This is a genomic window from Pseudomonas sp. Hz4, assembly GCF_054898165.1.
On the sequence record NZ_CM142719.1, the window covers coordinates 171,463 to 229,133 of the forward strand.

General features: G+C 54.1%; 49 protein-coding genes and 1 pseudogene (2 of these 50 only partly in view). 13 read left to right on the forward strand and 37 right to left on the reverse strand.

What is annotated here, in order from left to right:
• The 4 genes from ACYZTR_RS00750 to ACYZTR_RS00765 form a co-directional block, all read right to left on the reverse strand.
• Positions 1-2,003, reverse strand: the 5' portion of a protein-coding gene (locus tag ACYZTR_RS00750; RefSeq protein WP_461975633.1) for a 2Fe-2S iron-sulfur cluster-binding protein. Its footprint begins 28 nt before the window's first position; only the first 2,003 of its 2,031 coding nucleotides appear in the window; its start codon is at positions 2,001-2,003; its stop codon lies beyond the left edge, outside the window.
• A 63-nt stretch (positions 2,004-2,066) separates the two neighbouring features.
• Entirely contained in the window at positions 2,067-2,693 is a 627-nt protein-coding gene (locus ACYZTR_RS00755; RefSeq protein WP_461975635.1) for a glutathione S-transferase family protein, read from the reverse strand.
• Between the two features lie 131 nt (positions 2,694-2,824).
• Entirely contained in the window at positions 2,825-3,727 is a 903-nt protein-coding gene (locus ACYZTR_RS00760) for a LysR family transcriptional regulator (RefSeq protein ID WP_461975637.1), read from the reverse strand.
• Between the two features lie 234 nt (positions 3,728-3,961).
• Entirely contained in the window at positions 3,962-4,978 is a 1,017-nt protein-coding gene (locus ACYZTR_RS00765; RefSeq protein WP_461979915.1) for a S8 family serine peptidase, read from the reverse strand.
• A gap of 589 nt (positions 4,979-5,567) precedes the next feature.
• On the opposite strand from ACYZTR_RS00765, the gene ACYZTR_RS00770 reads away from it, so the two are divergent.
• The 6 genes from ACYZTR_RS00770 to ACYZTR_RS00795 all read left to right on the forward strand — a co-directional run bounded on the left by ACYZTR_RS00770 (position 5,568) and on the right by ACYZTR_RS00795 (position 12,160).
• Positions 5,568-6,284 (forward strand): helix-turn-helix transcriptional regulator, encoded by a 717-nt coding sequence (locus ACYZTR_RS00770; protein ID WP_461975639.1) that lies wholly within the window; start codon positions 5,568-5,570, stop codon positions 6,282-6,284.
• Between the two features lie 246 nt (positions 6,285-6,530).
• Positions 6,531-7,595 carry a fatty acid desaturase gene (locus tag ACYZTR_RS00775; protein WP_461975641.1) on the forward strand — a complete coding sequence of 355 codons (1,065 nt, stop codon included), beginning with the start codon at positions 6,531-6,533 and terminating at the stop codon, positions 7,593-7,595.
• Between the two features lie 4 nt (positions 7,596-7,599).
• Positions 7,600-8,571 (forward strand): proline dehydrogenase family protein, encoded by a 972-nt coding sequence (locus ACYZTR_RS00780; protein ID WP_461975643.1) that lies wholly within the window; start codon positions 7,600-7,602, stop codon positions 8,569-8,571.
• A gap of 13 nt (positions 8,572-8,584) precedes the next feature.
• The gene (locus tag ACYZTR_RS00785; protein ID WP_461975645.1) at positions 8,585-9,835 is read left to right on the forward strand and encodes an ATP-grasp domain-containing protein; all 1,251 of its coding nucleotides are present in this window, start codon (positions 8,585-8,587) and stop codon (positions 9,833-9,835) included.
• 2 nt (positions 9,836-9,837) lie between these two features.
• Positions 9,838-11,037, forward strand: coding sequence for an MFS transporter (locus ACYZTR_RS00790; RefSeq protein WP_461975647.1), 1,200 nt, complete (start codon positions 9,838-9,840; stop codon positions 11,035-11,037).
• 1 nt (position 11,038) lies between these two features.
• Positions 11,039-12,160 (forward strand): aminotransferase class V-fold PLP-dependent enzyme, encoded by a 1,122-nt coding sequence (locus ACYZTR_RS00795; protein WP_461975649.1) that lies wholly within the window; start codon positions 11,039-11,041, stop codon positions 12,158-12,160.
• Between the two features lie 85 nt (positions 12,161-12,245).
• On the opposite strand, the gene ACYZTR_RS00800 is transcribed toward ACYZTR_RS00795, so the two are convergent.
• From ACYZTR_RS00800 to ACYZTR_RS00815, 4 genes are all read right to left on the reverse strand, one after another.
• Positions 12,246-12,590, reverse strand: coding sequence for an HNH endonuclease (locus ACYZTR_RS00800; RefSeq protein ID WP_461975651.1), 345 nt, complete (start codon positions 12,588-12,590; stop codon positions 12,246-12,248).
• 296 nt (positions 12,591-12,886) lie between these two features.
• Positions 12,887-14,185, reverse strand: a complete 1,299-nt coding sequence (locus ACYZTR_RS00805; protein ID WP_461975653.1) for a HEPN/Toprim-associated domain-containing protein — start codon at positions 14,183-14,185, stop codon at positions 12,887-12,889.
• Entirely contained in the window at positions 14,182-15,618 is a 1,437-nt protein-coding gene (locus tag ACYZTR_RS00810) for a UvrD-helicase domain-containing protein (protein ID WP_461975655.1), read from the reverse strand. Before ACYZTR_RS00810 ends, ACYZTR_RS00805 begins: the two co-directional genes overlap by 4 nt.
• Entirely contained in the window at positions 15,611-17,317 is a 1,707-nt protein-coding gene (locus ACYZTR_RS00815) for an ATP-dependent nuclease (RefSeq protein ID WP_461975657.1), read from the reverse strand. The genes ACYZTR_RS00810 and ACYZTR_RS00815 overlap by 8 nt, the downstream gene beginning before the upstream one ends.
• Positions 17,318-17,642: 325 nt before the next feature.
• On the opposite strand from ACYZTR_RS00815, the pseudogene ACYZTR_RS00820 reads away from it, so the two are divergent.
• The 3 genes and pseudogenes from ACYZTR_RS00820 to ACYZTR_RS00830 form a co-directional block, all read left to right on the forward strand.
• A pseudogene (locus ACYZTR_RS00820) lies at positions 17,643-18,815 on the forward strand (sensor domain-containing diguanylate cyclase); the annotation flags it as partial.
• A gap of 93 nt (positions 18,816-18,908) precedes the next feature.
• A complete protein-coding gene (locus ACYZTR_RS00825; RefSeq protein ID WP_461975659.1) occupies positions 18,909-20,006 on the forward strand; it encodes a hypothetical protein in 1,098 nt (365 codons plus the stop codon).
• Between the two features lie 535 nt (positions 20,007-20,541).
• On the forward strand, positions 20,542-20,853 hold the full coding sequence (locus ACYZTR_RS00830; protein ID WP_461975661.1) for a hypothetical protein: 312 nt from the start codon (positions 20,542-20,544) through the stop codon (positions 20,851-20,853).
• A gap of 80 nt (positions 20,854-20,933) precedes the next feature.
• Here the strand turns inward: ACYZTR_RS00830 and tnpB are convergent, their stop codons facing one another.
• Positions 20,934-21,260 (reverse strand): IS66 family insertion sequence element accessory protein TnpB, encoded by a 327-nt coding sequence (tnpB, locus tag ACYZTR_RS00835; RefSeq protein WP_461975663.1) that lies wholly within the window; start codon positions 21,258-21,260, stop codon positions 20,934-20,936.
• Positions 21,261-21,451: 191 nt separating this feature from the next.
• Here tnpB and ACYZTR_RS00840 point away from each other — a divergent pair, with 191 nt between their 5' ends.
• On the forward strand, positions 21,452-21,862 hold the full coding sequence (locus ACYZTR_RS00840; RefSeq protein ID WP_461975665.1) for a hypothetical protein: 411 nt from the start codon (positions 21,452-21,454) through the stop codon (positions 21,860-21,862).
• 200 nt (positions 21,863-22,062) lie between these two features.
• Positions 22,063-23,205, forward strand: coding sequence for a hypothetical protein (locus tag ACYZTR_RS00845; protein ID WP_461975667.1), 1,143 nt, complete (start codon positions 22,063-22,065; stop codon positions 23,203-23,205).
• A gap of 711 nt (positions 23,206-23,916) precedes the next feature.
• On the opposite strand, the gene ACYZTR_RS00850 is transcribed toward ACYZTR_RS00845, so the two are convergent.
• The 6 genes from ACYZTR_RS00850 to ACYZTR_RS00875 all read right to left on the reverse strand — a co-directional run bounded on the left by ACYZTR_RS00850 (position 23,917) and on the right by ACYZTR_RS00875 (position 32,494).
• Positions 23,917-25,785, reverse strand: coding sequence for a hypothetical protein (locus tag ACYZTR_RS00850; RefSeq protein WP_461975669.1), 1,869 nt, complete (start codon positions 25,783-25,785; stop codon positions 23,917-23,919).
• A 504-nt stretch (positions 25,786-26,289) separates the two neighbouring features.
• Positions 26,290-27,069 carry a hypothetical protein gene (locus tag ACYZTR_RS00855; RefSeq protein WP_461975671.1) on the reverse strand — a complete coding sequence of 260 codons (780 nt, stop codon included), beginning with the start codon at positions 27,067-27,069 and terminating at the stop codon, positions 26,290-26,292.
• 407 nt (positions 27,070-27,476) lie between these two features.
• Entirely contained in the window at positions 27,477-27,800 is a 324-nt protein-coding gene (gene tnpA / locus ACYZTR_RS00860) for an IS66-like element accessory protein TnpA (protein WP_461975673.1), read from the reverse strand.
• A gap of 379 nt (positions 27,801-28,179) precedes the next feature.
• Positions 28,180-29,529: an AAA family ATPase gene (locus tag ACYZTR_RS00865; RefSeq protein WP_461975675.1), complete on the reverse strand. Its 1,350-nt coding sequence runs from the start codon at positions 29,527-29,529 to the stop codon at positions 28,180-28,182.
• The gene (locus ACYZTR_RS00870; protein WP_461975677.1) at positions 29,526-31,535 is read right to left on the reverse strand and encodes a transposase; all 2,010 of its coding nucleotides are present in this window, start codon (positions 31,533-31,535) and stop codon (positions 29,526-29,528) included. Before ACYZTR_RS00870 ends, ACYZTR_RS00865 begins: the two co-directional genes overlap by 4 nt.
• The gene (locus ACYZTR_RS00875) at positions 31,532-32,494 is read right to left on the reverse strand and encodes a PDDEXK family nuclease (RefSeq protein WP_461975679.1); all 963 of its coding nucleotides are present in this window, start codon (positions 32,492-32,494) and stop codon (positions 31,532-31,534) included. The genes ACYZTR_RS00870 and ACYZTR_RS00875 overlap by 4 nt, the downstream gene beginning before the upstream one ends.
• Before the next feature lie 637 nt (positions 32,495-33,131).
• Here ACYZTR_RS00875 and ACYZTR_RS00880 point away from each other — a divergent pair.
• Complete coding sequence (locus ACYZTR_RS00880; protein ID WP_461975681.1) at positions 33,132-34,724, forward strand: TnsD family Tn7-like transposition protein; 1,593 nt, start codon at positions 33,132-33,134, stop codon at positions 34,722-34,724.
• 89 nt (positions 34,725-34,813) lie between these two features.
• Here the strand turns inward: ACYZTR_RS00880 and ACYZTR_RS00885 are convergent, their stop codons facing one another.
• From ACYZTR_RS00885 to rpmH, 22 genes are all read right to left on the reverse strand, one after another.
• Entirely contained in the window at positions 34,814-35,959 is a 1,146-nt protein-coding gene (locus tag ACYZTR_RS00885) for a hypothetical protein (RefSeq protein WP_461975683.1), read from the reverse strand.
• A 256-nt stretch (positions 35,960-36,215) separates the two neighbouring features.
• A complete protein-coding gene (glmS, locus tag ACYZTR_RS00890) occupies positions 36,216-38,048 on the reverse strand; it encodes a glutamine--fructose-6-phosphate transaminase (isomerizing) (RefSeq protein ID WP_461975685.1) in 1,833 nt (610 codons plus the stop codon).
• Position 38,049: 1 nt separating this feature from the next.
• A complete protein-coding gene (locus ACYZTR_RS00895; RefSeq protein WP_461975687.1) occupies positions 38,050-38,826 on the reverse strand; it encodes a DeoR/GlpR family DNA-binding transcription regulator in 777 nt (258 codons plus the stop codon).
• Between the two features lie 97 nt (positions 38,827-38,923).
• Positions 38,924-40,291: a bifunctional UDP-N-acetylglucosamine diphosphorylase/glucosamine-1-phosphate N-acetyltransferase GlmU gene (gene glmU, locus ACYZTR_RS00900; protein ID WP_461975689.1), complete on the reverse strand. Its 1,368-nt coding sequence runs from the start codon at positions 40,289-40,291 to the stop codon at positions 38,924-38,926.
• A 115-nt stretch (positions 40,292-40,406) separates the two neighbouring features.
• The gene (locus tag ACYZTR_RS00905; RefSeq protein ID WP_008155716.1) at positions 40,407-40,832 is read right to left on the reverse strand and encodes a F0F1 ATP synthase subunit epsilon; all 426 of its coding nucleotides are present in this window, start codon (positions 40,830-40,832) and stop codon (positions 40,407-40,409) included.
• 45 nt (positions 40,833-40,877) lie between these two features.
• A complete protein-coding gene (gene atpD, locus ACYZTR_RS00910; protein ID WP_283182328.1) occupies positions 40,878-42,257 on the reverse strand; it encodes a F0F1 ATP synthase subunit beta in 1,380 nt (459 codons plus the stop codon).
• 27 nt (positions 42,258-42,284) lie between these two features.
• Complete coding sequence (atpG, locus tag ACYZTR_RS00915; protein WP_461975692.1) at positions 42,285-43,145, reverse strand: F0F1 ATP synthase subunit gamma; 861 nt, start codon at positions 43,143-43,145, stop codon at positions 42,285-42,287.
• A gap of 50 nt (positions 43,146-43,195) precedes the next feature.
• Positions 43,196-44,740, reverse strand: coding sequence for a F0F1 ATP synthase subunit alpha (gene atpA / locus ACYZTR_RS00920; RefSeq protein WP_282379785.1), 1,545 nt, complete (start codon positions 44,738-44,740; stop codon positions 43,196-43,198).
• A 21-nt stretch (positions 44,741-44,761) separates the two neighbouring features.
• Entirely contained in the window at positions 44,762-45,298 is a 537-nt protein-coding gene (locus tag ACYZTR_RS00925) for a F0F1 ATP synthase subunit delta (protein WP_309675632.1), read from the reverse strand.
• Between the two features lie 12 nt (positions 45,299-45,310).
• Positions 45,311-45,781: a F0F1 ATP synthase subunit B gene (locus tag ACYZTR_RS00930; RefSeq protein WP_008027535.1), complete on the reverse strand. Its 471-nt coding sequence runs from the start codon at positions 45,779-45,781 to the stop codon at positions 45,311-45,313.
• Between the two features lie 56 nt (positions 45,782-45,837).
• On the reverse strand, positions 45,838-46,095 hold the full coding sequence (gene atpE / locus ACYZTR_RS00935; RefSeq protein ID WP_002555987.1) for a F0F1 ATP synthase subunit C: 258 nt from the start codon (positions 46,093-46,095) through the stop codon (positions 45,838-45,840).
• A gap of 134 nt (positions 46,096-46,229) precedes the next feature.
• Positions 46,230-47,099: a F0F1 ATP synthase subunit A gene (gene atpB, locus ACYZTR_RS00940; protein ID WP_282379783.1), complete on the reverse strand. Its 870-nt coding sequence runs from the start codon at positions 47,097-47,099 to the stop codon at positions 46,230-46,232.
• Positions 47,100-47,115: 16 nt separating this feature from the next.
• Positions 47,116-47,523: a F0F1 ATP synthase subunit I gene (locus ACYZTR_RS00945; RefSeq protein WP_007948092.1), complete on the reverse strand. Its 408-nt coding sequence runs from the start codon at positions 47,521-47,523 to the stop codon at positions 47,116-47,118.
• A gap of 148 nt (positions 47,524-47,671) precedes the next feature.
• Positions 47,672-48,544 (reverse strand): ParB/RepB/Spo0J family partition protein, encoded by an 873-nt coding sequence (locus ACYZTR_RS00950; protein WP_008027541.1) that lies wholly within the window; start codon positions 48,542-48,544, stop codon positions 47,672-47,674.
• Positions 48,545-48,553: 9 nt separating this feature from the next.
• Positions 48,554-49,351 (reverse strand): ParA family protein, encoded by a 798-nt coding sequence (locus ACYZTR_RS00955; protein ID WP_461975694.1) that lies wholly within the window; start codon positions 49,349-49,351, stop codon positions 48,554-48,556.
• Between the two features lie 18 nt (positions 49,352-49,369).
• Positions 49,370-50,014 carry a 16S rRNA (guanine(527)-N(7))-methyltransferase RsmG gene (gene rsmG, locus ACYZTR_RS00960; protein ID WP_461975696.1) on the reverse strand — a complete coding sequence of 215 codons (645 nt, stop codon included), beginning with the start codon at positions 50,012-50,014 and terminating at the stop codon, positions 49,370-49,372.
• Positions 50,011-51,903 carry a tRNA uridine-5-carboxymethylaminomethyl(34) synthesis enzyme MnmG gene (mnmG, locus tag ACYZTR_RS00965; protein ID WP_461975698.1) on the reverse strand — a complete coding sequence of 631 codons (1,893 nt, stop codon included), beginning with the start codon at positions 51,901-51,903 and terminating at the stop codon, positions 50,011-50,013. Before mnmG ends, rsmG begins: the two co-directional genes overlap by 4 nt.
• A gap of 549 nt (positions 51,904-52,452) precedes the next feature.
• The gene (gene mnmE, locus ACYZTR_RS00970) at positions 52,453-53,823 is read right to left on the reverse strand and encodes a tRNA uridine-5-carboxymethylaminomethyl(34) synthesis GTPase MnmE (protein WP_461975700.1); all 1,371 of its coding nucleotides are present in this window, start codon (positions 53,821-53,823) and stop codon (positions 52,453-52,455) included.
• 79 nt (positions 53,824-53,902) lie between these two features.
• Complete coding sequence (gene yidC / locus ACYZTR_RS00975; protein ID WP_461975702.1) at positions 53,903-55,588, reverse strand: membrane protein insertase YidC; 1,686 nt, start codon at positions 55,586-55,588, stop codon at positions 53,903-53,905.
• 2 nt (positions 55,589-55,590) lie between these two features.
• On the reverse strand, positions 55,591-55,836 hold the full coding sequence (yidD, locus tag ACYZTR_RS00980; protein ID WP_074872215.1) for a membrane protein insertion efficiency factor YidD: 246 nt from the start codon (positions 55,834-55,836) through the stop codon (positions 55,591-55,593).
• Positions 55,829-56,230 (reverse strand): ribonuclease P protein component, encoded by a 402-nt coding sequence (gene rnpA / locus ACYZTR_RS00985; RefSeq protein ID WP_027926203.1) that lies wholly within the window; start codon positions 56,228-56,230, stop codon positions 55,829-55,831. Before rnpA ends, yidD begins: the two co-directional genes overlap by 8 nt.
• 16 nt (positions 56,231-56,246) lie before the next feature.
• Positions 56,247-56,381, reverse strand: a complete 135-nt coding sequence (gene rpmH / locus ACYZTR_RS00990) for a 50S ribosomal protein L34 (RefSeq protein ID WP_003213577.1) — start codon at positions 56,379-56,381, stop codon at positions 56,247-56,249.
• Between the two features lie 568 nt (positions 56,382-56,949).
• Here rpmH and dnaA point away from each other — a divergent pair.
• Positions 56,950-57,671, forward strand: partial view of a chromosomal replication initiator protein DnaA gene (gene dnaA / locus ACYZTR_RS00995; protein WP_461975704.1) — the 5' portion only. 799 nt of this gene lie beyond the right edge of the window; the window shows 722 of its 1,521 coding nt (coding positions 1-722); the start codon lies at positions 56,950-56,952; the stop codon falls past the right edge of the window.

Below are 57,671 nucleotides of genomic sequence, written 5' to 3' on the forward strand. Positions count from 1 at the left end.
CCCTGCGCCGGAATCGCACAACAAATCAGCACGTGTCCGTCGCCGGGCACTTCTGCCGGCGGCTGTGGATAATTCACCTGGCCGCTGATCAGGCGCGTCTTGCAGGTCCCGCAGGAACCGCCGCGGCAGCTGAATTCCGGGCGCACCCCACGGCTTTCCGCCAACTCCAGCAAACTGCCACCGTCGGGTTGCCAGCGGGCCTCTTTCGCCGAGCGCTGAAACACCACCGGCACCGAGGTCGTCGCCGCGGGCGGTTGCTCGATGACCACCGCGTCGGGGTCCGGCACCCGACGTAAAGTCGAGGGGCCAAAGGTTTCGGCGTGAATCCTTGCATCGCGGATGTCCATTTCCCGCAGGCTGTCATACAGCCCTTGGGTAAAACTGCTTGGACCACAGAGGACGAAATCCAGCTGATCGTAGTCCTCAACTGCAAGGAGGGTCTTGAGCAACGCGGTGTCGATCCGCCCGGTCAGGTCGAAGTCTTCACCCTCTCGGGCCTCTGCCTCCGGTTGACTTAGCAGGCGCAACACCCTGACCGCATCACCCGCCTCATCGAGCAAGCGATCCAGCTCAGGCCGAAACACTTGATCGGCCAGCGTGCGCGAACTCTGGAAGAACCAGGTTGGCCGGATGCGGCGGGTGCGCAGGCCTTGATAAACCACCTCACGCAGCATCGACAGCAGCGGCGTGATGCCTACCCCGGCAGCCAGAAGCACCAGCGGCCGACGTTCATTGGGTGCCACGGTGAAATGCCCCTGAGGCGCACGGGCCTCCAACAGATCACCGACGCGCACCTGCTCATGCAGGTGCGAAGACACCAACCCGTCACGCTTCACGCTGATGCGGAAAAAATCATCGGACGGTGCGCTCGACAGGCTGTAAGTACGGATATGGACTTCACCGGCAATGTTGAAGCGCAGCGGCAAATGCTGTCCGGCCTGAAACACTGGCAACCCCGCGCCATCGGCAGGCTCCAGATAGATTGAGCGGATGTTGTGGCTTTGCGCCTCGATGCGCACCACCCGCAGCGGCCGCCAGCGATCCCCCAAGGCCTGGGCTTGCAGACGGGCGTTGGCTTGCTCCCAAGTGCCGGTCAGCAAACTGGTGGGTGACACGCCGTCGAAGCGCCACCGAAGAGCAAGCGCGGCGGGACGACGCACCACGCTTTCCACTTGAACTGTCCACAAGCGCTCGGCCCCTTGAAACGCCTCGACCTGTGGGCCTTCAAGAATGACTTCGGTGCGACCGCTAAGGTGCAGCAGGTCCCCCGAATTGAAATCGATAAACAACAAACCGGCCCGAGGATTGAGCAGCAGGTTGCCCAAGGTGTTGAAAAACAGGTTGCCGGCGAAATCCGGAATGGTCAGGCGATTACCTTCTACCTGTACGAAACCGGCCTGGCCGCCGCGGTGAGAAACGTCCACCGAACGTTGGCCATCGACGTCCACGTAACTGGCGACAAAGAACGTATCGGCTCCCGCGATCAGGGTTTTGGCCGCATCATCCAGCTCGTTCAGGTGTTGCGCGACGCGAGTCGACGGATCTGCCAGTGGCACCGAGCGAAACTGCCGCAATTGAATGTATTGCGGGCAATTGCCGAAGGACTGCTCCACCGCCACATTGAAGCCGCTTGCCGTCATCGCGCCGACTCGACCGTTGAGGCGGTTGCGGCGACGGGTGTGCAGTTCGATCCCCAGCAGGCCGATCGCCGCGCCCTCCGTCAGTTGCGCAGGATCATCCGCGCCCGGCAGGCTGCGAAATTGCAGCGCACCCGGCTCGAGCGAGTGAGCAAAGCCCGGTTGCCCTTCAAGAATACTGGCCCAAGGATTACCGTCGGCATCCACCGCGCCGTACAGCATGAACGGCAGTTGCTCATAGAACTTGCGGTGCTGGTCCGGCATCTCACTGCGAATCACCTTACGACCGAGCACCTCCATTCGTTCGGCGATGCCCACATAAGTCTGCAATTGTTTCTCGCCGGCGTGCCAGGGTGAACGGTCCATAACGGCTTCTCCCCTGCGCCATCGGCGCAGTGTGAACGACCCGACAGTGTCGGGCCGCAGTCATCAGGCAGTTTTTTGCAGACCGGCAACGGTGCGCGGCATGCCGACAAACCCTGGCAAGGCTTCGATCCGCGCCAGCCAGGCCCGGATGTTGGCGTAGTCTTCCAGCGACACATTGCCTTCGGGCGCATGGGCGATGTAGCTGTAGGCCGAAACGTCGGCAATGGTTGGCTCGGCGCCCGCCAGATACGGCATTGCTGCCAGTTCCTGATCGATCACTTTGAGCACGGTGTGGGAATAAGCGATCACCTCTTCAGCGTTGTAAGGCGCACCAAACACCGTGATCAGCCTGGCTCTGGCAGGGCCAAAGGCAATCGGTCCAGCGGCAATCGACAACCAGCGCTGAACCTTGGCCGCGCCGGCCGGATCGGTTGGCAGCCAACGGCCGTTACCGTACTTTTGCGCCAGATAAACCAGAATCGCGTTGGAATCGGCCAGTATCACGCCTTGATCATCAATGACCGGCACTTGACCAAACGCGTTGAGCGCCAGAAAGTCCGGCTGTTTGTGCGCGCCCTTGGCCAGATCGACAAAGATCAGTTCGGTCGGCAGTTGCAGCAGGGACAGCATTAGTTCTACACGGTGAGCGTGGCCGGAACGTGGGAAGTTGTAGAGCTTGATGGCTTGCATGGTCGACTCCGTTGGGTGGTGGCGCTGTTGAAGAGAGATCAGTACAGATGGGGGGCCATCTTCCACCCGCGACCCAAACAACAGAATAACCAGCAAACGCAATCCATTATTTCAGCCGGCGCAATAACCCATTAGCCGAGCAAGGCCGGATGTTCGCGCAGTGTTTTCACCGCGAAGTCCACAAAACTACGGACCCGCACCGGGGCCTTGCGCCCACCCTGGTAGACAACATGAATGGGTAATGGAGGCAATTCGAAGTCAGCCAAAACGATTTCCAGCTCACCGGAGGCGACTTTGCTTGCCACTTGATACGACAGAACCCGGGTCAGCCCCAGGCCCTTGCAGGCGGCGGTGATTGCAGCCTGATTGGCGGTGACAACCAGACGTGGTTCCGGACGAACGCTGATCAGCTCTCCCGCGTCAAGAAACGGCCAGCTTCTGAGTTGACCAATGGACGAGGTGGCGATGATCGGGGCTCCGCTCAAATCTGCAGGATGTCGAGGCCGACCACGGTCAATCAGAAATCCAGGAGAAGCGCAGATCACCCGCCGCACTTCGCCCACTCGAATTGCATGCTGATTGCTGTCAGGCAACTCACCGATGCGGACCGCCACATCAATGCCCTCCTCGACCATGCTCACCACCCGGTCTACCAGTAATGCGTTGATGCAGACTTCAGGAAATTGCGTCAGATAATCCACCATCACCGGCGTGACAAACAGCTCACCGAACAACACCGGCGCCGTGATCGTTAGTTGCCCGCGCGGTTGAGCGTGACTGCCCGCCGCCGAATCTTCGGCTTCCTGCACCTCGGCGAGAATCCTCCGACAGTCTTCCAGGTAACGCTGACCCGCCTCGCTCAAATGCACACTGCGAGTGGTGCGTGTCAGCAGCAATGTGCCAATGCGTTTCTCCAACGCCGCCACTGCGCGAGTGACGCTGGCTGCCGACAGGCCCAAACGCCGTGCCGCCGCCGAGAAACCTTGGTCCTGGGCGACGGCAGCGAAGACTTGCATTTCCTGGAAACGGTCCATATGTGTGTCCTCATTAAAAAATCAGAAGATCGCAGCCTGCGGCAGCTCCTTGTATGTTGACCCTGATTCCAAAGCGAGAGATTTCGCTTAAGTCATGGACATGCATGCGTACCTGAAAAACATGTGGTACGGACATCGAACATTAAGTTGTTTGGTCGTTTCTTGAACGTCTCTGCTTGTGCAGTAGCCCTATCTGAATCAAAGGTACGTCAATGAGTGCAAATTTTTCAGGCATTACGTGGGGCTTTTCCGGCATCGACCGGCGTTTGCTGAAAGTGCAATCTGGGCGGGAATGTCGCGATTTGTGTCCCTGGCCTCTTTGAGTACCTCCGTCGGCTTTTTCATCTCCTGGCTACAGTGTTTCTGTACCTCCTCCAGCGAGGTGCCTGTGACCAAGCGGTAATAAATCTGGGTAGCCAGATACTCAATCCGGGTAGTCCGGACTACTGGCGAGTAAGCCAGTGTTATTGAAAGCTCTCGCGTCCCTCGAGCGGAGCGCAAATAGTCCTCCGGCAACCGCAGTTCAAAGAACTGGCATCCGTCGTTCTCGATGGTTTCCTCTGACATCAACACCACGACGTTATCGGAAGACCTGAAAAGATCAGCCTCACTCACCACTCCATAGCCGGCCACATCCCTTTCTACGTCACGGTTCCAGGTGGCCTTCGCCTGCTTGTAGCTCTTTCGAAACTCCTTAGAAAACGTCGAGGTGACCGCATCCGGCAGATAAGCCTGATTGACCAGCATTGCGCGAAGCATGTTCGCTGACGCCGTTGGGTACGCGTTCAGCAGGCGCCCGGCTAGGTGAGTGATGTACGGCGCCGCCAAGCTCGTTCCGCTGACCTCCTTAAAGACGGTATTCCCCCTCCACTGGTGGTTGAGCGTTAACACACCCAAACCCCGCATGTGTGGCGCCCATTGCGCGTTTGCTTGCCTCATAGGGCTGGCGAGGTTGCCGCCGGCCGCAACGAGCTCGGGCTTGATCGCCCCTTTTACCGACGGGCCGTGCCGCGTGAAGGGAGATGGCTGGTTTTCCGCAGCAGGTGAGAGTTGGTGAATCTCCGGATACTTCTGACTATCAATCGTGGCGTTGTGCCGGGAGATGCTTCCCACAGTCAACACCATCATTGCAGGTGCGGGGTCAATGATCGCGCTCTGGGCAGCGATTAAGTACTCCGGGTACTCGTCGCGCCAACTATTGATTGGGTGCGTGGTATGTCGGTGGAGTGCTGGATGACAAGAAAGCGAAATGAGCTTATTGGTAGAACGGCCTTATCCTGTGGATTACGTCCACCCAAATAGTAAAAGAGCGAAGATTGATTTCATCTGGGGAAAGCCGGATAACCCTGCCCCGGTGGGGCTTCGTGTCTGGGGGCGAGACGGTAGTAACGATGTCCTGCTAGCCAAAGAAAGCTGGCCTTGGAAAAGCTTCGATGAAGCAATGAGGCGCGGGATTAGACTGGCTACGAAATGGTGTGAGCGATAATCTGTTATTAGCAAGCCGGTCTCGGTTGCTCAAGTTATTGCGCAGCGAGCTGAGTTTCAGTCCAGCTTCAGCCACTTGGGCCGAGATCTGAACCGGCTTGGGCATCAACCTCATGCTGTGCCTTGCGTGGTGATTATCGGTCTCCAGCCAGAAGGGGACCAGAACGGGCCTTGCCTGACCACTGTCGGCTCCTTGTCGGTGCACTGGACAAGGCTGGTAGGGCATGTTCTATTCTTGCCTTTGATTTGGGAAATTTTCTACAGCCCGGGTCGACTCTGATGAGGCGCTTCAGGATTAAAGCGTCTCCGCCAGCTCGCTAGCCTCCGTCGTTGTCACTTATCAGGGATGATATTCATGCGAAGCGATTGTCCAACCAATAACAACGCGCCCATGCAGTCCGTCGACGTGCACCAACTGCTCGATGCCGAGCTGAGCAGACGTGGCCTTGGGCATTTCGAGGTTTATCAGTGTGGGCCGACGCTGGATCAAGCGGAAATCATCACCAATTATCCCGATGCGCTGGACCGCGGTGACTCTGCGGATGACTTCTACCAACGCGGTCAATTGCTGTCTTTGTCCAAGCGCCGCATAAAACCGTTTTTCTGGAGCGATGAAAACATCCTCGCGCCCGCAGCAGAAGCGGTCCCGGTGCCGGGGCCCTGTGCACCCGTCGGTGAGGGAGCCAGTTTTATTGTGCATGGCAATCGGGGTTTTTATTCCATCCTCAACCTGTGCAGCTTCGGCGAACACCAGCAGTTTCGCGAGAGAGTGCTGGCTAACAAAAGTGAGCTGCAGATGCTGCTGGTCTCGGTCTACGACGAGGCCTTGGAAAGCGACGTAGCCGTGTGCGCCCCAGTTTTACAGGAAACTGTACTCACGCCTCGGGAAACGCAGGTGTTGTCCTGGACCAGCCTGGGCAAGACCTATAACGAAATAGCGCTCTTGGTTTCAATAAGTCCGCGCACCGTCAAGTTCCATATGAAGAATATCTTCAGCAAGTTGGATGTCACCAACGGAAAGTCCGCAATTCGCAAAGCCTTGCAATTGGGCTACATCCGCGAACAGGCCTGAAGCAGGCACTCCCATCTGCCAATGCCACGCCAGCCGGTGAATTTTCACCGGCTGGCGTGCGTGCGCGCGCGTGATTTGGCCCTACCTGTCTAAAAGGGCAGCTTGTTCGCGATCAATCGGTGCTTTAGTTTTTTTGCAGCCGATGAGTCTAGCTCAGGCAAAAAAACAATAGCCGCAACACCTGAAAAAACCTTAGCCCAGCAATGAGCCTGGTGTTGCAGCGTACCGCTTAATTATGGAGTGATTATGCTGGTCGATAAAAACAAAGAGCCTGTTGGCGAATACGCTGCGGGTATTTCCCGTGAAACCTTCGGAATGCTCAAGCATCTGTGCAAGAAGGATAACTATCACTGGACCTTAGCGCTGGGTAAGGACTACGCAATCATCGTCTTTGCCATCTACCTGTCCCTGGGTGTCAGCTACTGGTTCTATCCGCTTTCGCTATTTCTGATCGGTACCACCCAACGTGCCCTGACGAACGTGCTACACGAGTCAACCCACAAGGTCTTGGCGAAAAATCGTGCGATCAACTGGTTCGCCGGTACATTTCTCTCGGGCTACCTGGTTTTCCACCTGTATCAGTCCTACAGCACATCGCACATCAAGAACCACCATGTGCACTTGGGGCATCCGGAAAAAGACCCTGACTACAATTTTCATCTCAAATGCGGCCTATACGACTTGCAACAGAGCGAGCATGAGTTTTTCTTGAAAAACGTGGTGATGGCGCTGTCCGGCTACAGGACCCTTCAGTACATCAAGTACGTGGTCAAGGACCGGGTCCAGGGCCAGGACCCCCGCATCCGCAATGAACGCAGGGTGATGTGGGCCTACTGGGCGGTGATTCTGGCGGTGGCCGTCTGGTTTGGCGTGGTCGCTGAACTGGTGCTGTTCTGGCTGGTACCGCTATTCACCACCGCCGTAGCCGTAGGCTGGATCATCGAACTCGCCGAGCATTATCCGCTGCCTGCCGTAGAGACCGACAAGCTCTTGCTGACCCGTAACCGTAAAGGCAACGTGCTGGAAAACTTCTTTTTTGGTCGCCATGACGATAACTATCACCTTGTGCACCACCTGCACCCGTCGATACCCCATTGGAATATGCGCAAGGCACATAAGCTGCTGATGTCACACCCTGAGTACGCGCGCTGGGACAACATGTGGGCCGGTATTTTTACTCGCGACCGGCATAGCCGCCATAAAGAGACCCTGCTCAGTTACGCGGCCAAGTTCCGCGCCCACAAGATTGTCAATCAAGGCGACGATTCGAGTTTCGCACGTCGCATGCTCAACCAGGCTTCCGGGGTTTAACGCCATGAACACTACTGATAACAGCTTGCTGGCTACCCTGGCCCTGAAGAAACTGGCGGCGAACAAGACCTATCGTGACTTGTTCCTGGCCAGCGAGACGCTACGTGATTTCCTGCGTCCTGCAGCCCTTCGCTACATCATTTCCGAAGACCGCCTGGAGATGCTCGACAAGCTGGCTGCCCTATTGGGAAAAGGCTATCGCACGGGTGTCGAGTTCGTCGGCGAGGAAGCGACTACGTTGGCCGAAGTGACCACTGCAACCGACGAATACCTGAAGCTGATCGACTTGATCGTGCAGCATCCCAAGCTCGGCGAACCACCTCAACTGGGGTTCGACCTGTCTAACGTCGGCACTATCATTTCCCGGGAACTGGCGATCGAGAACTGCTCGAAGATCCTGACCCATGCGGCCGACAAGAATGTCGGTGTGATCATCAGTATGGAGCGCTCCCAATGGACGGATTCGATCCTCGATATCTTCCTGCAACTGAGCGGGCGCTTCCCCAACGTGGGGATCACCCTGCAGGCGCAATTGAACCGAACCCCGGATGACCTGGGGGCGGTCCTGGAAACCGGCTGCAAAGTGCGCCTGGTCAAAGGCGTCTATGCTGAGCCTGCCGCGATTGCTTTGCCCCGTGGTGAGGCCCTCAACGAGCGTTACCTGGGGCTGCTGGACCGGATCAATGGCGGCCGTGGGCAGTTTGCTTTCGCGACCCAGGACCCGTTGCTGATTGAAGAAATCCTCACCAGCCACATCGCCAACCGCGGCGAGCTGGAGATGCTCCACGGCGTGCGCCCTGAACTGATCAAGGCGGTAAAAGACCACGGCCAGGTCAGGGCCCGGGTATCAGCGGTGTATGGCGCCAACTGGTACTTGCATCTGCTGCACCGTGTGGCTGAGTTTCCGCAGAACATTTTCCTGGCGCTGGATGACGTGGCTTCGCCACGGGCCTCTGAAACCGCCACTCATTACTGAAAAGGACATTCTTATGAAGCAGTACGTCGCGTTGGTGGATGTCTACTCGAGCGGTAATTTCCTGCCGCAATATTTCCGGGATGCCGGTTTCAGCCTGATCCATGTACAGAGCACCCCCGAGTTGATGCCGAGCATGCTCGGGCCGAACCTGTCGGAGTTCGAGCACAATTTGGCATTCAACGACAATGCCGAAGAAATCGTGCGACGTCTGCATGAATTCAACGTAGTCGCCGTCATTGCCGGCCAGGAGCCTGGCGTGCCATTTGCCGACTACTTAAGTGAACAGTTGCAATTGTCCACCTCCAACGGCAGCGCTGGCTCACGCGCTCGCCGCGACAAGTTTGAAATGATCAAAAAAGTCGCCGCCGCGGGTCTGTTGACTGCACGCCAGATCAAATCGTCGGACCCCGCCGAGCTGCTGGCCTGGGTAGAGGCCGGCCAAGTGTTTCCCTGCGTGATCAAGCCGCTGAGCTCGGCCTCGACCGACGGGGTTTCGATCTGCCATAACGTCGAGGACGTCAAGCGTGCTTGTGAGGAAGTGGTGTCTAACCTGGATATCTTCGGCTTGGCCAATACCGAGATTCTTTGCCAGTCCTACCTCAAAGGCCCGGAATACATCGTCGATACCGTCAGCCGTGATGGGCAGACCTACGTCTGCGGAATCTGGCGCTATGTGAAGCGCGAAATCAGCGGCGGCAAGAACATATACGACCGCGACGTGCTGATTGCCCCGGACAGTGCCGAAGCCAATGTGCTGGTGGACTACATCGTGCAGGTACTCAAGGCCTTGGGTATCAATAACGGCCCGGCCCATTCGGAAGTGATCCTCACCGAAGCTGGCCCCGCTCTGGTGGAAGTCGGTGCTCGCTTGAACGGCAACATGGAACCCAAATTCCATGACATCAGCCTGGGCGGCAACCAGGCGCAGCTTACCTACCTGGCTTACTGCGACAGTGAGGCGTTCAAGGCAAACTACGCTGGCAAGCGCTACTACAAGCTCAAGGAAGCCTGTGTCATCAACACCGACACCACGCTGCAAGGTGAGGTTACCGGATTCAATGAAGCGGTCATCCACCTGATTGAGGGACTGCCCTCGGTGCATAAGCTGAGTGTCAAATACAAGGCTGGCAAGCTGATGAAAAGGACCGTGGACCTGCTCAGCAGTCCGCTACGGGTGTTCCTGGTATCGGAGAGTCAGCGCGATATCGACCAGGATTACGAGCAGATCCGTCAGTACAAAGACAACGTCTATGTGATCCGCTGAATATGGGCACTTATCGCGCGTTACGCGGGCTCAACGCTCGCTTGCAGTTGCTGTTCCTGATCACCCTGGTGTTCCGCATGGGCACCATGGCGTTCCCTTTCTATGCGGCGTACCTGATTCATCAGCACGCCGTATCGGCGGGCACCGCAGGCTTGCTGGTGGGCGTCTATGGCGCAGGGGCGTTGTTTGTGGACTTGATCATCGGCGGAGTGATCAAGCGGTATTCCGCCAATCGGGTGATCCTCGGTTCGTTGCTGCTCAACGCGCTGCTGCTGCTAATCATTCCGTCGGTGGATAACCCGGCGGTGCTGTTTGTGCTGTCGTTTCTGTGGGGCGCCTGTTATGAGGCATTCACCCCCGCGACGTTCTCCGAAACAGTCAGCCATAGCAGTAGTGAGTCGCGCAAAGTGGCGTTCTCTTGCAACCGCCTGGCGATCAATATCGGCATGGCGATCGGGCCACTGCTGGGCAGCCTGATTTTCCTGAGTAACGCCGACGCGGTGTTCTACATCAACGCGGCGTTGTCCCTGGTGGCCTTCGTTGCCTGCCTGTGGTTCGGGCGTGCGGTGCCCGTAGCCCAAGGGGCTGCCGTCGTCAGCAAGGGCAATGGGTTGCCGGAGAGCGCACTGCACGAGCGCTCGCGCTTGCTGGTGATTTTACTGGCAGCATTGCCGGTGCACATTGCCTATGCGCTGCCACCGACCTTCCTGTCGGCCTACATCATCAATTACACCGAATTGCCGGCGTACTACGTCGGTATCATTTTTTTCGTCAATGCACTGTTGGTGATCGTGTTCGAAGTGCCGATCAACCAGCGTATGTCGCACCTGTCGAGCAGAAGGTCGTTGGTGGCCGGTTTCCTGGTGGCCGGCGTGGGGTTCTTCCTGATGGGCTTCAGCCATATCGGCGCATTGTTGCTGGTGGCCACCGTGTTCTGGAGCCTGGGGGAGATGATCGTGTTTCCAGGCATCACCCACTACGTCAGCAGTATCTCCAGCCGTCATACCGTGGACCGCAACCTCGGCTATTACTCGGCGGGAGTCAATATCGGCGTGATGCTCACGCCGTCGCTGGCGTTCATGCTGGTGTCACAGCCATCCCTGCCTTCGCCGTGGCTGCTGGCGGGCACGGTATTGCTATTGTTCGCGGTGGCGGTGGGGGTAATGAAAGGGTCGACTGTCTTGTGGAACAAGGAAGCGTGAAATGAATGTGGTACATCTGAACACAGCCGGTGCGGGCCTTATGTCGTCGGCCACTCTGAATGCGATCCAGCGTTTTACCGCCATTGAGGCGCAAATGGGCAGCTATGAGACCGAACTGGCCTACGAAGAATTGCTCAACGCCGACCTGTATCGGGTGACGGCCGGGCTGTTGAATGCACAGCCTTCGCAGATTGGCTTTTTCAGCAGTGCCACCGAAGCCTGGACCAGCATTCTCAGCAAACTGCAATTCCCCCGAGGTAAGCGGGTTTGGGTGTCGACCTCGGAATACGCGGCGAACCTGATCTTCTTCAACTACCTCAAGCTATCGCGTGAGATCCGCGTCGAAGTGATCCCGACCACGGCCACCAGCCCGCTGGACCTGGAATGGGTGCAGCGGCACTTGGACGAGGACGTGTTTCTCGTCAGCGTTTCGCACCTGCCCTCGTGCTGTGGGGTGATCAATCCAGTGGACGCGCTGGGGAGGCTGCTCAAAGGCTCGAACACGCTGTATGTGGTGGATGCGTGCCAGTCGTTGGGGCAGTTGCCGCTGGATGTGCGCGACATCCGCTGTGATCTATTGACGGGCGCGGGCCGCAAGTTTCTCTGCGGGCCCCGTGGCAGTGGGATTGCCTACGTGTCGCCCCGCCTACTTGGCCAGTTGCAGCTGAATTTTGCCGATTTGCACGCCGCCAGCACGGATGGCCAGGTCAACCGGGTGGAAATGTCCGGCGCGCGGGTGCTGGAAATCGCTGAAAAGAGCTTTTCGGCGCTGGTGGGGTTGCACACAGCGTTGCAGGAGTACGTGCAGGTGGGCGGCGGGCAGGTGAGCACGGAGCCCTATGCGCTGTTGGTGCAGGAGTTGCGGCGTCTGCCGCAGTTAACGCTTATGTGTGACCAGTTCGAACAGACCGGGATTGCCTCTTTCGTGCCGCACAACATGCCGGCCCAGGCATTTGTCCGCCAGGCCCGCGAGCTGGGGCTCAACCTATGGGCGGGCACTGCCGCCCATACCCCTTTGCTGCTCAAGGACTTGGGCGTCACGCACTTCGTGCGTGCCTCAGTGAGCCGGCACATCACCCTCGCCCAGATTGAACAGGCTCTGGTGATCCTGCGGAGTCTTTAGCTGCGGCCACTCACTGGGCGGCGATGGTGTAGCCGTCAAAGGCGCTTTGCTGTTGCAGCGCGGTCACGATGCTCTTACTGGCCGGTCACGCGGAAGGTGGTTTTTGCAAACCGCTATGCTTAAGTGGCTCCTTGAATCCTTGCTTGTGGCACTGTAAGTGGCAGTCGGGATGGAGCAGTACACGGTTATTTAGTTTATCCGGGCCGCCATCCACCCGCCTGACAACGTGGTGATCGTGCCAGCCGGTATCCTTGCTGATGGCATGTCCGCATAAAGCACATTTACCCTGTTGCCGCCTGAAAAGACTCAGTATCTGCCGCCGATACCTAAGCTTATTTAGCATCCGTTGAACCCTTAATGCCTCCCACTTGAACTCCTGTTCTTCCACAAAGGAACGCATAGTCTCCTCTGGCTGAATTGCTAGGATCATTTTGGGCTTTCAAACCTTGAGCTACGCCCAGAGCGGGGAGGAGCGGAGGAAAGCGTCGCTAGCTTCCGAACCAGGGGGGGCGTAGGCGCCAGCGACAGACTTTTATTTAGTTCCGACAGACTTTATTTCGTAGTTTCATGTTGAATTTTGTGAATTAAAGCTGTCGCAAAAAGGCCCGGTTTCCGGGGGCCTCCAGGCACTGTGAAAAATTCGCAAAACTGTCTCAACGTCCTAAAAAGCCTCTTAAGCGCCAACGTCTTGCGAATTAAAACTGTCGCACTGGGCTCGATGCAGCCCTAGTCCCGCACGGAGCGAAGCATCAGCGTTGCCATCTCGGTGCATTGGGCGTAAAGCGAATTGATCACAATGGTCAATTTGCTAGAGTCGTATGCGCCTGTTGCCATGCCATCTGACTTAACTTTGTAAAATGCTTTGGCGTAGCTCTCCTTGTATTCCAGCGCACCGTGATAGATATCCAACGACTCCTTGTAGTTTGTCCAAATCACCTGCGGGGGCGGTCGCCCCTTTAATCGAAGATCCAAATAGCATTCGATGGCTGCTGCACGGCCATTGATATCCACATTCTCGACACCGCTGGGCCCCCGGGCCGAAAAACTGCGTAGCTCTTCAAGGGCAGGCAGAAGCATTGCTCGCATGTTTGCCGGAAAGTTGAAACGACGGAGGCCTTCAAACGCCTCGACCCCTTCCGCATCGTTGTCAAATAGGATGACAACACGATTGTGGACATCAATCTTGATCAATCCCTCGGCAAACTTTGACAAGCTCCCTGTTCCGGAGAACGGATGTCGCTCCTCTATGTCGATGAACCGAAAAAAATCTTCGATATCTGGTCGGAGAAGCATGAGGGCTCTCTTCAGGATTCGAGTGTCGGAAGTCCCTTCAGTCGCGATTAAATAAGTCTGAGATCGACGGGCATTGGGAAGGAAGTCTTCGTTTTGCGCCCAGCCCGCACTGACGAAATTGCCGTAATCCCACACCACATCAAGGCTTAGATTGGCCGGATTCTCAGCAAGAATTCGGAGAATGGAGTAAGGGTGGAGGAAGTCAATTAATGCGAAAAAATGGCTGCGTTCAGAGTATCCACCTCTTTCTCGGTCAACTTCCCCTTCAGGTAGCAGCGAGACAGCGGGTTCGCTAGCGAGCCGACCATATCCCTCTGCGTGCTTGGCATCATAATTTTCAATATAATCGTTCTTCAGATCACACACGGCATTCGTGCATATAAAGTTGACGAACTGCTGGAACGTTAAACGAGGCGGCGGGCCGCCGTCTTCGGTATAAGCGAACCGTTCGCTGTCGAGCGCTATGTGAACTTCGTAATCAGCCTCGACCGATTTGAGTGTGTGCCCGAGAAGTTCCAGCCGCGAGACCATCGACCCAAGAGTGCGACAAAAGCAAAGCTCGCTTTGTGAAACATCCTTTGAGTGCTTCTCGTAGTATTCGTAATTGATACTCGCATGACGACGGCGACGCCGGTCGCGCTCTTGGAACAGCATGCCGTGATCCATGCCCATGTGTCCCGTGTTGTACGTGAGGTCGATATCGCCCACAGTCAAAGTGATCGGCGTGCTCATAATTCTCTACTTACAGGCACACGCCTGCCATTACCGATAATCGTCAGAGACTTGGATCCGCGAGTCATCGCAACATACAGATGCTTGGCATCGAGAGAATCCGCATCCAGGATCACCGCATGATCGAATTCAAGACCTTTAACCAGCAAAGTGGTGCCGATGAGTTTGCGGTGAGAGATGGGGCGCCCCGTATGCCTCATATCGCGCTGGTAGATCTTGCCCATCTCCATCAGGGTCAACCCTTCACTCTCGCTATGCATTTTGAGTACGTGGAGCAAGCGAAACAACAAGTCACGGCGATAAGCACCCGTCTCCGGGTTTAATTTAAGCTCTAGGAAGAATGCTATCAGGTGACCGCTTGTAGGGTTTCCGAGGTATACATTTGCGGCCGAAAGCAGGCTCGGGTATTTGGTAGTTTTCCGTAAGCTAGTAACTTCCCCGCGACTCGTACCGGCCGTCACTACGTTGCCAACGCCAGTGAAACACTTTTTCGCAAATGTCAGCGCTCGCAGAAATCCCTTCTGAGCGGTCTTCGCCGCATCCAATTGCTTCAGGAATGTGTGAAGCACCTTGCCCTCAATTTCCTCAATTGAAGAGAACCGACCCGCCATTCCTTGGGCCAAATTGTGCGTCATATTTTTGGATCGCGGGTCTCCACCGTGGAGCGCGATGACGCTTTCATTGTGTCCTAGCAAGCTCCAAAGTGCAGAGCGCTGCTTTTTTTCAAGATCTTCAGGTTCGGTGCGGTACCGAATCACGCAGGGCGGTCTCCTCCCTAAAAGATCGATCTGCCGACCTGCCTGAATACTGGTACGGACGTCCTTCAGCCAAGCGCCCAACGCTGGATTATCAGCCCAGCGCCATGGTGTCTCTAGCTGGCCTAGACACTCGAATTTGGGATAGACGCTGCGCTCCCAATCCACCGGCTTGGCGTCGTCGAAATCATAAATAGCCTGCATTGGATCGCCCAAGAGCCGACAGGGCAAGAGATCTGCCAAAGCACATACCAACGAGTGCTGCAAATCAGAGCAATCCTGATACTCGTCGACATAAATACCCGCGTATGAAGCTGATATGGCATGCCGGATGAACGCCTTCGCGAGCAGGGCGGAGCAGCGCTCATAAAGCTGGTTCCACTGTTCATCTGTCGGGTTGTCTACATTCCATCCTGATGTCTTCGGATAAGCCAAGCACAGACGCAGAGACCAGCTCGCAATGGTGTCGACCTGGTATTTTGAAGTCGGTACGCCGAGCGAAGTCATCTTCGCTCTGATCGAATTTACGCCGGCGAAGGTGTGAGTCAAAACCAGCTGCTTACCGTTAGAAACCCGCGCTGCCAAAGCAATAAGATGCGTCTTTCCGTAGCCTGCTGGGGCGATTACATACCCTTTGGTCTTGCAGTCGTTGAGCTTGACGGCTAATTCTTCAGACATGCTCGACCCACTTCCAAAGCTTTGTTAGCTGAATGGATAGGTCCGTTTTAGCGAATTCAGCGTCCTCAAACGCAGGTTTAATCGTTTTAAACCACAAGTCACCACGTGTGATGTCTTTGAACCAGTTCGATTTTTTGGCCGCAATACCAATGGCCTTTCGCAGCTCAGGACTGTCTTCCCAGTGGCCAAGCTCCTTTTCCAAGTTACCTTCGAACTTATTGAGTACTTGATCCCTCACCGAGTAATTCAGCGTATCCCGTGCTAGATAGAGGCTACTCAAGACGAATTCCCACGGCACATCTTGAAAAGCACGCTCCTCCAATGACAGCTTGTCACTCCACATGAAGACTGGAATCTCCAAATCCCGAAGCACCTGCGCATCAGCCTCGGAAAATTGGTCGTCCGCATCTCCATCGGCGAGTGCAGACACATTGTAGTGAAGTGCCTTAAACGCCTTGGCGATCGGTTTCACCTTTGACCCACCGATGACGTCCAGCAGTGCCACTCCATGGTATGACAGTGGATCTTTCTTATTGTCGACCTGGTAATCATCGAACCCCCGGAGGAAGCCAACCTCTGTTGCGCCTTCACACACGATGACCTTCTTGGCAAGGAATGCGTCGGAGCTGGAACGTACTTTTCCCTGTAGTTCATGCTGCTCAAGCCCTTTTTTTGCTGCTGGGATAACCTGAGTTAAGCCACCTTCACGGTGAACGACGTAGAGCTCATCGATGGTCAGTTCACGCAATACTGTCGGCGAGTGGGTCGTGAGGAAATATTGGCCCCGTTTGTCTTCCCTGATGTGCTTGATCAGCCGTGTGATCCGGTGAGGCTCCAGACCGAGCTCCACCTCGTCGAACAGGGTGATATGGCCTTCATCCAGTCCCATCTTCTGAATACCGCACAGAAGCATGCGCCTGGATCCTAGCCCCAACTGGCGCAGCGGAATTTCACCGTCATGCAGAACTAGTCCGCCAACTTTCAAATTCATGGAGGCTAGATCGAGGTGCGCCTTGTAGGCATCGACCACGGGAACCCCAAGGAGCTTGGCGACTTCCTGAGATTTCAGCGCCGCAGCATCGAAATTTTTTAGCGTCTCCTCCCGCTTTGCATCTAATGACGATCGCGCAGTTCTGGAGGCATCTGCCAGCAGTTCATTCAGGCTCTGTGCTGCGGTCAGCTTCGACAAGGCAGTACCGGTAGCCCATGAAAGCTGCCTTTCACTGAATGTGCCGATCAGGCCGACGCTGACTTTGTTCCGGTCGGCTTGCTTGAAGGGGACTCCCTCCGGTTGTCGGTCGCATACGACAACCCAATGGGGTTCGAGATCTTTGCTAACAGTGAAACGCACGGTGAGCACGTTTTCGAGATGGTCATCTGGCTCATCGTTGATCTGAAACGTGTCGCAGTCCCAGCCTCGGAGGTAATGCCCATACTTAGCGAGCGAACAAAAGTCGTCTACAAGCTCGCCGATCGTTGCTTCGATTGTGATCGAATTTTCAATGTTGCCTTTATGGAAGTCGGCGTCGCTGAGTGTGAGATTCCACTGGGGATAGAACGTATACCGAATGGCATCCAGTATGGTCGATTTAGACGAGTCTCCCTTTCCAATCAGACAGAAGATGTGAGCCTTCGGGAGGTTCCATTCCAGCTTGCTGACGCCACGGAAATTCATGATCTCCAACTTTCTAATTTTCACCAGACAGTATCTCCTTCACATTCGCGCTTCTGGAAGGAGCAGCTCGAAGCATGGATGTGACGCAGCCTCGCTGATGCTCCTAGGCATTTCCAAAACCTGTGCCATCGTCGCTCGCGGCCATGACGGCACGAAGGCATAATGCTGGCCGCCTAAGATAAGCACGAAACTGGTCGAGGAGCCATATGGGCGTTAAGGAGGCATTTGAAGATGCAGACGTACTGGGAAGGCTAGCCAACAGAATTACTGCCAAGGCCTCAAAACGCGCTCTGACCAGGGTGCTACTCATGGCTAGCGTGGGAATCGTTATTTTAGGCAGCTACCTCGGATAGCGGACTCGAGCGGCATCATGCCGCCGAACGCAAACAACTCCGACCGTGAGTATTTTGTCTACCATCGCAGTCATCCTGATCGCGTCCCGCACATAGGGCCGGCCATCAAAAGTCGCTCGACGGGCGAGTGGGTGCTCCCCGTCTCTCGCAGGATCAGTAACTCTGACGGCAGCTTTGCCGGTGTGGCGTTGGCAACCATCTACCTCGACCATTTTCTGAAGCTCTACAACAGCATAGATATCGGCAGTAACGGCGTCATCAACCTGATCTCCTCGGACGCTCGAATTATCATCCGGCGCCCCTTCAATGAAGCGGTCATTGGCACCAGCGTCGCTGATGGACCACTTTTCACTGAGTTGCTGCCCAAGGGGTCTTCAGGAACAGCCACTGTCAGATCGTATGTGGATGGCGTCGAACGTGTCGTAGGCTTTCGACGGATTAACGATTACCCGCTCATAGTGTTTTCAGCCATGAACAAAGAGGAGGTATTGGCGAGTTGGCGACAGGAAACGTTGATGAGCACCGCCATAGTGATTCTGCTTATGAGCGTTTTAGGGGTAATCGGCTACCGCTTTATCCGTCTGATGAAGCAGCAGAATCAAATTCAAAACGAATTGCTTGGTACTCAGAACAAGTTGTTGGATGTCAATCGGACACTGGAGCTCTTAGCCCTGGAAGACGCTCTTACGGGTTTGGCCAACCGTCGTCAGTTCGACCTTTTCATCCATGCCGAAATAGGCAGGGCAAAGCGCAACCAAACGTTTCTTGCTTTGCTGATGATCGATGTCGACCGATTTAAAAGCTTTAACGATAGGTATGGCCACCTAGTGGGAGACGAGTGTCTGCGGGGCCTCAGCGCGATCATCAAAGACAACATCAGGCGACCTGGAGACTTAGCTGCACGATTTGGCGGTGAGGAGTTCGCGGTGGTTTTACCAGCGACCGACTACGTGGGGGCCTTTATCGTCGCCGAGAAGATCCGCAACGCTGTCCAGCAAGCTCAAATTGAGCACGTGGATAGCGGAGAGGGGGTAGTGACGATCAGTATTGGGGTAAGTGTCTGTACTCCTAGACATGATGATATTCCTGACGCCTTGATTGGTGCTGCTGACAAGGCACTTTACCTTGCCAAGACCAGCGGACGAAACATGTCCGTAATCGCAGACTGAAAAACTCTTCCACTATTTCAACACTGTTACGTAAAGTCGATGAGCTCATCGAAAAATCCAACTTACACCAACCGTTCAGCGGAACATTAAGCAATGAATATTGACCAAATTATTAAGCACGTCGAAAAACTGCCAGAAAAAAGTCGAAACAGGTTTATTGAAAATACATTAATACTGCTCAACCAAATTGAATGGTCAGTAATGCTACGTGGCCCCTACCGTTTAGTTTTAGACTCAAACATAATTATGAGGCTTGAGGACTATCGGCTGGGCACGATCAATGAGGGCGGACTTTCCGTACTTTTTGCCTTCATGTTAATCAAAAAACTTCCGCATCACTTCGACCTGGTGATTCGTCCGAGTGTGTTTTACGAGTATTTAAGATTAAGTAATGTAAGCAGCTCCCGTCAGCATTGGGAAAAATTTAAAGAATTAAAGTCAATTACAGAAGATGAACTTGGGTCAGTTCTGTTCTTTGATGGCATTGAGACCTATTCCAACGCAGAGTATTATATCAACCTGATTCAAAGCGATGCAGACAAGATTACAAAAACATTACGCGATTATCAGCAGAAGGATTGGCGATTCGACTTTGTTCAGCCACACGGCTGTGGGTATGCAGGCGTACCTGCAAACAATGGCGAGTACATTATCGTGCCACCCGTATTTGCTGCACAGGGTCTGTACAAGGATATCGGACTGGAGTACTTCGACGAGCGTCGAACTAACCGGTTTTTCATGGAGCATATCGAGAAAAATATTTCTGAATGCAAAGACAATGATCAGCAAATCATCGAACATTACAAAGGCGATAGAAAATTTCTGCTAACTAAAGTTCTCAGGCTTACCAGCAAAGGAAATTTAGAGGGCTTAGCGGATTTGGATATATTTTCGATGTGCAACGTGCAGACGCAGTTCAATACTCAAAGTCACGGGCGGTACTCACCTGCATCAATTGGTCTATCCATTGATTCCAATCTTGCCGACGCGCTGAGTTTCTATAGCTCACTCTCTAGAACTTCCCCACAATGGGGGGGCAGTGAACAAAACCTGGATGACAACATGGCCGAAATGGAAGCCTTCTTTCATGATGAAATTCGAGTTAGAGAGGGAGAAGTTCGCCTGAGACAAGCAATGGAATATAGTCAAGAATTACTAAAGGAGATGGCATCAAAGATGGCGGCAAAGTAATTTTTTCTGTTTTTGACGGGGTGTTAACCGATTTTTTACGCTGTTAGCCACAGTGGTTAACGGAGAATAAATTTAGATTACAGCCCTCAATGCAACTGCGGTCTTGAGCCACCCAGGGCTGCATCTCGAGCAACCTGCTTCGGACCATGCTCGGATAGATGTAGCCTAGCTCGCTCGATGGTCAAACCTTCCGATTTACATTCAGCCAATAACAATAAAGGCGCTCCGAGGAGCGCCTTTATTATTGATGAGGCTATTTACTGTACGCTGGCTGGCTTCGAGTCCAAGTGGGCAGATTCACCGTAAGCGTTCCGCCAACTAACATTGCGTGGTTGGGGTATTGCCCAGACTCGCCCACCCCATTGCATTCGACCTGAGCAGCCATTTCCATGGAATTGACCACCACACTTCATGACCATGACCGCCAGAGAGCGACTGTTGATTCAACCGGTGGATGCAACAATGGCCAGCCTACGCTCCGCCCTGGAGCCTGTATGCTGAAAGCAAAAGTCAGAGGCGCTTGTAGGAGTCAGCGATGAAAATAACCGGAAGAGTCGAAGTCGAGACCGTCACGGACGTCGTGTGCGATGTATGCCGTTGCTCCACCCGCTTGGATACTGGCGGGCATCAGTTCGGCACCCTACAAGCACACTGGGGCTATGGCACAGCCCATGATGGGGAGCGTTATGAACTGCACCTGTGTGAGGATTGCTTCTTCCGAACGTTGGCTTACCTCAAGCAGGAGCGGCGAACTCAACATCTGCCCAGCGAGGATGGCCAGGATCTCACCGATAATCTCGGTCTGGTCGCGAAGGATGATTATTTTGGTGACGCTGGGAGCCGATAGATAGTCTCCGCAAATCGCAAGCGGTCGGATACGAAGTAGCGTTTGCCTAACGCACCTTGCGTGGTTAGACGGGCGCCCACTTATGCGGCAGCAGCTCGGTCAGGCGTGTTAGCCGGTTGAGGCCATGGCGATTGTTGTGTTGCAGAGCCGTCGTGCACCAGGACTTTCATCCGGTTGGCCCCGCGGTTAGCAAAGAGGTAAGCGTAGTGCGACTTCGCCTCACCGAACACCGCGACCACTCGGGCTAACGCAGTCTCAGTGCCGGCGCGCATGTCCAAAGGCTCGGTGGCGAGCCAGATGGCATCGACGCGAATCATTGGTGGGAAATTGCAGGGACTTGACCACCCATTTGCATTCGAACTGACCAGGCATTTGCGTTGGACTTGACCAGGAAGCATCATAGCCATGACAGGCCGAAACCGACCCCGAGCAGCCGGTGGTGACAGGCAGAAATCGGCCAAGAGCAGCCGTCCACGGATGGCCTTTTCCAGCCAAAAACAGTAATAATCGGAGCGAATACGGCCTGCTCAAAACTGGCTACATGGCTGAATCCGTCTCTTAGTCATAGCATTCCATTAGCGAAATCAGGGTAAGACTCATGGGTGCGCCCATCATTATCGGCAACAGCTATGGCCTCTGGGTCAGCAACAGCATGAAAGATACTTTTTGCGAGGTACTAACCGCTGTTGCAACCCTGGAAGGTCATGATGCGAAGGCCATATACGAGGAGGCGCCAGGCGTGGCCGGCACCTTTGGTATCCCAGGCGTGGGTATCGTTCTCGACGAGTTTTATCTCTATCTTGGCGGATTTTCAGGCGTTCGACGCCACCTTGATGTGTGCCGAGCACGGCTAGACGAAGTTAGAGAGTCTTGCGGACTGTCGCCAGTTGGTGCAGAACGCATGGCACACATACTGGCCTGGGCTGCATACCACATGGATGGCAACCCGATCCCTATAGGCGGCTCCTTCTATGAGGACTGGCCTCCTGACGCAGCCGAAACAAGGTAGTACCCGCCTGCTTTCGGCCAGAAGCAGTCGGTCGCTTGCGACTGCTTTCGGCATGGTAACTTGCCGAGTTTCGGACAGTTTGATGTGCTCCCGATGCAGCGCTTGGAGTCCTGGAGTGTGCTTCTTGACAAGCCAATGTCGTCGTCAATACTGCTTCGGCCTGCCCATCGTGGGTGAACGACACAATACGGATATGCTCGTTGAAGGACATTGATATCTATAATTTGGCGAGTCAGGTCTTGGGCGAAATCACTCATGATCTGAATGAAAGTAGATACGCAGAACTGGGTGGTGAGTTAACGATCACTTGGTGCACGGAAAAGAAATTTGGTGCCTACGCGTCCTCGCTGGACGAAGCAGGTAAGCCGCCGAAGCATTGCGTCACCATGTACTACGAGCTAGCACGACAGGTGTGGCGGGACGCTGAGGAACTTTGCAAGTTCTTGCGAAGCATTCCCCAAGACTCTGGCGTCGATAAGCTGTACGACTTCTACGGCGACAGGGTTAAGCTCCCTAAGTGCTTCAACGACGAGGAGCTCGTCAATAATATATTCGTCGCTGCTATCACCTGGGTGTATTTCCATGAGATCGGCCACCTCATGCAGGAGCATGGTGTTATCCGTGACGAGTTCTGGGAGGGGCATAGTGGCGCAGTAAAGATCGCTGACGTCTACGATTTTGAAGCGTCAAACCACAAGCGGCTCGTTGGCCGAGAGGCACTGGTTTCCCATGTCACGGAACTTGCAGCCGACTTCGAGGCGACAACCCTCTACGTATTTGAACTACTTCGGCACATCAACGACCCAGACTTCGTCGAGGGCGAGGCGCGAACAGAAGTGTTGTCCGGCTTGATATACCTGATGGTATGTGGGCTCTCGTTGCTCTTCTTCCGCTTCAATGGAAGTCAACCGATACTGCCGACAGCGGTCATCGAAGGTTCTCATCCAAATCCATTGATTCGACTGGAATTAAACGTGCCTCAAATTTTCGAGAGCTTAGACATGATTGGGAAATTTTTAGATCACGGCCTTGATCGCAAACAACTTGTCTGGCTTTGCGGGAAAGCCGCCCTTTCGGCAACGCTGTACTGGTCGATGACTAGAACGGAGAAACATGAGTTCGACAATCGTTTTTTGCTCAAGGGCCTCCTCTCCAACTCGGTCGTTCTGCAATATCTCCAGCCAATTGTGGCGTGTTGGGACGAAATTCTTCCCCGAGTTAAGGAGGTTCGCCGCTTTGGCTCCACTCTAGGTCTGATGACTTTTACAGACTCGTTCAAAGAGCGAATTGCCGGCGTGATCACTTGGGGGGATGGCCCGGAGGGGAAAAGCACCACATCCTAGTCACCTGATGTAATGGCCTAATAGGTTTACATAGACTCAGAATTTGCGCCGGGACAAACGATTGTTATGCAGCGAAAGCCTTTGCTCCCTCGGACACTCTCCAAATGTCGGGTTTCAGGAGGAAGGTTCGAAATTGCGACAGGCGCATTTGGGTCGATTTCAGTCGATTACGACAGGCATCTATTGGCCGATCGCTGCCGGTGGCGACTGGCAGCGATCGGCCAAAAGCGGTCACTCCCGAGCGGCGTTTTTCGACCCATTGCAGCCCTTCGTGAAGGGCCGCGAACCACAACCCATAGCTGCCGTTGGCGACGGGCAATCCCGGAATTTACACGGCAACTCACTCCCCGCTACCAACCGCCTCGGGGGCAATAGGTTAAAGGTTGGGGTACTTGTGTTTCCTCTTCTGATTGGCTTGCATGCCAATCCGCCCACAGCTTACCCTCTGCATCAAATAGCTCGCGTGAGACGGTGCGTTGCCTGAACTCAACGATATCCTATGTATCCGTCGCAAATATGTAGCGGCTGGCGCCATTGATGATCATCGTATAAAAAATGCCGCGTCGGAAAGGCTTACCGTACTGCCTCGTGGAGGAGGGCGCTGCTGTAGTGGGCCATGCACCCTTTGTCATATTGTTTATAAGGGTTGGCAATTGGCAGCTATGAGTAGAACCAAGGCCTATCATAGCTGCTCTTGCTTGTGTTTGACTCTTAATGGTGGCGCTGTTCAAATTCTTTTAGTTGGCTTGTCAAAAAGTCAATTGCTTCGTGAGCACTTAATATTCTGGGTGTGTTTTCATGGTCAGGAAGCCACAGATCTTCTGATTTACTCCAGATCCATTCTGTATACGGTGAAACAACTACGCCAGTAACTTCTGTTGCCCAAGAAAAGTCGTAGTTATCGCCTTGTTTATTTTTTTTCACAAATTCTTCTAAGCTTGTAGCTTGAGAGATTTTGTCGGAAAAGTCTTTTATTCGGCTGTTGATGGACTTAGGATTTCCTATTGCAAAATCAATAGGTCTTTCAGCCGCTTTGCATTCTAAGAGATAAAGATGGTTGTTGATCCTCACACCTACGTCGACTTCTCTTTTTTGCGTTCCTGATCGAATATCCTTTGATTGTATGACCACCTCCAAACCGTTCTTTTTTGCCATAGAGGCGAACGTGTCTTCAAATTCTATCCCTTTTTGGCTAGCGGGGTCATAGTTTCTCAGGCCAAAAAATAAGGTTCGGAAAATTGTGAACCAAGCAGAATAGTCACAGATAAAATGATTTTGAAAAGGAATAAATATATATCGAGGCCCCGAAGACCAAAGGCTAACAAGGTTCTGCTTTTTCGAAGTTAGGGTGAGAAAGTCTAAGATTTTATCCAGTTGCTCAATTGTGCCTTCTGCTGAAAAAGTACTAACTTGCCTTGATGCATCCATTATTTTCAATATTTCTGTTTTGATATCACCAATCTCACCGCTATGATAGAGATACCCACGTTGAAATTTCTGATAATAAAGCAGGTGGCCATTGTCATCAAGGTTAGTTATTTTTAGTGAGTTCCATCCGGCTAGCAGTTGTGATATTAAAAGTGAGGCATGGCAAAACTCTTTTAATCCAAAGCCATGTTTTTTCTCAAAGTGCTTCTCTAGGTATTTATGGCTTTCATAGTACTTGTCGACTCTTATAAAGCCGGGCAGATAATTTGGTGAAAACTCTTTGTCGAATGTGTGCTTGGGAAAGAAATCGCTCAGCGGATATCGTTGTATATTGAGGGCTGCCAGGATTAAAATGTTATCTTCGACGTCGTTGCCCTGAAATATCAAGGTCCCTACATTGCTCGTGAAGCCTTCGCCAAGATTGTTTCTATTAGTTCTGTTGTCGAAATTCTCGATGAGAAATCTTTGGTCCGGCGTCCTATATTCTTCGATCGATTCATCATCTGTGGTAAAGACCTTTACGCCTTTTCCTGAAGCGCGGAGTTTTGCTCCGATATACCAATATTGATAAGCCAGTCCTTCAATTTTATATATATCGGCTAGATCGGAGGCTCTAAAGTCTCCAATAACAAGTTGTTTGTTGGCAGCCAGTAGGTGCTTGTAGAACTCAATAACAGGGGCGTGTGATCCACTCAGAATTTTCTGAAGTATGCCTCCTAATATTTTATTGAAAGGAACACTGTCTGAAGGTAGAAGATCTAGCTTTCCACTGGTTCTGCCGAATTTAAATATTGCCTGCTCTGCAATATCTCTTACTTCCATTGTAGTCGTTTCGTCTGTTCTATTGCCAATAGAAGGAGATAGCACCGGAGCGATCCTCCGGAACAGATGTAACCAATAAAAGCATGAATGTTTGCTTATGACTTTTTTAAACTCATTTTCTAATTCATTCAGGATCGCCATCAATGCTTCGTAACTATGTTTCTTGTTGTTAATATTATCTTTATATTTTTTTACTAGTTTTGAGCGTATTTCTTTTGGTTTTTTAATGTTGCTATTTGTCAATAGTTGTTCATATTTTTCATGAATGTGGGCCCATACTAGTGTGTAGTACTCTGGAAATTGAATTTGCTCTTTATTTGTTTCGGTCATTTTTCGCCACTTTATTAATTATCCTTTCATTAAATTCGAACCTACTCAAACCATTGCTGAATAAACTTCGTTCAGCGAAAAGCTTTGCAAGCCTATACCGAGGCATGGCTTTTTGCCATTCCTTCGTAACCGGATCGGCGTGCACGAAACTGAGTTGGCATGCAAAAGGAGGTGTATAAGTCCTGAGTTATGCGACGACACATTCGGGCCTGATGGTATTGGCTTCACGATGTCGCGTGATTTTGGTGCAGGTACTCGATTATCTGCGAGATGACATGCGACAAATGTGGACATTGAGATGGAGGTATCTTAATCCGATACGTGTGACGACTGACCGGTAATGGCCGAACTCTGCCACTGCTGACCGGCAGCTATTGGCCGATTACTGCCCTTGGCGAGAGGCAGTAATCGGCCAGGAGCTGTCGCCCAACAACGACTGCTTCCAAGCAACTTACTGACCGTGTTTTAGGTAGGCGTCAGCACCCGCTGCAAAGCAGCAAACGGCTAACCAAGTGAGTCTCCGTCGCCGTGTTGATCCTCGGCGAGCTTCAATTCAATCTTGCTGTTGATTTCGCTGGTTTTGAGCTTGAAAGCAATTCCATCCAGAGGACCGGCATAAAGAGTTTTCGCTCCCTCGGGCTTGCTCGAGTCGAAAACAAATCTGAACTCTTTTTGATAAGAATAGATGCTCCGCTTTTTAAAAACGGACTCAACCTCTCCGAAACTGCCGTGAAAGGTCTCGGGGTCAAAATAATCGACAAGGCCTCGCCAAGACGTATAGCCTTCCGACTTGGCGGCTTTGCTTACTTTATCGATGAAATCCGCGACCTTGATGATGAGAACGGCATGCTCTCCAAGCGAAAGCATTTCCTCGCCTAGCGTTGCGTGTACCTTCAACATTGAATTGATTTTCTCGACCACGCGCAGTCGCTCCTCCTCTGTTTCATACGACTCTTCGAAATCCGGTACGGTAACAGCGTACATACAGAAGGCATTCAAACGATCGTGCGCCGTACGCTGCATCACTAGCGGGCCGGCCAGCCCTTCTATTGGAAAGGACTTCTCCTCCCCGTCTGGCGTCTTAAATGAAAACGTCAGAGATATCCGATCGGGTTGATGCCAATCCGAGGGCGCCTCGAATTGGTCGCCTCGTGCGACATCACCCTCTATCTGCTTGAACTGCCCAATCGTCTTACAGAACATCTCTCCTGTCTGAATGAATGAATCAGCGTATTCCTCCTTATCAAACACCTTAACTAGAAGAATTATTTTTTTTGGGGTCATAAGCCAATCTCAATATTGATTCGAACAAGCGTAGCCTACAGATCAAATTCGGCGAGGGGAGACGCAGCTTCCACAGTGCGAGTAGCCGATGACTCAGGACGATGCTCATGGTCGCGCCGGTACGCCGTCTTATCAATGTACATGACGCGCGTCTGCTTCAAGCTTCTTGTTCGGCGGCGAACGGCGTTGTCATTCGGCTGCTATGCAGCGAGCGCTACCGATCGATTGCCGCCTTTCCCTACGGCGATTGTTGGGCTGGTAAATAGGAACCGCGACCGTCTCCTGTGGGTCGTTATGAACCTCTCAGTTTCGATTTTTGGCTGGTCAAATCCCCTGTAATCGGCGGTCAAGTCCAATGCAAATGACTGGTCAGGTCGATTGCAAACGCTTGGTCAATTGCGCTGCAATTACGCACATTGGGCCAGGCCACGAATGAAACACGCGCAGCCGTCCGGATCCGAGGCTGGCCATTTTACGGTGATGGATTTATCGCCCAGAGGCAGCGAGATGATCACCATCTCTTCTGTTGCTCGCCTTGCTACCGCTTTAACCGGAACGAATGGCGGCAAAGTTACAGGCCATTGATCCCGGTGAGTCGGTAGCCACTTGCGGATCAAGTTGGCGTTGATGCCGTGATGGATGGCTACGCTGGAAATCGTCGCTCCGGGTTGCAGGCATTCCTGGACGACCTGGGCTTTGAGTGGTTTGGGGTAAGAGCTTCGTTGGCGCATGGAGATCCTGGCGATATGGGCGATCGCGTCCGCTTAAAATACGCGGACACCATCGCCCCTTAATGCTGGAGTTCGGTAGGTGACTTGGCCGGACGGTTACGATTCACCGATCGTGATGCGCTTAGACTTCGCCTCTTCCAGTACAACGCTTAGCAAATCGATGCTCAGCAACCAATGCGAATTGGGAAGCACACCAACCACTCTTCTAACTGCTCGTGTAAACCTATATTTGTCACGGTTACCTAGCGTGGTTAACAGTGAAAAAAATGGGTTACCAGGGGCATATTTCAGCGGACGCTTTTCTAGCCGGGGGGGGGCCTAGAGAGTGAGGTAAGACCCATACCGAGACGTACTCCCAAGATACCCTGGCCATGCGCTGTCACTTCGGCCTTTTAGGCTTGGGAGGTGCCACGTTATCCATATACTCACGGAAAGCGCTCTCTTTTTGCTCCTCAGTCAGATTGGTGACCGCAGCGCGATGACGCGGTGTGACTGTCCGAGTCGCGTCCATGCTGAGATCTTCCATATCTTTAACCGCTGCTCGCTCTTTTTCGGTCAGCGAGGAGTGAAAGACCGTGGCAATGACACGTTCGCTGCGATCTGCGCGAGTGAAATTGACGACGTTTGACTTCAACGCATCAGGTAGATCAAAGGGGCATTGCAAGTCTATGCGCTTTTGCTTTTTGCGGTTGCTCAAAGCCTGTCGCTGTAGCTCCTCTACCTCACCAGCGCTTGCCGTGTACGCCGCAGAACGATAAGCACGAGTGACATCAGACAGGTTCACATACCGCCGGCCCGCACTGCGACATTCCACATAGGCCAGCTTCAACAGCAGCACCACCAGTCGCTTGATTCCAAAAGTACTGCGGTACAGCTCAAGGGCCAGCTCACCGGCGTCGGCCTTGATACAGCCGTTGCTCACCCTGACGCATTCAGCGACATAATTGCACCAATCCGCGCTAGCAGGATCGTCCGGCAACATGATGCGGGGATCAGTAAGCAGGCGCTGTTTGTCCTCGCTGTTTCGTCCAAGGAGCTTGTGAGCAAGGCTGTAGTTGCAGACAAAAACCATCGGCAAGCCAATTGCGGCCATGGTAAGTAAAATCTCAGTCACCTTTGCAGCACCAGAGCCGGCGGTGGTGTGTTGCATCTCTTCTAACAGCGCTAGAGAAACGCCATCTCTGTTAGCCCTGCGACGTGACTCCTTTAGTAACTGAGCAACTGTGGTCCTGCCTATTCGCTTGCCATCTCCGAAAACAAAGTCTTCGAGCAGTGCCTTGCCGCTCGCCCTACCCCGCGCACTCGCATACCAGTGAGACCGCAGAGTTACGGTTCCCTCAAATAGGTCACAGGAATAATCCGTTGGTAAAGGCAATACCTTGCGTAGAGCACTGATGGTTTGGCTTTTACCAACGCCAGCCAGACCGGTGAGGCAGACCGGAGAGACTTCAACCTCGGGCGGATTGAAGACCTTCGACGCGTATTCCGCCTCACTTTTGAATAGCAGCTGACTGTGCATCGATGCTCTACCAACCATCTCCCGTATGAAAGCTAGCGAGAACTCGTTGGGAATGAAGATCTGCTTCAACGTATTAGCCAATTGCTCAGACGCAATCAAGGCATCAAGGGAATCAGGTGCAGCAACGGGGTCAGGCCTAACCGTAACCTTCGCACGGATCTTCTCGATTTCCAGGCATTCACTGAACCGGTCAACGATCACCTTGTTCATTTGGCCCTTCCTATAAAGCGGTCGTAATCTGCTTCATCACGTTGCGCTGAGGCGTTTTTCGCAGGGCGCCCCGTTCTCCTATATCCGGCATACCAGTCCTCTCCAGTTTCCTGTTTAAACCGATCTTTAAAAAACTGTTGTACAGCAGGAATTTCATCATACAAAGCAGCATTTCCTTCGCGCCGCATTTGATCATACAACTGCAAGTCACGTAGCGAGATGTCCACCGTCCCCTCGAGAGTTCGTTGAGAACGTATGAAATCCAGCTCATAAAGCCTACCGTTTACTTCGATCCAAATATGGCGGACGCACATAGTTAGCGTGTATGCAGTAGTGGTTATCACGCCGTCTTTCGCGACTGGATCGAATACCCCAGTGGCAACAAGCTCCGCAGATCTATATTTGCGACCGTAAAAATACACGGCGTCATTTCGAATTGCCGCAGGGCGCACAGCGAGAAATTCTCGAATCGCAGTATGAAACTGCATACCGTCCGCAGAGTTGCGACCTCGCTGATCCCAGTAGTTGAAAATTGCGAGAGGGGTCGGCTTGACCCCAGCCTCGACCAGCTCCTCGTCCAATCGTCCGCTGGCATCGGACGCATGGTTGTCCATAAGGACTTGGAGGATCTCCCGCTTAGCCATCTGAACGAAGTTAAGCCGACTATGTACATAGGTAGGCTGATCCAGCGTCTTCTTGTCACGTGGATGAGATGCCTCGACGGTGGCCTTGGACTGCCCCGAAAATACAGGGGTGGTTTCAAAGGTACCCAGCCAATTAATCGCCGACACCACGTCAAAGTTCGCTCCCGGTCCGCGGTCAAAGACGATCCCGCGTGAAAGGCCCTCACTCGGCCACTCGTCGGCCCCGACAGTCAGCCCAAATAACTCCGCGAATTTGACTTTATCGGCAGCCATTGAAAGCAGGCACATTTTGTACGCATCCATAGTCTCCTTGCCTTCAGCGAAGCCGATCCCCACCACGAGTCCTGAAAGGCCGCATACGCCTCGAACGACACAAAAACTATCAACCGCGCTTCCTTCCGAAATGCCTGAGAGCTTTTCAGATATGTAGTAGCCGTCAAACTCAACACGTTGATTTACATTAAGTAAGCGGTCAGCAAAGCTTCCCTGGGAGCCGGTATTGGCACGAGTTTTATGCTCACCTCTAACGGCAACAGAGCGTTGTCTTGGGCTGAATCGACGCTCTATTTGAGTTCTGACCTGAGAACGCGAGGGGAACGGCTCGTTATCAGGATGAATGAACTCAATTTTGCCATTCCTTTTTATGGCGTTGCAGCCGAACTTCTTCGTTACTATTTCACTGTAGATGTCGTTAGCTGTCTTATTCGGAGCCCTGAACTCGACATAACCTTCAATTATCTTTTCCTTCATTTCCGCGTCTGCCCGAAAGCCCCAATACTTGCCCTTTGGGGAAGGGCGTCCCAGTCTGCGGACATACGAAGGGTCATCACGATCCCAGCCGCCGATACGATGAAGGGGGGGCATCAACGTCCATTTATTGCGACCAAAAACGATGTACGTGTAGAACCAGAGCCGCAAGCGTGAGGTATTTTGCACAGGCTTCAGGGTCTTGGCGTGAGCATTAATGATGTCGTCCGGGTTATCGCTTGCCAGAACTTCGCCTAGCCGGAGGACGAGTTCGGAAATGGCTGCGAAACGCCGGTTAACCTTCTGGTCGTAACTCTCAGTGGTTGAAAAACGCACCCTCTCTCGCTGAGCTACAGAGAGTCCATCGACCGGCGCTAGCCACGGGGGGATTTTATCCGCCGGTCCGTCCTCCAGAATAAAGCCGGCTTCAAGCGCTTCTTCGAATTCAAACCTCATCAAAGTGATCAGATGCGACCTGATCTTACGACCGTCGTCGCAGAAATTGACCAGTCGCACCCGATTGATGCCGCCATTGCTGTGAAGGAAGTGATATATCTTGCCTTTCTCCAGGCAACAAAAACCCTCGGGAGCAATAAGCCTGGCACCAGCCATCATGATTCCTTCTCCTGAAAGAGGGTTCCGTACACCTTCAGGAGATCACCGTCATCTGTCGATAAAGGATGATCAATCAGGATTGGCTTGAAGAAATTGATGGGGAGCTTGCGCTCCCAAATGTCCTGGTAAATTTTCGTAATAAATTGGTCACGTCGGCCCCAACGTTTCGCATATTTAATGGCTAGATAGGCAACGGGCTCACCATCGCTAACAGCTTCTCGAAGAGCATCACTGAAGTCTTCCAGCAGGCTGCGTTCGAGCGTCATTGGGATCCCGTGGGTCGAGAACAGCAAATCCAAATTAGCAATCACTGTGGGAGGAAGCTCCTCCAGAGACACTTGCACAGTTCGTATACCCGCGCTGGCGTAGTACATCTCTTCCAGCTTGGTTCGAAGGATTGAATGATCCCGATCTTTCTTCTGCTGCACCGGAGTCTTCGGGCTCGAAAGTTTGCGTTCTCCGAATGCCTCTTTACGATCTTTCACCGTCCAGTTGACGGCGTACGGAACGCCTTCCTCTCCTTTCAGGTACAGCAGCAGGTCGCCCTGATATGGAAACGGAATTTTCGTGCGGCGGCCGTCGGGCAAATCGACAGCGATTTCGTAATGCTTGAACCCAATCTCCTTTGCGACCTCGACCGTCCCTCTCACCGAAGGCAGAAAAACACCTTTCATTAATGGATGACTGCGCAACGGATTGCCGGATTTCAATGGCCATAGCATTTTTTGCTCGTGCAGATCGAACAAATCGGGATGGAACAGAGCCAATTGGGTGAACACTTTCTCAGGGGTGGACAGCGCGTGCACTTCCCGACCGAGCTTGCGGCTGTTGAGTCTACAAATACGCGATCCCTTCGGAGCTTCGCGTGGCTTAGCTAGGGTGGAGGGGATGTACGTGTCGCCCCAGTCAAAACCGCTTTGGCGACTGAGGATCAATTGAATTCGTTCTTCCGGCGTCATATACGCATTCCATTTTCCGGGTTTTACTTCATCACATAGCTTGGGGATAAAACTCCTAAGCTCATGAAAACCCATGTATTACGGGCTCGAACAAGGGTAGGTTCTGTGGATAACACGAACTTTCCTGTGGACGAACGAAACCATGCGAGACTTGACGTCTCGCAGGCAGGAATAGAGAATGGAAAGGTCAGCCTTCTAATCTGACTTATCCAAAGGGGCCCAAGTTGGCGCTTGGGTCCCCTGTCTCTTAGTTTCTCGACTAATATTATAGATACGCGATAAGTATTCCTTTGTTGGATGCTAGTATTACTTCCGCGGTTAGCGGAGAGTGCAATTTAGTGCGACCGTCATTCAGAGAATTGACGAGGCATCGAAACCAAAAAAACGAATTATGGTAACGCCTGAAATTGCTGCATGACAATAAAAAGAATCATGAAGTAAACCGTTGTGGCGTTGCATTCCATATGCGAAACATCGAAGGTTAATTCCGTGTAAACACGGTTAAGAGGCTGCGTGCACCGGGCTGATAGCGTCCAATGGAATTAAAAGAGTCGGCTGTTATCCCTCATCGTGATTTCTAAAGAGCCCGCAACCTCCCCTATCCTGAATCCCCATCCGACTGATAGCGCTTTAGGTCATGACTCGGCCAGACCCGATTTTGCGGTGGTTTGATGATGAGACATTTTTTAGCCTGTGCAGCCGCCAACATCAATTTCTGGGGCACTTAGACACTTCCAGCACGTTGGAGTGGCTGTTCGGATCATCACCGCGTTCGATCAGTCATGACCTTCCCAGTAACCTGAGCTCGCTAGATCCTCGGGTGACAGCCCTTTGGGGGGATGCCACATCGATTATCTATGACCACACCATTCTCCCTCTGCTGATCCCCTTTCAGTCCAGTGATCGAATCGACAACGCAATCTTGGCGATGAAAAGCCCCTCAATTGGATCGATGAAGTACAGTCTCGGCCTTGTGACCGGGCGTTTCGGAGCCGAACATCCTTTGAAAGCATGCTCATCCTGCATGCGAGCAGATCGACAAACCCATGGTGCCGCTTATTGGCACCTTTCGCACCAGTATCCAGGCGTGGTTTTGTGCCCTGTGCATGAAGTGCTTTTAAAGGAATGCATCGAGAATCGGCAGTGGTCAGGGCGGTTTAAATGGGTACTTCCGAGCGAAGAGCTGTTTGAATCGGACGCGCTACCCTATCCTAGCGACGTAGCTAAAAATGCTCTTAAAAAGATGAGTGAAGCAGTACTCGATCTTGTGTCTGATGGCAAATCACGGTGCTTTGATCCGGGTACAGTCCACAACGTGTACAAGGATGCGTTGGATCTACTGGGAACAAGCTTCGATATACGAGGCAGGTTGGCAACCTCGTTCGCCAAATACGTATCGCTTATTCAACCATATTCGCCTTATACCTACCTTCCAACTACTCCGTCAAAAGCTTCGGCTTTTATCGCACAAATGACGCGCAAAGCTCGTGGCAGATGCCATCCCCTAAAGCATCTGGTGCTGATCACCTGGTTATTTGGCCGGCTTAACGTCTTTATCGATCAATACGACGTTCGGAGCACAGCTGATTTATCAACTAAACTTAGCAAGGTTTATTTCGCGGAAGAGGTTCAACAGCCTACTGCCAGTGAGACAAGAATTTCAGGTACACGTAGACCTAAAAAATTATCCCCTCAATTACGTGGCGCAATCTTGGAAAGCCTGAAAAAAGGCGAAACAAAAGATAAAATTTGTTCTGAATTTAAAGTTTCGATTAGCACCGTTAATCGCCTTCTATCTTCAGATCAATTAGTAAAATCGTCAAGGCAAGAGACGCACTTAAGGAGAAATCTACGCACCTATCGCTCACAATGGAATAGTGCGATTAAAGAAAACAGCCAAATGTCCACAACCGAATTACGATCCAAGACACCGAATCTATATGCTTGGCTCTATCGCAATGATCGTACTTGGCTGCTAGAGCGTAACTCAGAAATGCCATGCGGACGGCTAGGTAATTACTCATCCATCGACTGGGAAAAGCGTGATATAGAACTTCAGGATCTGGTACTTTCGACGATGCATCGCGTATATGGCGAATTCGACCAACCGAGAATATCTAAAAATGCGCTGTTCAATCTCGTTCCAAGTTTGTCTCGTCTACTAGAGAAAAGCTCCCATTACCCGAAAACTCGAATGCTTCTTAGAAAATCATTACAAAGCTCGGGGTGATGGATGTCTCATCATATTAAGCACCTTTCCGGAATCGGATCGCTACGGAGCGCTATTCGGAACCTATGGCTTAAAAGATAAGTAAAATACTATCCATACGCTTGCATTGCTTCGACACACGGAATAGCGGGGTGTGGCGGATCAGCCAAATTTTGAGCCCGCTTCACTCTGCCTTTTTTTACACCAACAAAAGAACAGCATGGATAGGAAGTCGAAATACTTTGTCTAACGAAATCACCACGGCCAAGCCCTAAAGATAGAGGTGATGGGTATGGGCAATACCAGTTGCCAACTCCAAGCGAATAGTTTTCGTCCACATAATGGCCAGACTCATGACCTCCAGCCCTGTACGTGGACCATAATGAAGTGATGTCGCGTTGTTGATCACAGGGATCAATGACGTCCGCAACAAACTCCTGAAATTCGTCATAAAGCATCGTTATAGAGTTAATGATACTGTTGAAATCGACGCTCTCAAAATAAAATGCAAGATTACTTTCGGCGTGTATTTTCACTCGCGCCAGCAGAGTAATTATAACCCGCGAGAGTTTTTGTAACTCTTCCTGGTTGAATGCATCCGAAAGCGTCTTTGACGAAACTGAAAGAAACCTAATTGATAGTGCTTCTAATGTTGGGATTAATGAAATATGAAATCGGTATTTGTATAAATCATCGATTAACCGTGAGCGCTTTAGCTGCGCAAGGTCGTTGTTCACTCTTGATGAGCTTTCGCTAAGATACTTTCCGCCACAACCCTCCCACATCACATTATGACTATGTCCTTTAAAGGTAAATGGCCTATCGCAAGCAGGACATACGGACTCTAACATAACGTTATGAATTGCACATACGCCAACAAACTCTAGGGAGGCCCTACGCCAATATGAGAACCCAATTTTCTCGAAATCAGACTTCACGCATTCAGGGCAGAAGGACAATCGCTTCGGGAACGCAGGATCAACATCTACGAATTCGGCAATATACTTACTACCGGAATAGGCCATGTCCTGTGAGTTTTTTAAAACTGAGTGTAACGGTTGACAGGTGTGGCTATGCAATAGTCGGTTGAAACCATAGCATCCATGCCATCCCAATACTGATGCAACATTTCTAACATCTTCGCTCGTGAGGCTCTTAGACGCATTCCATTTTGGAAACCGGGTTTCGCCTAAAATAAAGATATTGCGCTCTATAAAGGATCGAATTGTTTCATTTTGCTGAATACGTAGAAGCATTATTGCGAGTCACTTTATTTCATGCCGCAAGTCGAAGAGCGCATGGTATCTGAAGATCGAGACCGACGCGTCAGCACAGGCCTCAATGCCATTCGATACGAATTCTTCGCGCGCTTGAATTGCCGATCTCACCACATGAGTAGCTTAGACTTGAAATGTGATGGCTAGGAGATCAAGCGGCCGCATGAGACCGTTTTAATTCGCATGCGACCGTTTTAATTCTCAAAAGCCAATGTTTCCATCACCTGTGGATAACTTATTCCACCGTCACCGACTTCGCCAGGTTACGCGGTTGATCAACGTCGGTGCCCTTCAGGACGGCCACGTAATACGACAGCAACTGCAGCGGAATGGTGTAGAGGATCGGCGAGAGGGTGTTGTGTATGTGTGGCATTTGTACGACGTGAGTGCCTTCACCATTGGTCATGCCGGCCTGCTCGTCTGCAAAGACGATCAGCTGACCACCACGGGCGCGAACTTCCTGGAGGTTGGATTTCAACTTCTCCAGCAGCTCGTTGTTGGGTGCCACGGTGACCACTGGCATGTCGTTATCCACAAGCGCCAACGGGCCATGTTTCAGCTCGCCGGCCGGATAGGCTTCGGCGTGGATGTAGGAGATTTCCTTGAGCTTGAGAGCCCCTTCCATCGCTACCGGGAATTGCGCACCACGACCGAGGAACAGGGTGTGGTTTTTCTCGGCGAACAGCTCGGCGATTTTCTCCACGGTGCTGTCCATGGCCAAGGCTTCGCCGAGGCGGGTCGGCAGGCGACGCAACTCTTCAACCAACGTGGCTTCGACGCCTTTGGCCAACGTGCCGCGAACCTGGCCCAGGGACAAGGTCAGCAGCAACAGGCCGACCAATTGAGTAGTGAAGGCTTTGGTCGAGGCCACGCCAATTTCACGACCCGCCTGGGTCAGCAGTGTCAGGTCAGACTCACGCACCAGTGAGCTGATGCCGACGTTACAGATCGCCAGGCTGGCGAGGAAACCCAGTTGCTTGGCGTTGCGCAGGGCAGCCAGGGTGTCAGCGGTTTCGCCGGACTGGGAGATGGTCACGAACAGCGTGTCGGGCTGCACCACGACCTTGCGGTAGCGGAATTCGCTGGCGACTTCGACCTGGCACGGGATGCCGGCCAGTTCTTCGAGCCAGTAACGGGCAACCATGCCGGCGTGGTAGCTGGTGCCACACGCGACGATCTGCACGTTGCGCACTTTTGCGAACAGCTCGGCAGCCTGTGGACCGAACGCTTGCACCAGCACGCCGTTCGGACTCAGGCGACCTTCCAGGGTGCGCTGCACCACAGCCGGTTGCTCGTGAATTTCCTTGAGCATGAAGTGGCGGAATTCGCCCTTGTCAGCGGCCTCGGCGCCATCGCGGTACTGCACGGATTCGCGTTTGACAACTTGGCCGCTCACGTCCCAGATCTGCACGCTGTCGCGGCTAATTTCGGCGATATCGCCTTCTTCCAGGTACATAAAGCGGTCAGTGACCTGGCGCAGGGCCAATTGATCGGAAGCCAGGAAGTTTTCACCCAGGCCCAGGCCGATGACCAGCGGGCTGCCGCTGCGGGCGGCGACCAGACGATCCGGTTGCTGAGCACTGATGACCGCCAAACCGTAAGCACCGTGCAGCTCTTTGACAGTAGCCTTCAGGGCCACGGTCAGATCACGCAGATCCTTGAGTTTGTGGTTCAACAGGTGAGCAATGACTTCGGTGTCAGTATCCGAGGTGAACACGTAACCCAAGGCTTTCAGTTGCTCGCGCAGGGCTTCGTGGTTCTCGATGATGCCGTTGTGCACCACCGCCAGATCACCGGAGAAATGCGGGTGAGCGTTGCGCTCGCACGGCGCACCGTGGGTGGCCCAGCGGGTGTGGGCGATACCCAGGCGCCCGACCAGCGGTGCCTCGGCCAGCGCCAGTTCCAATTCACTGACCTTGCCCGGGCGGCGCAGGCGCTCAAGCTTTTCGTCATTGGTGTAGACCGCCACACCGGCACTGTCATAGCCACGGTATTCCAGGCGCTTCAGGCCTTCGAGCAGGATGGCAGTGATGTTACGTTCTGCAACTGCGCCAACAATTCCACACATGCTATTTCTCCTGACTGACTGCCGCGAGGATCAAGTTGATTCCGCGGGCCTGAATCTGATCCCGTGCCGCAAGCGGCAGGCGATCATCGGTAATAAGGGTATGGACGCTGCTCCAGGGCAGTTCCAGGTTAGGAATCTTGCGGCCGATCTTGTCGGCCTCGACCATGACGACCACTTCGCGGGCGACTTCAGCCATGACCCGGCTCAATCCCAGCAATTCGTTGAAGGTGGTGGTGCCGCGAATCAGGTCGATGCCATCGGCACCGATGAACAACTGATCAAAGTCGTAAGAGCGTAGGACCTGCTCGGCGACCTGCCCCTGAAAGGACTCGGAATGCGGGTCCCAGGTGCCGCCGGTCATCAACAGCACCGGCTCATGCTCGAGCTCGCTCAAGGCATTGGCGACGTGCAGGGAATTGGTCATCACCACCAGACCCGGTTGTTGGCCGAGTTGCGGAATCATCGCCGCCGTGGTGCTGCCGCTATCGACGATAATCCGCGCATGCTCGCGAATCCGCGTAACGGCGGCACGGGCGATAGCCTGCTTGTATTTGGACACCGGCTGACCAATGTCGGCCACCAGTTCTTGAGGCAGGGTGATCGCTCCGCCATAACGGCGCAGGAGCAAGCCGTTGCTTTCAAGCGCCGCGAGGTCCTTGCGGATCGTAACTTCCGACGTTTCGAAGCGCTTGGCCAGCTCATCCACACTGACTTCGCCCTGATCATTGAGCAAGGCGAGAATATTGTGACGGCGTTGAGGTGTATTGCGTTTCGACATGGCTTAGTAAGTTTCGATTCGAAAGATAACGGAAGCAATCAAAACCTATCGGCGAAACTTCGTCAAGCGTAAGGCGATAAATAGAGCTGTGGATAACTCAGCTCTTTTTGATCTTCACCGGCCGCTTCCAGCCGTCGATGTTCTTCTGACGTGCGCGACCTACCGCCAACTGCGCGTTATCCACATTTTGGGTAATAGTCGAACCCGCCGCAGTCGTTGCACCTGCAGAGATATCCACAGGCGCGACCAACGAATTGTTGGAGCCGATGAACACATCTTCGCCCAACACGGTTTTCCATTTGTTGGCGCCGTCGTAATTGCAGGTGATGGTGCCAGCCCCGATGTTGGTACGCGCACCAATCTGCGCATCCCCCAGGTAAGTCAGATGACCAGCCTTGGCGTCCTCGCCCAAATGAGCGTTTTTCAACTCAACGAAGTTACCCACATGGGCTCGTGCTTCCAGCACTGTGCCTGGGCGCAAACGAGCGAATGGACCGGCATCGCTGCCTTCACCGAGAATTGCGCCATCGATGTGGCTGTTGGCCTTGATCACCACGCCTTTGCGCAGGGTGCTGTCCTTGATCACACAGTTCGGGCCGATAACCACGTCGTCCTCAATAACGACCTTGCCTTCGAGGATCACGTTGATGTCGATCAGCACGTCGCGGCCGACGGTAACTTCACCGCGCACATCAAAACGAGCCGGGTCGCGCAGGGTCACGCCCTGCGCCATCAAACGACGACCGGCGCGCAGCTGATAGTGACGCTCAAGCTCAGAAAGCTGGTTGCGGTCGTTAGCACCCTGCACCTCCATGGCATCGTGGGGTTGCTCGGTGGCCACCACCAGCCCGTCGCTGACCGCCATGGCGATTACGTCGGTCAGGTAGTACTCGCCCTGGGAATTGTTATTCGAGAGCCGGTTCATCCAGTCGCCAAGACGTTCGAAAGGCAGCGCCAGAATGCCGGTGTTGCCCTCGGTGATTGCGCGTTCAGCTTCGTTGGCGTCTTTCTGCTCGACGATAGCGGTGACCTTTCCAGCCGCATCACGGACGATGCGGCCGTAGCCGGTTGGATCGTCCAGTTCGACGGTGAGCAAACCCAGTTGTTGCGCCGCTACTTTCTTCAGCAAACGTTGCAGGGTTTCGACTTCAATCAGCGGCACGTCACCATAGAGAATCAGCACCGTGTCGGACATGATGAACGGCACGGCCTGCGCCACCGCATGACCGGTTCCCAGCTGTTTGTCCTGAAGGACGAAATTCAGATCATCCGCCGCCAGCCGCTCGCGCACGGCATCGGCGCCATGGCCGATGACGACGTGGATGCGCTGTGGATCAAGTTGCCGGGCGCTGTGGATAACATGGCCAAGCATCGAGTTGCCGGCAATCGGGTGCAGAACTTTCGGCAACGCCGAACGCATGCGAGTGCCTTGGCCAGCAGCGAGGATAACGATTTCTAAAGACATGACTGGCTACCAATCCTGGGTGGTCAGCGGCTGCGACCAGGTTATGAATGTCGGAAAAGAAAAAAGGGTAGCCGAGGCTACCCTTTTTAATCAATCGCACAACAAGTGGGGCCTATTAGTGGCCGAACTTCTTGCGGATCTGCTGGACGGTGCGCAGCTGAGCTGCAGCCTCGGCCAGGCGTGCGGCAGCAGAACCGTAATCGAATTCTGCACCACGGTCATGCAAGGCCTTCTCGGCAGCCTTAACGGCTTCCTGAGCGGAGGCTTCGTCCAGGTCGGCGGCACGTTGCACAGTGTCGGCAAGCACCTTGACCATGTTCGGCTGAACCTCGAGGAAACCACCGGAGATGTAATACACCTCCTCTTCCCCGCCCTGCTTGATCAGGCGGATCGGGCCCGGCTTGAGATTAGTGATCAGCGGCGCGTGACCCAGGGCGATACCAAGATCACCCAGTGCACCGTGCGCAACCACCATCTCGACCAGGCCGGAAAAGATTTCCCCTTCCGCGCTGACGATATCGCAATGGACTGTCATAGCCATCTGATTGCCTCAAACTAAATTAGCGCCCGTTACCGGGCGCCGGGATTACAGTTTCTTGGCTTTCTCGATCGCTTCTTCGATGCCGCCGACCATGTAGAACGCTTGTTCTGGCAGGTGGTCGTAGTCACCGTTGAGGATGCCTTTGAAGCCAGCAATGGTGTCTTTCAGGGAAACATATTTACCCGAGGCACCGGTGAAGACTTCAGCCACGAAGAACGGTTGCGACAAGAAACGCTGGATCTTACGAGCACGGTTTACCAACTGCTTGTCGGCTTCCGACAGCTCGTCCATACCCAGGATCGCAATGATGTCCTTCAGTTCCTTGTAACGTTGCAGAACATACTGTACGCCGCGAGCGGTGTCGTAGTGGTCCTGACCGATCACGTTCGGGTCCAGCTGACGCGAAGTCGAGTCCAGTGGATCGACCGCTGGGTAGATACCCAGGGAAGCGATGTCACGGGACAGAACGACGGTGGCGTCCAAGTGGGCGAAAGTGGTCGCTGGCGACGGGTCAGTCAAGTCATCCGCCGGTACGTATACCGCCTGGATCGAGGTGATCGAACCGTTTTTGGTCGAAGTGATACGCTCTTGCAGAGTGCCCATCTCTTCGGCCAGGGTCGGCTGGTAACCTACTGCGGAAGGCATACGGCCCAGCAGTGCGGATACTTCAGTACCGGCCAGGGTGTAACGATAGATGTTGTCGACGAACAGCAGTACGTCGTTACCTTCGTCACGGAACTTCTCGGCCATGGTCAGGCCGGTCAGTGCTACGCGCAGACGGTTACCCGGCGGCTCGTTCATCTGACCGTAAACCAGTGCCACTTTGTCCAGAACGTTGGAATCCTTCATCTCGTGGTAGAAGTCGTTACCCTCACGAGTACGCTCACCCACACCGGCGAACACGGAATAACCGGCGTGCTCGATGGCGATGTTACGGATCAGTTCCATCATGTTTACGGTTTTGCCTACACCGGCACCACCGAACAGACCGACTTTACCACCCTTGGCGAACGGGCAAACCAGGTCGATAACCTTGATGCCGGTTTCCAGCAGGTCGTTGCCGCCCGCTTGTTCAGCGAAGGTTGGCGCAGGACGGTGAATGCCCCAGCGCTCTTCGGTGTCGATCGGGCCAGCTTCGTCGATCGGGTTGCCCAGAACGTCCATGATCCGGCCCAGGGTCGCTTTACCGACCGGTACGGAGATGGCTGCGCCAGAGTCTTTGACTTCCAGACCGCGCTTCAAGCCTTCGGTGGAACCCATCGCAATGGTACGAACCACGCCGTCGCCCAGCTGTTGCTGAACTTCGAGAGTAGTCCCGGCCGCGCTTTGTACTTCCAGCGCGTTGTAAATGCTCGGTACGCTGTCGCGTGGAAATTCCACGTCGATAACGGCGCCGATGATTTGAACGATACGTCCGCTACTCATAGCTGGATCCTCTGAATATTTGAACCGTTAAACCGCGGCAGCGCCGCCGACGATTTCCGAGATCTCTTGGGTGATCGCAGCCTGACGCGCCTTGTTGTAGACCAGCTGCAAATCGCTGATCAAATCACCGGCGTTGTCGGTAGCGTTCTTCATCGCGATCATCCGCGCAGCTTGTTCAGCCGCGTTGTTCTCGACCACCGCCTGGTAGACCTGCGACTCAACGTAACGGACCATCAAGCCGTCAAGCAGCTCTTTGGCGTCCGGTTCGTAGAGATAGTCCCAGTGGTGCTTGAGTGATTGATCCGCGGTTGCCTCCAGTGGAATCAACTGCTCCACAGTTGGCTGTTGCGTCATGGTGTTGATGAACTTGTTGGACACCACGGACAGGCGATCAATACGGCCGTCCAGGTAGGCATCCAGCATCACCTTGACGCTGCCAATCAGATCATTGATCGACGGCTCTTCACCCAAGTGGCTGATAGCTGCAACGACGTTACCGCCGAAGTTGCGGAAGAAAGCCGCACCCTTGCTACCAACAACACACAGATCGATCTCGGCGCCGTTATCGCGGTTTACCGCCATGTCCTTGACCAGGGCCTTGAACAGGTTGGTGTTCAAGCCACCACACAGACCACGGTCACTGCTCACTACGACATAACCGATGCGCTTGATTTCACGCTCGATCATGAAGGGGTGGCGATATTCCGGGTTGGCGTTGGCCAAATGGCCAATAACCTGGCGGATGCGCTCCGCGTAAGGACGGCTAGCAGCCATGCGCATTTGTGCCTTGCGCATTTTACTGACCGCCACTTTTTCCATGGCGCTGGTAATCTTTTGCGTGCTTTTGATGCTCGCAATCTTACTGCGAATCTCTTTTGCGCCTGCCATGTAACACCTATCAGGTTAGCAAGCGGGAGCCTTGCGGCTCCCGCTGCGGCTTACCAGGTTTGGGTGGCCTTGAACTTCTCGATACCGGCTTTCAGGCCAGCGTCGATTTCGTCATTGAAGTCACCCTTCACGTTGATCTTCGCCATCAAATCGGCGTGATCGCGGTTGAAGAAAGCAATCAGCGCTTGTTCGAAGCTGCCGATCTTGGCGATTTCAACGTCAGTCAGGAACCCACGCTCAGCGGCATACAGCGACAGCGCCATGTCAGCGATCGACATTGGTGCGTATTGCTTCTGCTTCATCAGCTCGGTAACGCGCTGACCATGCTCAAGTTGCTTACGGGTCGCTTCGTCCAGGTCAGAAGCGAACTGGGCGAATGCCGCCAGTTCACGGTACTGAGCCAGAGCGGTACGGATACCACCGGAGAGCTTCTTGATGATCTTGGTCTGAGCGGCACCACCCACACGGGATACCGAAACACCGGCGTTCACAGCAGGACGGATCCCGGAGTTGAACATGGCCGATTCCAGGAAGATCTGACCGTCGGTGATGGAAATCACGTTGGTCGGAACGAACGCGGAAACGTCGCCAGCCTGGGTTTCGATGATCGGCAGTGCGGTCAGGGAACCGGTTTTGCCGGTCACTGCGCCGTTGGTGAACTTCTCTACGTACTCTTCCGAAACGCGGGATGCGCGCTCCAGCAGACGGGAGTGGAGATAGAACACGTCGCCTGGGTAAGCTTCACGGCCTGGTGGACGGCGCAGCAGCAGGGAAATCTGGCGGTAAGCCACTGCTTGCTTGGACAGATCGTCATAAACGATCAGCGCGTCTTCACCGCGGTCGCGGAAGAATTCACCCATGGTGCAACCGGAGTACGGTGCCAGGAACTGCAGTGCTGCAGATTCCGAAGCGCTCGCAGCCACGACGATGGTGTTAGCCAGTGCGCCGTTTTCTTCCAGCTTGCGAACCACGTTAGCGATGGTCGATTGTTTCTGACCGATAGCTACGTAGACGCAGAAGATGCCGCTGTCTTTCTGGTTGATGATCGCGTCGATCGCCAGAGCGGTTTTACCGATCTGACGGTCACCGATGATCAGCTCACGCTGGCCACGGCCGACAGGGATCATGGCATCGACAGCCTTGTAGCCAGTCTGTACAGGCTGGTCTACCGACTTACGCCAGATCACGCCTGGAGCAACTTTCTCGACCGCATCGGTCTCGGTGTTGTTCAGCGGACCTTTGCCGTCAACTGGGTTACCCAGTGCGTCGACTACGCGACCCAGCAGTTCCTTACCAACCGGAACTTCGAGGATGCGGCCAGTGCACTTGGCGCTCATGCCTTCAGCCAGAGACTGGTAAGAGCCCAATACAACGGCACCTACAGAGTCTTGCTCCAGGTTGAGAGCCATACCGAAGACGCCGCCCGGAAACTCGATCATCTCGCCGTACATTACGTCGGCCAGACCGTGAATCCGCACGATACCGTCAGATACGCTGACGACAGTGCCTTCGTTACGGGCTTGGGAGGTCACATCGAGCTTGTCGATGCGGCCCTTGATAATTTCACTTATTTCGGAAGGATTGAGTTGCTGCATTGCTCTGCTGCCCCTTCAAACTCAAGATTTCAATGCTTCGGCAAGGTTCGCGAGTTTGCCGCGAATCGAGCCATCGATTACCAGGTCGCCGGCGCGGATGATGACACCACCAATAAGGGTGGCATCCTCCGCAGCGTGCAGTCGCACTTCCCGGCCGAGCCGTGCACTGAGAACCTTGGCGAGTTTGTCTTGCTGTTCTTGGTTCAATGCAAAAGCACTGGTTACGTCCACGTCTACCGATTTCTCTTGTTCGGCCTTGTACAGGTCAAACAGAGCGGCGATCTCCGGCAAAAGCGGGAGACGGTCGTTTTCGGCAACGACGTGAATGAAATTCTGTGCCTTGGCATCGAACTTGTCGCCACACACGTCAATAAACGTGGTGGCCTTGTTTGCGCTCGTCAGTCGCGGGGCCTTGAGCATGCTCTGCATAGTGTCGTCTTGCGACACTGCTGCAGCCAGGCCGAGCATGGCTGACCAAGAGGCCAGTTGCTGGTGGGCCTGGGCGTGCTCGAAGGCTGCCTTAGCGTAAGGTCGGGCCAACGTGGTCAATTCTGCCATGATCGCCCTCGCTTAAATTTCAGCAGCCAGTTTGTTTACCAGCTCCGCGTGCGCGTTTTGATCGATTGTGGCACCCAGGATCTTCTCGGCGCCGCCAACGGCCAGAGCACCCAATTGGGCACGCAGCGCGTCTTTGACACTGTTCAGTTCCTGCTCGATCTCGGCCTGAGCCTGAACCTTCACACGGTCAGCGTCGATACGGGCTTTTTCAACAGCCTCTTCGACGATTTGATTACCGCGTTTCTTGGCTTGCTCAATGATTTCGGCTGCCTGAGCTTTAGCTTCGCGCAGTTGTTGACCCGCTTTATCTTGGGCCAACTCCAGGTCGCGAGCTGCTCGGGCGGCAGCGTCCAGTCCATCCGCGATCTTCTTCTGACGTTCGTGCAAAGCCGCGATGACCGGAGGCCACACGAACTTCATGCAAAACAGTACAAAAATGAAGAACGCAACGGACTGGCCAATCAGGGTTGCATTAATGTTCACGCCAACACCTCGCTCGTTCGTTGCACATCACACCAATTACTCGAAGGTTCGAGTGATTAGCCAGCGAGTTGACCAACGAATGGGTTCGCGAAGGTGAAGAACAGAGCGATACCAACACCGATCATGGTGACGGCGTCGAGCAGACCGGCAACGATGAACATTTTAACTTGCAGCATTGGAACCATCTCTGGCTGACGCGCTGCGCCTTCCAGGAACTTGCCACCCAACAGGCCGAAACCAATTGCGGTACCCAGTGCGCCCAGGCCGATCAACAGTGCAACAGCGATAGCGGTTAGACCAACTACAGTTTCCATCTTTCCTCCCGACTTTTACGTCGTATGGTTTAGGTTTTTTAGATTTTAAAGCGGTAAAACAAATCGTTTCATAGCCCTGTTCGGGCACCCACTCGTTTGACCGAGTGGGACATCAGACTAGTCTGAGACTGGTCTTAATGGTTTTCTTCGTGCGCCATCGACAGGTAAACGATGGTCAGCATCATGAAGATAAACGCCTGCAGGGTAATGATCAGGATGTGGAACACAGCCCACGCCCACTGCAGAACTATACCCAGGCCGCTAAGCCAGAGCAGACCGCTGCCGAACATCACAGCGATCAGAATGAAGACCAGTTCGCCGGCGTACATGTTGCCGAACAGACGCAGTGCCAGAGAGATTGGCTTGGCGATCAGTGTCACGAACTCCAGCAGGAAGTTCACCGGAATCAGCAGGGCTTGAAGAAAAATGTTCTTGCTGCCGAACGGGTGCAGGGTCAATTCGCCGATGAAGCCGCCGATGCCCTTGACCTTGATGCTGTAGAAAATGATCAACGCGAACACCGACAGGGCCATGCCCAGGGTAGCATTCGGGTCAGTGGTCGATACGGCACGGAACGGAATGTGCGCATCACCAGTGATCAGGATGGCCAGCTGAGGAATCCAGTCGACCGGGATCAGGTCGACGGCGTTCATCAGGAAGACCCAGACGAAGATGGTCAGTGCCAGCGGTGCAATCACCGGACTACGGCCATGGAAGCTGTCTTTCACGCTGCCATCGACGAATTCGACCAATACTTCAACGAAGTTCTGCAAAGCACCAGGCTGACCGGAAGTCGCCTTCTTCGCCGCCATGCGGAAAAGAAGAACGAAGATCAGACCCAACGCGACCGACCAGCCAAGCGTATCGACGTGGAAAGCCCAGAAGCCCATTTCCTTGGCTTCTGCTGCGGTGTGCGCAAAGCCCCAGCCGCCGTTAGGTAGCTGCCCGAAGGTCAGGTTCTGCAAGTGGTGCTGGATATAGCCCGAAGCGGTTGTCTCTGCCATGGTTGCCTCAAACGCCCTAAGGTCTCGAAAGTCTTGTTCTCATCAGCAGGGGCGCGAACCAGCTGACCAGTTGGGTCAACACGAAGACGCCGAATACAGCTAACGGCGCCAATGGCTTCACACCTGCAAACGTCAATGCAAAGAGCACTGCCGTCAAAATTAGTTTGCCCGCCTCGCCGGCATAAAATGACCGGACGATGGCTTGAGCTGCTCGGGCGCCGGAAAACCGAAATGCCCTGTGAGCGAAATAAACATTGGGCAGCAAGGCTATCAGGCCTCCGCAAAGTCCTGAGTACCCGGCTACGACTCCATGCCAGTACCAAAGCGCCAAAGCGGCCAGTACCAAAACGACAAATTGAGCCAGTAATACCGGAAAAACTGCCAGGCGATGGAACGGCAAGCGGTTTGGCGTGCGGCTCTCCATCGTTTCTACTCCCCAATGATCGGCTGCCAGAATTCAATAACTTGGCATAATTTGTGCCGACAAAATGCGCGCAGAGTATAGGGGCGGTTCTGCCCCTATTCAACTGTCAGGTAGTGATTTCCACCTACACGCTACATGAGGAAATGTTTCAGCGGATGTGTGCAAGCACACCTTGAAGCTCATCGAGGGAGTTGTAACCGATCACCAACTGCCCCTTCCCCTTTTTCCCGTGGCGGATCTGCACCGCAGAGCCTAGGCGCTCAGCCAGTCGCTGTTCGAGTCGAGCAATATCCGGGTCCGGCTTTACCGGTTCAGCAGGTTCCTGTTTGCCACTCAACCACTGGCGAACCAGTGCTTCAGTCTGGCGCACAGTCAGCCCCCGTGCGACAACGTGTCGCGCCCCTTCAACCTGTTGATTCTCCGGTAAACCGAGCAAAGCACGGGCATGACCCATTTCCAGGTCGCCGTGTGACAGCATGGTTTTGATGACTTCCGGCAACGCGATCAAGCGTAGCAGGTTGGCCACGGTGACGCGGGATTTGCCCACCGCTTCGGCCACTTGTTGCTGAGTCAGCTGGAATTCCTGCTGCAAACGCTGCAAGGCGACCGCTTCTTCGATCGGATTGAGGTCTTCGCGTTGGATGTTCTCGATCAGCGCCATGGCGATCGCGGTTTCATCCGGCACATCGCGAACCATTGCCGGGATGGTTTCCTGGCCAGCCTGCTGGCTGGCGCGCCAACGACGTTCGCCAGCGATGATTTCGAAGCGACCGCTGCCGATCGGACGAACCACGATCGGCTGCATCACGCCCTGAGCCTTGATCGACTGTGCCAGCTCTTCCAGGGCTTGTGGGTCCATGTCCCGACGCGGCTGGTACTTGCCGCGCTGGATCAGGTCCAGGGGCAGGTGCTGCAGCTCACGCTGATCTGCCTGCACCGCTTGTTCTTCCAGCGAGCTGACAGTCGGACCACTCAGCAGTGCATCCAGTCCACGTCCGAGACCTCGTTTCTTGACGGCCATGGGGATTCCTTAAGTTGCCTGAGCAGCGGCGGTGCGTGAGTTTTTGCGTTGACGGCGAACCATCTCGCCGGCCAATGCCAGATAGGCAATGGCGCCCCGCGATGATTTGTCGTACGCCAGCGCCGGCATGCCATAGCTTGGCGCTTCGGCCAGGCGGATGTTGCGCGGAATCACCGTGTCGTAGAGCTGCTCGCCGAAGTGTTCCTTGAGCTGCGCCGAAACATCGTTCATCAGGCTCAGGCGCGGGTCATACATGGTCCGCAACAGGCCTTCGACTTTCAGGTTCGGGTTCAGCAGTTCTGCGATGCGCTTGATGTTATCCACAAGGTCGCTCAAGCCTTCGAGCGCAAAGTACTCGCACTGCATGGGGATAATGACCCCGTCAGCCGCAACCAGTGCGTTAAGCGTGAGCATCGACAGCGACGGCGGGCAGTCGATCAAAATGTAATCGTAGTTTTCACGGATCGGCGCCAACGCACTGCGCAGGCGGCTTTCCTTCATCTGCATTTCCAGCAGAACCACTTCGGCCGCGGTCAAGTCACGGTTGGCCGGCAGCAGTTGGTAACCACCGTGCTCGGAGTAGTGCATGGCCTGGGCCAGATCGCATTCGCCGATCAGCAGGTCGTAGACCGAGTTTTCCAGGCTGTGTTTATCCACACCGCTACCCATGGTGGCGTTGCCCTGTGGATCGAGATCGATCAACAGCACCCGGCGCTTGGTAGCGACCAGGGAAGCTGCGAGGTTGATGCAGGTGGTGGTCTTGCCCACACCACCCTTTTGGTTCGCTACCGCGAATACCTTAGCCATTCTTGCTTGTGTTCCCAATCATGCCGTGCGGCGCAGTATCAGCAGATGGCGTTGGCCTTGGCAACCGGGTACGGCCAGGGCGTGTTCGCTATCGAGGTGGAAGTCTGCCGGCAATGCTACCAGCTCATCGGCCGGATGAACGCCCTTCATTGCCAACCAACGTGTATCGGAGTCGCCGAGGTGACGAGTCCAGTTGCTGAAGTTCTCCATGCTGCTGAATGCCCGGGAAATGATCCCGTTGAATGGCCATGCAGGCTGAAAGGCTTCGACGCGACTGTGGATAACTTGCAGGTTATCCAGTTTGAGTTCGAGTTTGACCTGAGTCAGGAAGCGGGTTTTCTTGCCGTTGCTGTCCAGGCAGGTCACTTGGGACTCCGGAAACAGGATGGCCAACGGAATACCCGGCATACCGCCACCGCTGCCAACGTCAAGCCAGCGACCGTTTTCGACGAACGCCATCACGCTCAAACTATCGAGCAAGTGACGGGAAACCATTTCATCCGGATCGCGTACGGCGGTCAGGTTGTACGCCTTGTTCCATTTGATCAACAGGGCCAGATAACCCAGCAGTTGCGCATGCTGGGTTTCTGTCAGTGTCACACCGAGCTGGCGAGCACCTGTGGATAACTCTTCTGCGTGTTGCGAGGTGACCAACGAACTCAAGCGCTTTGCTCCAACTGACGGCCCGCGCCGCGTTTTTTCAAATGAATCATCAACAGCGAAATCGCTGCCGGCGTCACGCCCGGGATACGCGACGCCTGGCCCAGAGTCTCTGGACGGGTCGCACCGAGCTTGCTCTGGATCTCTTTGGAGAGACCGGAAATATTCGTGTAATCGATATCCACAGGCAGTTTTGTGTCTTCGCTGGCCCGCAGACGTGCGATTTCATCCTGCTGGCGATCGATGTAACCGGCATATTTGGTCTTGATTTCGACCTGCTCGGCGACTTGCGGATCTTCTGCGCCCCCACCGGTCACGGCGATCAGCCCAGCGTAGTCGATTTCCGGTCGGCTCAGCAGATTGAGCAAGTTGTATTCGTGGGTCAGCGGCGTACCGAACTTCTCGGAAATCGCATCGCCCTGCTCGGTACCCGGGCGAACCCAAGTACTTTTCAGGCGTTGCTCTTCCAGCGTGATGCTTTCGCGTTTGGTGCAGAAAGCAGCCCAACGCGCGTCGTCCACCAGACCCAGTTCGCGACCTTTTTCGGTCAAGCGCAGATCGGCGTTGTCTTCGCGCAGGATCAGGCGGTATTCGGCGCGGGACGTAAACATCCGATACGGTTCCTGGGTACCCAAGGTAATCAGGTCGTCGACCAACACCCCGATGTACGCCTCGTCGCGACGCGGGCACCAGGCATCTTTGCCCTGAGCACGCAGTGCGGCGTTGGCGCCGGCCAGCAAACCCTGGGCACCGGCTTCTTCGTAACCGGTGGTGCCGTTGATTTGCCCGGCGAAAAACAGACCGCCGATGACTTTGGTTTCCAGGTTGTACTTCAGGTCACGCGGGTCGAAGTAGTCGTACTCGATGGCGTAACCCGGACGAACGATGTGCGCGTTTTCCATGCCGCGGATCGATTGCACGATCTGCAATTGCACGTCGAACGGCAGGGATGTGGATATCCCGTTCGGGTACAGCTCGTTGGTCGTCAGGCCTTCCGGTTCGATGAAGACCTGATGGCTTTCCTTGTCGGCAAAGCGATGGATCTTGTCTTCGATCGACGGGCAGTAACGCGGGCCAATTCCTTCGATCACCCCGGAATACATCGGCGAACGATCGAGGTTGGCGGCAATGATTTCGTGGGTGCGGGCGTTGGTGTGGGTAATCCAGCAGCTGACCTGTTTCGGATGCTGCTCTTTGGAACCCATGAACGACATCACCGGGATCGGCGTATCGCCGGCTTGCTCGGTCATCACCGAGAAATCCACAGAACGACCGTCGATACGCGGCGGTGTGCCGGTTTTCAGTCGACCAACCCGCAGTGGCATTTCACGCAATCGGTGAGCCAGGGCGATCGACGGCGGATCACCGGCACGGCCCCCGGAAAAATTCTGCATGCCGATGTGGATAAGTCCACCAAGGAAGGTGCCAGTGGTCAACACAACGGAATCCGCGAACAAACGCAGACCCATCTGGGTGACAACACCGCGCACTTGTTCCTGCTCGACGATCAGGTCGTCGGCAGCCTGTTGAAATATCCACAGGTTCGGCTGGTTCTCGAGGATTTCGCGGACAGCGGCCTTGTATAGAACCCGATCAGCCTGAGCGCGGGTTGCACGCACGGCCGGGCCTTTGCGGCTGTTCAATACGCGAAACTGAATACCACCTTTGTCGGTAGCCATGGCCATCGCGCCGCCGAGGGCATCGATTTCCTTGACCAGGTGGCTTTTGCCAATGCCGCCAATGGCAGGGTTGCAACTCATGGCGCCGAGGGTTTCCACGTTATGCGTCAGCAACAGGGTTTTTGCACCCATTCGTGCTGAGGCCAGTGCTGCCTCGGTACCGGCATGACCGCCGCCGATGACGATCACTTCAAAACGGGAAGGGAAATCCACCACGCACCTCGTGCCTGCTTCAGTTAGGTAATCAGGAATAGTTTGAGCTCAGGTTTTTGGACCTGGTCGGCAAGTATAGGGACTTCGCCCTTCCTAAAGAACCCTTTGCACAAAATTTAACCAGCTGTGGAAAAGTTGCGGTTATAGAAATTAAAAAGAGAGAAATTTATTAAATCTTTGTTTTTATGTTTATTTCTACTGAGCACCATTTCTGTGGATAGATCTCTACAGGCCTTTATATTCAATATGTACAAAGATTCAAAACCCTGTGCCCATGTACCTATAAGGCCCTTGGATAACCGGTTTAAGCCTGTGGATTAAAGAGGTGGTTATCCACAGGGGCGGTTATCTTCAGTTTTGAGGCCCTGTTATCAACTGGCCTTAGCGGCAGTTATTCACAGGGTTTAATCCACAGAAAAACGCCGAATAGGCAAATCCTGGACGCGGAAAACCCACACAAGCAGAAAGAATCTGCCTGGCACTGGAGGGGAATTTAAGAAAATGAGGAAACAGACAGGCACGAATGGCCTGTCTGGGGGAGCGGAAGGGTTATTTACCGATACAGAAGCTGGAAAAGATTCGTCCCAACAGGTCGTCGGAGCTGAATGCACCGGTGATTTCACCCAAAGAGTGCTGAGCCTGGCGCAAATCTTCGGCCAGTAGTTCACCGGCACCGGCCAGGGTCAGCTGAGCACGGCCGTGCTCCAGGGAAGCATTGGCATGACGCAACGCGTCAAGGTGACGCCTGCGAGCACTGAAGCTGCTCTCAGAGGTCTGTTCGTAGCCCATGCAGGCCTTGAGGTGGTCACGCAGCAATTCCAGCCCTTCACCTGCGGACTTGGCGCTCAGGCTGATGGTGACGTGGCCATCCTCGCTGATTTCCAGGGCAATGGCGTCGCCAGTAAGGTCAGCCTTGTTACGGATTAGCGTGACTTTCGCCGGATCCGGACGGACTTCCAGGAATTCCGGCCATAACGCGAACGGATCAAGTGCCTCGGGAGCGGTAGCATCGACCACCAACAGCACGCGATCAGCCTCGCCGATCGCTTTCAACGCTCGTTCGACGCCGATTTTTTCCACCTGGTCTTCGGTATCTCGCAGACCTGCTGTGTCGACCACGTGCAGCGGCATGCCATCGATGTGGATATGTTCACGAAGAATGTCCCGGGTGGTACCGGCAATCTCGGTCACGATCGCTGCTTCTCGTCCGGCCAAGGCATTGAGCAAACTGGATTTACCGGCATTCGGCCGACCAGCGATCACCACGGTCATCCCGTCACGCAGCAAGGCACCCTGCCCGGCTTCTCGGAGTACGGTGGATAACTCGTCACGCACTTTGTCGAGCATGCTCAGTACGTGACCATCGGCGAGGAAGTCGATTTCTTCTTCCGGGAAGTCGATAGCCGCTTCGACATAAATGCGCAGGCCAATCAGTTGCTCGGTGAGGTTATGCACACGTTCGGAAAATGCGCCCTGCAAGGAACGCAGGGCATTTCGTGCAGCCTGTGCAGAACTCGCCTCGATCAAGTCGGCAATGGCTTCGGCCTGAGCCAGGTCGAGTTTGTCGTTGAGGAACGCCCGCTCGCTAAATTCACCTGGCCGTGCCAATCGACAGCCAAGTTCCAGACAACGCTGAAGCAGCATATCCAGAACTACCGGACCGCCATGGCCCTGGAGTTCCAGCACATCTTCACCGGTGAACGAGTTCGGGCCCGGAAAATACAGTGCGATGCCTTGATCCAGAACCTCATCGTTTTCACTGAGAAATGGGCCGTAGTGGGCGAATCGTGGCTTGAGTTCACGACCGCTGAAGGCTTTGGCCGCAACGCGCGCCAGCGGCCCGGAAATGCGGACGATGCCCACACCGCCGCGACCCTGCGCGGTGGCGACGGCGGCAATGGTTTCACGAGGAATGCTCATAAACCGGTATCCAGACAAAAGTGACAGATAGCAAAACGCCCCACTAGGGGGCGTTTTGAGTGGTTATTCACAGTGTAAATCAGGCAGCTGCTTTAGTAGCCGCTTCGACTTTACGAGTGATATACCACTGTTGGGCGATCGACAGGCAGTTGTTCACGACCCAATACAGCACCAGACCCGCCGGGAACCACAGGAAGAAGAAGGTGAAGATGATTGGCATCAGCTTCATCACTTTGGCCTGCATCGGATCCGGAGGTGTCGGGTTCAACTGCTGCTGGATGAACATGGTTACACCCATGATGATCGGCAGAATGAAGAACGGATCCTTGATCGACAGGTCAGTAATCCACAGCATGAACGGCGCTTGGCGCATTTCAACGCTTTCCAGCAGAACCCAGTACAGCGAAAGGAAAACCGGCATCTGCACGAGGATTGGCAAGCAACCACCCAGCGGATTGATCTTCTCTTTCTTGTACAGCTCCATCATGGCTTGCGACATTTTCTGCCGGTCGTCGCCATGTTGCTCTTTCAGCGCGGCCAGTTTCGGTGCCACTGCACGCATGCGGGCCATGGATTTGTAGCTGGCTGCCGACAGCGGGAAGAAGATCCCTTTGATCAGCATGGTCAGGAAGATGATTGACCAGCCCCAGTTGCCGATCAGCGCGTGGATATGTTGCAGCAGCCAGAAAATTGGCTGGGCAATGAACCACAGAATGCCGTAGTCGACGGTCAGTTCCAGACCTGGGGACAACTCTTTCAACACAGCCTGGCTTTTCGGACCGGCGTATAGAACGGCGCTGGTCTCGGCTTTTGCACCTGGCGCGACAGTCATCGCCGGGGCGGTGTAGCCGATGATGTAGTTGCCTTTGCTGTCTTTACGGGTCTGGACGACGTTATTTTCGCCCTTGGCCGGAATCCATGCGGTCACGAAGTAGTGCTGCAACCAGGCAACCCAACCACCGTTTACGGTTTCTTTCAGCTGAGCCTTGTCCATGTCGCTCATCGACACTTTCTTGTACGGCTCGTTACTTGTCCACAGGGCGGCACCCAGGTAAGTCGCGGTGCCAGTGGCCGTGCTGGAAGAAGGATCGGAGCTGGCATCACGCTTCAACTGCGCAAACATTGCACCGGACCAGGGCTGAGCGCTCTGGTTATCGATCAGGTAGGAAACGGTTACGTCATACAGGCCACGTTTCACGGTGAAACGCTTGATGTAGTTGACGCCGTCCTTGCTGAACTTCAGGTCTACGACCAATTGGTCCTGACCGTCAGCCAGCTGGTAAACCTTCTTCTCCGAGGAATAAACCGGACGACCTGCAGGATTTGCGTCCGGACCGTTGGTGCCGATCAAACCGCTCTGGGCCAGATAAGTCCGTTCGTTGCCGTTATCGAACAGCTGGAATGGAATGTCCGGATGGTCCTGGCGACGTGGATACAGTGGCAGCGTCAACTGGGCAACATCGCCTCCTTGTGGATCGACAGCCAGGTTGAGCACATCCGTTTTGATCTGGATGAGGTCTTTGCTTGCAGCCACTGGCGTTTCAGCAGGTGCAGTGGCACTGGTTTCGCTTGCGGCGCGTGGAATGTCGTCACTGACAGAAGCATTATTGCCAGTCGCCGTATCCGGTAGACCCGGTGCGGTAGTACTGGAAGCAACATTCTGAGTCGGCAGGGCAGCCTGGCCATAGTCCTGGTTCCATTTAAGAACCATAACGTAGGTCACGATTGCCAGGGCGACGATCAGGATCGTGCGTTTGATATCCATGATTACTCGGCCATCGAAGAAGAACGGGAGGTAGGGATAGATGGAACCGGGTCATAACCACCGGGATTCCACGGATGACAGCGACCTAAACGACGAAAGGCCAGCCAGCCACCGCGCAGAAGGCCATGATTTTCTATGGCTTCATACGCGTAGCAGGAACAACTGGGGTAGAAGCGACAGTGACTGGCCATCAGAGGACTAATGGCATAGCGGTAAAACTGGATCGGAACGAGTGCCAGTTTACGCATCGGGACTGTCTACCCCTACAGTTTCGGTTTTGACTGCTGGTACTGGCGTGCTGCGTGCCAGACGCTTCCAGAGTTTGCCGAAATGCTGAATCAATTCGGGGTTTTCTACGTCCCCCAAACCTTTGCGCGCGACGATAACAATGTCCCAGCCGACCAGTGAATCCTGGTGCAGACGGAACGATTCGCGCATCAGACGTTTGAGGCGATTGCGCTCGACGGAGAGCTTTACGCTCTTTTTCCCGATAACCAGCCCGAGACGGGGGTGATCAAGATCGTTATTGCGCGCAAGGAGCAGGAGATTTTTCCCCGGAACCTTGCCGGTAGGGGAGTCAAAGACTGCCTTGAAATGCCGGGGAGTAAGCAGGCGCTTTTCCCGACTGAAGTCCTGACTCACCTCCAGTGCCGGATTATCAAACTGCCAGACGCGCACGACCTTTGGCGCGACGACGCGACAGGACGGCACGACCGTTTTTGGTGGCCATGCGAGCACGGAAACCGTGGGTACGAGCGCGTTTGATAGTGCTTGGTTGGAAAGTACGTTTCATTGTCGTGTTACCTGGTTCGTCCACAACGGGCCGGAATGGCCCCCGTTTTAAGAGACCGGGGATTCTAGAGAAAGCAAGCCTCTAGGTCAATTTCCAACCAGCGTTTCCTTACAAATAGATCTCCAACCGTTTTTCGAGCCGGGGGTCCTGCGCTAGATATAGAAATTAAGAAGGAAAGTATTTAAAGCTTTTCTGTAAAGCTTATAAAAGCTAAGGGCACGATTATCTGTGGATAACTGCCATTAGCCCTTTAAAAACGTGATGTACAGAGAATGACAAGTACCGTGGAAAACGGTGTTCAGCCTGTGCTGCACTGTCGGATAAGCTGTGTGTGAAAGGGGTACTTATCCACAGCGCGGTTATCCACTGAGTTTTGCCCCCACTTGTGCAACGACCTTAGACCCGGTTATCCACAGAGCTTATGCACAGACCGCTGGTCGTCTTTTTTTCGTGTAACGCGCTGATTCTTCTTGGGCAGTGAACAACCTTCGTGTGGATAAGTCGGCGTCTGGTCGGCTACAATGGCGGCTTGTTTTTGCCTCACCGGCTTTCAACTTAGGGGATATCCGTGTCAGTGGAACTTTGGCAGCAGTGCGTGGAGCTTTTGCGCGATGAGCTGCCTGCCCAACAATTCAACACTTGGATCCGTCCACTACAGGTCGAAGCCGAAGGCGACGAGTTGCGTGTTTACGCACCGAATCGTTTTGTTCTCGACTGGGTCAACGAAAAGTACCTGGGCCGCGTCCTTGAACTGCTGGATGAGCATGGCAATGGCACAGCGCCTGCGCTTTCCTTATTAATAGGCAGCAAGCGCAGTTCGGCACCGCGTGCCGCCCCGAATGCTCCGTTGGCCGCCGCTGCCTCACAGGCTCAGGCCGCTCTGGCACCTGCCAGCGCTCCGGCGCCATCCTCGGTAGCCGCCCCGGCCAAGCGTTCGACGCAAAAATTTGCCGAGGTTAATGAAGAGCCTTCACGTGACAGCTTCGACCCGATGGCCGGTGCCAGTTCGCAACAGGCACCGATTCGCGCCGAACAGCGCACCGTGCAGGTCGAAGGCGCGCTCAAGCACACCAGCTACCTGAACCGCACCTTCACCTTCGAAAACTTCGTCGAGGGCAAGTCCAACCAACTGGCACGGGCTGCGGCCTGGCAAGTGGCGGACAACCCGAAGCACGGTTACAACCCGCTCTTCCTTTATGGTGGCGTCGGCTTGGGTAAAACCCATTTGATGCACGCTGTGGGTAACCACCTATTAAAGAAGAATCCGAATGCCAAGGTCGTGTACCTGCA

Coding starts and splice junctions, on each gene's coding strand:
- ACYZTR_RS00755 (WP_461975635.1), bottom strand. CDS start 2,693: ATGCAAGCCATCAAGCTCTACAACTTCCCACGTTCCGGCCACGCTCAC.
- ACYZTR_RS00760 (WP_461975637.1), bottom strand. CDS start 3,727: ATGGACCGTTTCCAGGAAATGCAAGTCTTCGCTGCCGTCGCCCAGGAC.
- ACYZTR_RS00770 (WP_461975639.1), top strand. CDS start 5,568: ATGCGAAGCGATTGTCCAACCAATAACAACGCGCCCATGCAGTCCGTC.
- ACYZTR_RS00775 (WP_461975641.1), top strand. CDS start 6,531: ATGCTGGTCGATAAAAACAAAGAGCCTGTTGGCGAATACGCTGCGGGT.
- ACYZTR_RS00780 (WP_461975643.1), top strand. CDS start 7,600: ATGAACACTACTGATAACAGCTTGCTGGCTACCCTGGCCCTGAAGAAA.
- ACYZTR_RS00785 (WP_461975645.1), top strand. CDS start 8,585: ATGAAGCAGTACGTCGCGTTGGTGGATGTCTACTCGAGCGGTAATTTC.
- ACYZTR_RS00790 (WP_461975647.1), top strand. CDS start 9,838: ATGGGCACTTATCGCGCGTTACGCGGGCTCAACGCTCGCTTGCAGTTG.
- ACYZTR_RS00795 (WP_461975649.1), top strand. CDS start 11,039: ATGAATGTGGTACATCTGAACACAGCCGGTGCGGGCCTTATGTCGTCG.
- ACYZTR_RS00800 (WP_461975651.1), bottom strand. CDS start 12,590: ATGATCCTAGCAATTCAGCCAGAGGAGACTATGCGTTCCTTTGTGGAA.
- ACYZTR_RS00805 (WP_461975653.1), bottom strand. CDS start 14,185: ATGAGCACGCCGATCACTTTGACTGTGGGCGATATCGACCTCACGTAC.
- ACYZTR_RS00810 (WP_461975655.1), bottom strand. CDS start 15,618: ATGTCTGAAGAATTAGCCGTCAAGCTCAACGACTGCAAGACCAAAGGG.
- ACYZTR_RS00825 (WP_461975659.1), top strand. CDS start 18,909: ATGAATATTGACCAAATTATTAAGCACGTCGAAAAACTGCCAGAAAAA.
- ACYZTR_RS00830 (WP_461975661.1), top strand. CDS start 20,542: ATGAAAATAACCGGAAGAGTCGAAGTCGAGACCGTCACGGACGTCGTG.
- tnpB (WP_461975663.1), bottom strand. CDS start 21,260: ATGGCTATGATGCTTCCTGGTCAAGTCCAACGCAAATGCCTGGTCAGT.
- ACYZTR_RS00840 (WP_461975665.1), top strand. CDS start 21,452: ATGGGTGCGCCCATCATTATCGGCAACAGCTATGGCCTCTGGGTCAGC.
- ACYZTR_RS00850 (WP_461975669.1), bottom strand. CDS start 25,785: ATGACCGAAACAAATAAAGAGCAAATTCAATTTCCAGAGTACTACACA.
- ACYZTR_RS00855 (WP_461975671.1), bottom strand. CDS start 27,069: ATGACCCCAAAAAAAATAATTCTTCTAGTTAAGGTGTTTGATAAGGAG.
- tnpA (WP_461975673.1), bottom strand. CDS start 27,800: ATGCGCCAACGAAGCTCTTACCCCAAACCACTCAAAGCCCAGGTCGTC.
- ACYZTR_RS00865 (WP_461975675.1), bottom strand. CDS start 29,529: ATGAACAAGGTGATCGTTGACCGGTTCAGTGAATGCCTGGAAATCGAG.
- ACYZTR_RS00870 (WP_461975677.1), bottom strand. CDS start 31,535: ATGATGGCTGGTGCCAGGCTTATTGCTCCCGAGGGTTTTTGTTGCCTG.
- ACYZTR_RS00875 (WP_461975679.1), bottom strand. CDS start 32,494: ATGACGCCGGAAGAACGAATTCAATTGATCCTCAGTCGCCAAAGCGGT.
- ACYZTR_RS00880 (WP_461975681.1), top strand. CDS start 33,132: ATGACTCGGCCAGACCCGATTTTGCGGTGGTTTGATGATGAGACATTT.
- ACYZTR_RS00885 (WP_461975683.1), bottom strand. CDS start 35,959: ATGCTTCTACGTATTCAGCAAAATGAAACAATTCGATCCTTTATAGAG.
- glmS (WP_461975685.1), bottom strand. CDS start 38,048: ATGTGTGGAATTGTTGGCGCAGTTGCAGAACGTAACATCACTGCCATC.
- ACYZTR_RS00895 (WP_461975687.1), bottom strand. CDS start 38,826: ATGTCGAAACGCAATACACCTCAACGCCGTCACAATATTCTCGCCTTG.
- glmU (WP_461975689.1), bottom strand. CDS start 40,291: ATGTCTTTAGAAATCGTTATCCTCGCTGCTGGCCAAGGCACTCGCATG.
- ACYZTR_RS00905 (WP_008155716.1), bottom strand. CDS start 40,832: ATGGCTATGACAGTCCATTGCGATATCGTCAGCGCGGAAGGGGAAATC.
- atpD (WP_283182328.1), bottom strand. CDS start 42,257: ATGAGTAGCGGACGTATCGTTCAAATCATCGGCGCCGTTATCGACGTG.
- atpG (WP_461975692.1), bottom strand. CDS start 43,145: ATGGCAGGCGCAAAAGAGATTCGCAGTAAGATTGCGAGCATCAAAAGC.
- atpA (WP_282379785.1), bottom strand. CDS start 44,740: ATGCAGCAACTCAATCCTTCCGAAATAAGTGAAATTATCAAGGGCCGC.
- ACYZTR_RS00925 (WP_309675632.1), bottom strand. CDS start 45,298: ATGGCAGAATTGACCACGTTGGCCCGACCTTACGCTAAGGCAGCCTTC.
- atpE (WP_002555987.1), bottom strand. CDS start 46,095: ATGGAAACTGTAGTTGGTCTAACCGCTATCGCTGTTGCACTGTTGATC.
- atpB (WP_282379783.1), bottom strand. CDS start 47,099: ATGGCAGAGACAACCGCTTCGGGCTATATCCAGCACCACTTGCAGAAC.
- ACYZTR_RS00945 (WP_007948092.1), bottom strand. CDS start 47,523: ATGGAGAGCCGCACGCCAAACCGCTTGCCGTTCCATCGCCTGGCAGTT.
- ACYZTR_RS00950 (WP_008027541.1), bottom strand. CDS start 48,544: ATGGCCGTCAAGAAACGAGGTCTCGGACGTGGACTGGATGCACTGCTG.
- ACYZTR_RS00955 (WP_461975694.1), bottom strand. CDS start 49,351: ATGGCTAAGGTATTCGCGGTAGCGAACCAAAAGGGTGGTGTGGGCAAG.
- mnmE (WP_461975700.1), bottom strand. CDS start 53,823: ATGAGCATTCCTCGTGAAACCATTGCCGCCGTCGCCACCGCGCAGGGT.
- yidC (WP_461975702.1), bottom strand. CDS start 55,588: ATGGATATCAAACGCACGATCCTGATCGTCGCCCTGGCAATCGTGACC.
- yidD (WP_074872215.1), bottom strand. CDS start 55,836: ATGCGTAAACTGGCACTCGTTCCGATCCAGTTTTACCGCTATGCCATT.
- rpmH (WP_003213577.1), bottom strand. CDS start 56,381: ATGAAACGTACTTTCCAACCAAGCACTATCAAACGCGCTCGTACCCAC.